This window comes from Sphaerisporangium sp. NPDC088356 (assembly GCF_040685555.1).
Classification (GTDB): domain Bacteria; phylum Actinomycetota; class Actinomycetes; order Streptosporangiales; family Streptosporangiaceae; genus Sphaerisporangium.
In genome coordinates this window covers 1-47,616 of sequence record NZ_JBFBIK010000053.1, presented here as the reverse complement: position 1 = coordinate 47,616, position 47,616 = coordinate 1, and the positions used below count along the sequence as shown (strand labels likewise).

Here is a 47,616-nt window from a genome sequence, read left to right as displayed (position 1 = left end):
AGGGCGTGGGCCGCCGCCAACGACGTTGAGTTGGTGTTCCTGCCGACCTACGGCTCCTGGTTGAACTGGATCGAATCGGAGTTCGCCGCGCTGCGCTACTACGCCCTCAACGGAACCGACCACCGCACCCACGACGAGCAAAACGCGGCAATCGGCGCCTACGTACGCTGGCGCAACGCCCGAGCTCAGCCCAAGACCAACTTCGCCGCCAGCTCACCCATTCGAAGCTGGACCAGTTACCCGACCAAGGTTGCGTGACGGGCCACTAGCGGGTCGGTCGTCCGGCGACGGGCGTGGCCTGCTCGGCTGGGCGGGCGTCGGGGATGTGCGGCGCGGGCGAGATCGACGGGCCGTTGTCCGTGGCAGGCGCCGTGTCGGGCGGTACGATCGCGGCATCATCCGACCGGCCGTCCTTCTCAACGGGTGTCGCTCTTTCCAGGAACCTGAGCAGCTCCACGGGGAAGGGCAGCACGAGCGTCGAGTTCTTCTCGGCGGCGACTTCGACCACGGTCTGGAGCAGGCGCAATTGCAGCGCGGCCGGGTGCCGTGCCATCGTTTCGGCGGCCTGGCTCAGCTTGGCCGAGGCCTGCAGTTCGCCGTCGGCGGTGATGACGCGGGCCCGCCGCTCGCGCTCGGCTTCGGCCTGGCGGGCGATCGACCGTTTCATCGACTCGGGCAGCGCCACATCCTTGATCTCCACGCGGTCGATGTGCACGCCCCAGCCCAGCGCCGGACTGTCGATCATCAGTTCCAGGCCCTGGTTGAGTTGCTCCCGGTTGGACAGCAGATCGTCCAGCTCGCTCTTGCCGATGATCGACCGCAGCGAGGTCTGCGCGACCTGGCCGATGGCGGACACGTAGTCCTGCACGTCAACGGCCACCCGCATCGGGTCGACGACATTGAAATAGACGACGGCGTCCACGCGGACGGTCACGTTGTCGCGGGTGATGCCGTCCTGGCCGGGTACCGGCATCGTGATGATCTGCAGGTTGACCTTCTGCAGACGGTCGGCGATCGGCATGAGCAGCGCGAGCCCGGGTCCGCGGATCATGGACTGCACACGCCCGAACCGGAAGACGATGCCCCGTTCGAACTGCCGGACGATGCGCACGCTCGTCGCCAGCCACGCCGTGCCAAGGATCAAGGCCACGAAGATCGCATTAAAGATGGTCATCTTGCACCCCCTGGGTGCCCGTCGGCGCAGGTGAAGCATGAGGCCGACTCCTCATAAGTATCCTAATCCGTCACGGCCCCACCCACGGCCGATTGTCACCACCGTGCGGTACGCCACCTGGAAGGCTTCGGGAGTCGGTCCATCCGGTCTGCCAGGCGGTGCGGTGGGGGTCGCACGCGTGGAAGATCCGATGACCTGAAGCGCCGGACGCGGTCTTGCAACGTCTCTCGATATGTTGGGTGCAGTCGGAGGGATCGGGAGGACGTAGTGGATCTGATGGAGCTGGCCGGCGATCTCAAAGGCGAGCCGGTGGAGTTCGCGATGTCGCCACGGTTCGCCCAGGCCCTCGAAAAGGCGATCTCGGCGGCTTTTCCCAGCGGAGTGGTCGACGACGAGGGGCTGCTGTCTGCCACGATCGAAGCGTTCATCTACAACGAACGTCTGGAGTTCGGGCAAACCGTGCTGGAGATCTTCGCCGAGCGGTTCACCGGCGAGGCCCAGGCACTACTGCTGTCCTGGTCGGACTACGTGCAGGGAGTCTTCGAGAGCAAGGAGCCCTACGGAGACGACGGCGTCATCGCCGTCAACCACATCGACGAGCTGACCTACCGGATCCGCTCCAACATGGGCGCCGAAGGGATCAAGCACCTCGTCCCGGGCGCGGTGATGATTGGAAATGTCGTCCCGGTCGGCGATGACTGGATGATCAGCGGTGCCTCGATGGGCTTCCCTCCGGAAGACGCCAAGGACGCGTTGGCGGGCGTGCGGCAACTTCAGATGAGCCATCCCAAGATGGTCTTTCGGAACCCGGCGAAGCTCGCCCGGGCCCGCGAAATCCAGGCGCAGCAGCGTGAGTCGTTCATCGACCTCTATGGAAGCGATCTGATCGTCCTGCCGGGAAGCGAGGTGGACGAGAAGATGATCGCGTTCTACCGGCACGACTACGAGCGCGCGGGCAGCAAGGCCGGACCATGGACCGAGCCCGACCTGCCGCCTCTCGGCTTCGACTCGCACGAGATGGTGGGGATCATCTTCGACGCGGAGGACGGCCTGGGTTTCTACCGAGGGCTCGACGTGGCGCAGGAGGTCTTCGCCAACCCGGAGCTGATCATCCGCCAGCGGTACCGGGACGTGGTGACCGGCTACCTGCGAGGCGACGACGTCACGCCTGTGCCGCTGAGACGACTCGCCGCCCAAGACCTCGACAAGACCGACCGGCTCTTCCGCAAGCTGCTCAAGAAGCCGAGTTTCTCCTGGGAGCGAGACGGCGAGGCCCTGCTGCGCAAACACAAGCCCGGCTGGTTCGCATCTCCGCCACTGCCCAGGGTCATACCGGTCTAAGTGATGCTCGCGCTCCGGCAACTCCAGGAGCGCTACATCCTTCTCGCGCTGCGCATGGCGGGCTCCTGAGGAGTCCGCCGGCCTACGAGCTACGAGCGGGGGCGCGGAAGACCTGGCGGCTGTGCCAGTCGATGTTGGCGGCGTCGACGGGTTCGAGGCCGGGTTGCGGGTGGCGTACGGGGCGCTCGGCCAGGGTGAGGACCATTTCCTTGGCCGCCGCCGATCGGCTGACGAACTTCGCGGAGACGGCGATCGTACGGTCGGGGGTCATGCCCAGGACGCCCTTGTCGAACAGCTTGTGGTGGATCGCGCACAGGCACAGTCCGTTGGTGACATCGTCCGGTCCTTCGAAGGCCCACCAGCGGACATGGGCGGCGTCGAGGCCTACCGAGGTCCCGTCCAGCCAGCCGTCGTACGCGCAGAAAGCACAGCAGTACTCATAGGCCATGAGGACGTTCTGCCGGAATGCGGTATCTCTCCGGACCATCGCACGTGCCGGGACCCTCATCGGATCGGCTGCCCCGTGGGTCTCCAGGTCGAGGCCGGTGAGCTGGCAGATGTCGGCATGCAAGGAAGGTTCGAAGTTCGCCTCGAGCAGGTACCGCGCGAGCCGGACCACCAGGTGGGAGTCGTCGCACAGAGCTCGAAGGAGGTCGGGGTGGAGCCGGCCGGATGCCCGGGCGGCACGCAGGCGGCCGAGCTCTGAGCCTGGGCTGCCCGGCCCGTTCACGGTGTCGACGAGCCAGATGCCGTCGCTGGTCAGATGGTGGAACGGGTAGCCGGGGCTGGTGTCCCGTGGCGGTCCGAACTCCTTGAGCAGGCGCTTGAGCTCGGCTTCCGCGGAGCTGAACGGGATAGGGCCGCCGCCGTCGCGCTGGAACCGGCCGAGGGCATAGAGCAGCAGGAGCGGCTTGTGCGGCGCCCGTTCCCCATTGCGCGTCCAGCGCCGGATGTCGGCGACCCGCTCGACCCAGTCCATGGCCCGTCAGCTTACGGTGACCTTCACAGGTCCGGGATCGAAGCATACGAATCCGTGCCGCGCCGGCGTATCCGGCGCGCCGTGTCCGTGGCCATGTAAAAGTGGGCCAGACCCACACCCACTTGGCCGTTGACACGCCGTCAGCCCTTCGCGCCCGGCGACCACGCACCGGAAGTGACACCGACCCGCACGAAGCTAGCAATCGGAGGAGTCTTGGACACGTTCCACCACCTTCGGAGGGCCGAGGGAGAGGTTCTGCCCGTTGCCGAATACCAGGAGGAGTTCGACAAGGTCTACGCCGCCTCCCGCGACACCGTCTGGAAGCTCGAACGAGCGCAGGAGTTCTACGAACCGGACCTCGAGAGCTGGCAAGCCATGATGGCCGACGACTGGGAGCGCTCCATGGCCTTGCTGGAAGAGTGGCGCGCGCCGCTGGAGGATCAGTACGCCACCCATGCCGAGTTCCGCCGGCTGCGTATCGTCGAGACCCCGATCACGCCCTACCTGCAGTGGGAGATCAACGCACTGGCGATACGGGTGACGACGGGAGAGCGGGTCAGAGTCCTTCCCTCGGACGCGGTACGCCACTTGGAGCGGCTCAGCCCGTTGCCGGAGCTTGTGATCTTCTCTCGCACGCTCTGCTATGAGGTGCTCTACGACACGGTCGGCGCGCATACCGGAGCGCGCAGGGTGAGCGATCCCCAGGCGATCGGCCCGTGCCTGGACATGCTCATCCACCTCTACGACCAGGCTGAGAACCTTACCGACTACCACCAACGGGAGATCGCACCGCTGCCGCCGCCGAAGATCAGCCCGGAGGCGCGGGCCGCGATGCCCGACCACTCGGCCTTCACCGAGTCGTCCTGAGTTGATCGAGCAGCCGCTTGACCATCTCAATTCTCGGAGCGACCGCGCCGGGGCGGTTGCGTCCACGGAGATGGCGTATGAGTTTCCGCTGGTAGTCAGCGTGGCGTCGTGAAATGTCGTGAAATGACGACGGCCATCGCATGAGGCTTCAATGTTTTCAAGCGGCTCCAGCGGTAGTGGTGGGTCGTTTCGTTCTGCAAGCGCTCCAGGCCTGATCGGCTCGCGTCGGCCGCCTGGCGGAAGACCTGCGCCCTCTCGCGCAGGCGGCTTGCGACCGTACCGGTGGCCTGGGTCATCGTGCCCAACTCGGCGCGTGCGCGGTCGTGATGCGGGCCGTTCCATGGCGCCCTTCCTGCGACTCATACGGCCTGCCTGACTTGTGCACTCGATTCACATGTGTTCTACTGGTTGGCGTTGGCAGACCTACGCGTCACCTACTCGATGGGGTGGATCTCTCGATTTCGCCGCTCAAGTCACCTGACCGGTGAACCGCAGCACCGAACTACTGATCGACATCACGCGGATGGCGTCCGTCACATCGTCCTTGAGCGTCTCGCGCGGACGGATCCCGTCCCCCATCCCTCCAACTATCGCTCTCCCTTTGCCAGGAGCTTCGTCATGCGTGGAAACCAGCCCCAGTACGGCTACGCGCAGCCGTACCCGCAGACCGTGATCGTGCAGAAGAAGGGCGGTGGCTGCCTGCGCGCCTTTCTCATCGGCGCCGCGGTGATGGCCGGCCTCATCCTCCTCGGCTCGCTCCTCAGCGGAGGCGGAAGTGGCGGCGGTTCGTCCGAGGACACGGATGGCGGCACCACTGCCGCCGCCGCGCCCACGAAAAGGCATGCCAAGCCCAAGCAGGCCGGGGTCGGTGACGTCGTGAAGGACGGGAAGTTCGCCTTCAAGGTCACCAAGGTGGAGAAGGGGCTCGCGCAGATCGGCGAGGGATTCACGGTGTCCAGGGCACAGGGCCAGTACGTCCTGATCCACCTCACCGTGAAGAACATCGGCGACGAGGCTCAGCTCTTCAGCGACTCGTCACAGAAGCTCATCGACTCCAAGGGCCGTCAGTACGACGCCGACTCCGGAGCCGCCGCCCTCGGGCTGAAGGATTCCAACGCCTTCCTCAACAACATCAACCCCGGCAACTCGGTGCGAGGCATCCTGCTCTTCGACGTGCCGAAGGGCTTCACGCTCAAGGCCGTCGAGCTGCACGACTCCATGTTCTCCGGCGGCGTCACCGTCGCCCTGTCCTGAGTTCCACCCGGCCGTCATGCCGCCGTACGCCGTAGCCCGGTCACGGCATGGCCATAGCCCCGCCGTAGCCGTGCACGGCCATCGCGCCGCCGATCCCCCACCCGCGGCCATGGCCCAGCCGTTCCCCGCTCACGGAGTCGCCGCCACAGGACACCTTCCCGAGCGCCCCGCGACCCCATGACCTACTCGTCGAAAAGGACGTACGACATGCACGTCACCGCACACCTGGACCTAGACGTGGTCCCGCTCGACCAGGAGGACGAGGTCACCGTCCTCGTCCAGGTCACCGCCCCGAAGCCGAAGCCTTCCGCGATCCGGCAGCCCGCCACCCTTCAGATCGTCCTCGACCGCAGCGGATCCATGGCCGAAGGCCGCCTCGAAGGTGCTCAACGAGCACTGCTCGCCCTGGTGGACCGGCTTGACGCGGCCGACAACTTCGGCCTGGTCAGCTTCGACGACACCGCCCAGGTGAACGTGCCCGCCGGGCCGCTGACCGACAAGCACGCCGCCAAGCACGCGATCGCCGCACTCCGCCCCGGTAACTCCACCGACCTGTCCAGCGGACTGCTGCGGGGCATCCACGAGGCGCATCGGGCGGCGAGCGACCGCGGCGCGACCCTCCTGCTGATCTCGGACGGGCACGCCAACGTGGGTGTCACCGACCCGGCGAGGCTGGGCCGGATAGCCATGGCGGCCCATCGCCAGGGCGTCTCGACCACCACTCTCGGATACGGCCTCGACTACGACGAGGAGCTCATGGCGGCCATCGCCGACGGTGGGACCGGCAGTGCCCTGCACGCCAAGGACCCCGACACCGCGGGGCAGCTCATCGCCGGCGAGGTCGACGGCCTGCTCGCCAAGGTCACCCAGGCCGCCTCGCTGACGATCACCCCTCGTCCCCCCGTCACCTCCGTCCTGCTGTACGGCGGACTGCCGTCGGCCCGGCTGCCCAGTGGCGCGGTCATGGGCGAGCTGGGCGACCTCTACGCGGGCGAGACCCGCAAGACCCTCCTGCGGCTGCTCGTGCCCGGCATCTCACAGCTCGGCATGCGCACCATCGCGGAACTCGTCTTCACCTACGTGGAGGCGGAAACGCTGACCACCTACACCGTCACCGTCCCGGTCACGGTCAACGTCGTCCCGGGCGACGAGGCGGCCGGCCGTGTTCCCGACCTGACCGTACGGGCGGAGCGCCTGTTCCAGGAGGCGCAGGACGCCAAACGCCAGGCCTCCGAGGCCTTGCTGAAGGGCGACGTCGCCGGCGCCGAAGAAGTACTCAAGGCCGCCGGCGACGAGTTGGAGAAGGGCCTCACCTGGGCCCCCAACGGCGAGGAACTGGCCGCCGAGGTGCGGGAACTGCGCGAGTACGCCCGCGACTCGTACCTGGATCGCAAGCGCGTCTCCAAGGAAGCCCTCGCGAGTTGGCACCGCGGAACCCGAAAGCGCGGCCGCCCCTCCCCCGAGCCCGGAAGTTTCCCCGACGCCCCCTCCAGCGATCCGTCCGACCAGGGCTGAGTTCGCAAACCGCTACACCTCGTTCAAGGAGAAACCGACATGTTCCGCCGTTCACTCGCCATGCTGACCCTTGCCGCCGTCGCGTTCACCACCGGCGGTGTCAGCGCGACCTCCGCGTACGCCGACACGAAGTACAGGGGTGAGGGCGACCAGGTGCTGCGCATCCGCGCCACCAAGAAGCCCGGCATCATCCGCTTCACCCACGACGGCGAGTCCAACTTCATCGTGTACACGGTCAACCCGCGCGGGAAGAAGGACGACCTGCTGGTCAACGAGATCGGACCCTACGACGGCGCGGTTCTCTACAACGCCTACTCCAGCAAGGGGACCATAGGCCTTGCGATCAAGGCGGACGGTGCCTGGACCGCCACCTTCAAGCCCGTCTCCGGCGCCCGCTGCTGGTGTTCGGCGACGCTGCGGGGCACCGGTGACCAGGTCCTCAAGCTCACCCCCACCAGGGGACTCCGCACCATGCGCGCGACCCACGACGGCGACTCCAACTTCATCGTGTACGGCTACCCGCGCATCGGCTTCTACCCCGATCTGCTCATCAACGAGATCGGTTCCTACAAGGGCAAAGTGCTGCTGCCCACCGGAACCCGCCTGGTCACGGTGAAGGCCGACGGCTCCTGGACCCTGGTCCGACGCTGATCCCTGTGGAACGAACTCGACCGTAGGGGCATCTCGCCTGGCGAGGTGCAGGATGGCGAGGAGAGCACAGCGCGTCCAGCCTCTAAGTTGAACGGAGTCAAGCCCTATGCGAATCGTCGGAGCTGAGGCGAACCGCATCTACAACGAGTTGTACCGCGAGTGGGCGCTCACCTATCAGGTCGATCCTGCCGAGGATCCGGAGTTCCTGCGCCTATATCGCGAACGGATCGGTCAGGACCCCGAAACGGGACGCTACCTTGACTCGGACTACGACCTAGGCAAGCGGTTGATCTCGTCTTCTGGCGATTTCCCCGTTTCACCGCCCGGGACACCGCGCCCGACGCGCAGGGAGCTTCCCGACATCTCAGAAGAACCCGACGCCTGACCCACTGCGTCGGACCAGACGGCAGCGGAGCGCATTGGCTGGGTTGATGACGAGGACGGAGGGCGATGGCACCCGGCACACGCTTCTTCGGGTCTTCCGGCAACGCACCCAGATCGATCGCGGCTCACGGTCGCCTAGTAGGGCGTGAATCTGATACACGTGTTCTGGGCGGGTAATCGACTCTCGTAACTCTCCTCGTATAAGTTGGCATCCGCCTGACATGGCAAGACGTTGACACGAGAAGAGACAAGGGGTGTGCGATGGCCGGAGACGAGGCGACCGTCACGTCGGCCGATATCGCGCGGATGGCGGGCGTCGGGCGCGCGGCTGTGAGCAACTGGCGGCGCCGGCACGAGGATTTTCCCGAGCCGGTCGGCGGCACGGCGACCAGCCCCACCTTCTCCCTCAAGGATGTCGAGGCGTGGCTGCTCGGCCAGGGCAAGGTCGAGGAGCTGCCCTTGCAGGAGCGGGTCTGGCAGCAGATCAGGGCCGCCGCCGACGAGATCCGGCTCGGCGAGGTGGTGGCCGAGGCCACCGAGCTGCTGCGCGGTCAGGGGAAGCCCCGGCTGGTCCCTCGGCCCGGGTGGAAGCTCATCAAGGAGTACGCCGAGGAGCGGGGCACCGCCGAGGCGGCCCGATTCCTGCTGGACCGCTACGCCGAGGTCCACTCCCGCCGCCTGGTCGAGACGCCCGTCGAAGTGGCGGATTTCATGGTGAAGCTCGCCGGCCCCGGCATCCAGACCGTCATGGACCCCGCCTGTGGGCTGGGCGTCCTGCTGACCGCGATGAGCGGCGTGGATCGCGCGTACGGGCAGGAGTACGAGGACTCTCTCGCCCGGCTGTCGCAGACGCGTCTTTCGCTGGACGGAGTTCAGGGCGACGTGCGGACCGGCGATTCCCTCCGCCAGGACGCCTGGCCGGGCGTGACCGTGGACGCCGTGCTATGCCATCCCCCCTTCAACGAGCGCAACTGGGGATACGACGAGCTGACGAGCGACCCGCGCTGGGAGTACGGCCTGCCGCCCAAGTCGGAGTCGGAGCTCGCCTGGGTGCAGCACGCGCTCGCCCACCTGAACCCGGGCGGTGTCGCGGTCCTGCTGATGCCGGCCATCGCCGCCAACCGCCGATCCGGGCGGCGGATCCGCAGCAACCTGCTGCGCCGGGGCATCATCCAGGCCGTGATCGGCCTCCCGCCGAAGATGGCGTCCGGCACCGGGCTTCCCGTGCACGTCTGGGTGCTGCGCAAGCCCACGGGCGACAGCCGTACACCGTCGCGGGTGCTGATGGCCGAGGCCGAACCCGCCGGCTTCGACGCGATCGCCGAGCGGTGGCGCGCCTTCCAGGAGGACCCCGGCCGCGAGGTGGACCTACCAGGCGAGACCCGCACGGTCCCGATCATCGACCTGATCGACGAGGACATCGACGTGACCCCGGCACGGCACGTGGGCGTGGCGGACGAGGCGGGAGGCGACTATCCCTCCCTCCGCGAACAGTTCGTCCGCCGCCTCGAACGTCTCGCGACGCTGGTGCCCGACGCGCTGCCCGGCAAGACCAGGGAGATGCCGATGGTCCCCCTCTCTGAGCTGGAACGGACCGGGGCGCTCACCATCCACCAGTCCGGCAGGTACGACGTCGAGGGCTCGGGTGAGCTCGTACTCGACGCCGGCCACCTGTTCAGGGGAGGGCCTGTCGAGATGCGCGCGCGGCCCGAGAACAGGATCGCGATCCAGCCGGGTGACGTGGTCGTCGCGACGCGCGATCGGGAGATCGCGGCCGAGGTCGTGGAGGACACCGGCCTCCTGCTCGGCCCCCGTCTCACCCTGCTCAGGCCCGATGCCGAGCGCCTCGATCCCTACTTCCTCGCGGGGTTCGTCCGGACCTTGTCGCTGTCGATGGGCGGCACCCAGTCGGGCCTGACCCGCTTCGATCCACGCCGCGCCCAGGTGCCCCGCCTTCCCTTGGACGGGCAGCGCCGGTACGGCGAGGCGTTCAGGAACCTCTTCGCCTTCGAGGCAGAGCTACGCGAGGTGCATGGTTCCGGCCTGACGGTGGCGGCGTCCGTCGCCATGGGTCTCGCCGGCGGCGCGCTGAACCCCCTGCCACCGGCATGATCCCAGCCTTGGTCGTCCAGGGGGCACGTACGAGCTGACGCGTCGGCCGGTGCCCGGCGAGCAAGGTCGGGCACCGGCGAGCGAACCTCGTCAGGCGGCGTCGAGGCGGCTCAGTTCTTCGGGGGAGAGCTTCAGGTCCACCGCGCCGACAGAGTCGCGGATCGTCTCGGGGCGTGAGGAGCCCGGGATGGGGATCAGCACCGGGGACTTGGCGAGCATCCACGCCAGGCACACCTGGTGCGCGCTGACTCCATGTGACTTGGCGACGTCCGCGAAGGCGTCGAAGCGCGAGCCCAGCTCGCCCGAGCGGACGATGCCGCCGAACGGGCTCCAGGGCAGGAACGTGATGCCCAGCTCAGTGCAGAGCTCCAGCTCGGGCTCGCTGGAGCGGAAAGCCGGCGAGAACTCGTTCTGCACGCTCACCAGCCGCCCGCCGAGGATCTCGTTCGCCTGACGGATCTGGCCGGGGTCGGCGTTCGAGATGCCCGCGAAGCGGATCTTGCCGGCGTCCAGCAGGTCGCGGATCGCCCCGACCGACTCCGCGTACGGCACCTTCGGGTCCGGACGGTGGAACTGGTAGAGCCCGATGACGTCGACGCCGAGCCGCTTGAGCGAGGCGTCGCACGCCTTCTTGAGGTAGTCGGGCGAGCCGTTCAGCGTCCACGAGCCGTCGCCGGGGCGCAGGTGGCCGCCCTTCGTCGCGATGAGCACGTCGGAGGTGTCGCCACCGTAACCGGCCACGGCGCGCGCGATCAGGGTCTCGTTGTGGCCGACCTCGTCCGCGTGCAGGTGGTAGGCGTCCGCGGTGTCGAACAGCGTCACGCCCGCGTCGAGCGCGGCGTGGATCGTCGCAACCGAACGCTGCTCGTCGGGGCGCCCCTCGATCGACATCGGCATCCCGCCGAGACCGATCGCACTGACCTGGACATCGCCGATGCGGCGAGTCTGCATGGGAGTTCCTCCTCGGAGATGAGTTCGTACCTGTCCAGTCTTCCCTGCCCGCCATTAAGCTGTCCAACAGCAGATAGTGATTTTATTCAGCAGCCCTGGTGATGAATCATGGAACTCCGGCAACTCGAATACTTCATCGCCGTCGCGGAGGAGTGCCACTTCACGAGGGCGGCCAAGCGTTTACGCGTCGCCCAGTCGGGGCTGTCGGCCTCGATCCGGTCCCTTGAGCGTGAGCTGGGCGCCCCGCTGTTCCTGCGCAGCACCCGGCAGGTCGAGCTGACCCCCGCCGGACGGGCGCTCCTGGGCGAGGCCCGGCGCGCGCTGTCGGCCACCGACGCCGCCAAGGACGCCGTCGCTGCCGTACAGGGTCTGCTGCGCGGCAGCCTGGCGATCGGATCGCTGCAGTGCCTTCACGTGGTGCACCTGCCGGCCGTGCTCGCCCGCTTCGTAGCCGCGCATCCAGGTCTGGAGATCAGCCTGCGCCAGGGCGGATCCGGCGAGCTCATCGAGCAGGTACGCACGGGGCGGCTGGACCTGGCGTTCGTCTCCCGTCCGCCCCGGTGTCCAGACGATGTGCTGGTCGAGCCGCTTGCCGGCGAGCCCCTCGTGCTGGCCTGCGCGCCCGAGCACCCGTTCGCCGGCCGGGAACAGGTCGAGCCCGCGGAGTTGCGGGCGGAGCGGTTCGTGGACTTCCCTCCCGATTGGGGCACCCGAGATCTGGTCGACAACGTGCTCACCGCCGCGGGTGTGGAACGCCGCGTCTCCCTGGAGGTGACCGACGTGCACTCTCTGCTCGACATGGTGACCTTCGGGCTCGGCGTGGCACTGGTGCCGCAGTCCTTCTCGGTGAAGACCGATCGGGTGCGCTTCGTCGGGCTCGCCGGGGTCGTACCGGCCTGGGAGACCGTCACCGTGACGGGCGACCCGATGAGCGCGGCCGCCGCGGCGCTGCTGGATGGCGTCAGAGGAGCAGGCGTACCGCCGCGACGAAGGTGAGGATCAGCGTCACCCGTTCGAACCACGTCCTGTTGATGCGGTCGATGACCGCGCGCCCGGCCGCGGCGCCGACGAGGACGGCCGGGGCGGTCACGGCGGCGAAGGCGAGCGTGGCCGGGGTGATGAGGCCTAGCCCGACGCTGAACGGCACCTTGAAGGCGTTGATCGTCAGGAAGAACCACGCGCTGGTTCCGAGGAATCCCAGCATGGGCATGCCCGCCGCCAGCAGGTACAGGGCCATGATGGGCCCCGCGGCGTTGGCCGTCATGGTGGCGAAGCCCGAGAAGATCCCCGCGAAGGCGGCCACCGCCCGGTGGTGGGCGAGGGACGCCTCGGCCCCTCTGCGCCGGTTCCAGAAGTGCACGGCGATGATGGCCAGCAGGATCACCCCGATGAGCCGTCTCATCTGCGCGTCGTCGACCCACCGGACGACGACGGCACCGGCCACCACTCCGGCGGCCACCCAGGGGAAGAGCCTGAGCAGCCTCGGCCAGTCCGCGTGGCGCCGGTAGGAGGCCACGGCGACCACGTCACCGACGAGCAGCAGCGGAAGCAGCATGCCGGTGGAACTCTTGGTGGGGAGCACGAGCGCGAACAGGGCGACCGCCACCGTCCCGGTGCCGGAGACGCCGGTCTTGGAGAACCCGACGAGGACCAGCGAAAGCAGCAGCACCGCCCACTGCGCGAGATCGAGGGACGGCATCAGCCCCGCCCGGAGGCGCACCTCTCGACCGGAGGCGACCCGCCCGCCTGAGACTGGACCGTCCATGCCAGGACCGCCGAGGGTCTTGTCGCCCGGGCTCGGATCCGGCGGCTCGCGGGCGGCCTGCCCGGAGCCGGTCCGATCGCGGAGCGGGCGTCGGGGGGCGTGTCTTCGGTCGGCATGATGCCCAGCATTGCGGGACATAACGGCGGCCCGCAAATCTCCCCGGCCGGCATGAGACTCTCCGGCGATCTGGGCGAGCCCCTCCCGCCGAGGACGGCCCCCTGCGCGGGGCCGCTTTCACTTGATGGCGACCTCGGCTTCTATCTCGACGGGGATCATGTAGGGAAGCTCGGCCAGGCCCACGGCGGAGCGGGCGTGCCTTCCCTGGTCCGGACCCCACAGCTGGAGGATCAGGTCGGAGAATCCGTTGATCACCGCTGGCGTGTGGGTGAACAGGGGTGCGGTGTTGACCATGCCGTACACCCTGAGCCAGCCGTCGATCCGGTCGAGGTCACCCAGTTCCCGCTTCAGGCTCGCGAGGATCGCCAGGCCCGTGAGCCGCGCCGCCTGGTAGCCCTGCTCCTGGGTGAGCTGGGCCCCCACCTTGCCCAGCGGCTCGGCGAGCGAGCCGTCCGCCGCCAGCGGCCCGTGCCCCGACACGTACGCCCGGTCGCCGTGGACCCTGACCCAGGGAAACGGCAACTCGGCCCCGGGCGGCAGCCGCATCGGCTCGGGGAGCACGAGCCCCAGCTCTTCCAGTCTCTTCTCGATGTTCATGAAGGCCATCGGTAATGGCACAGCGGCCGCTGGGTCAAGTAGGCGAAGTACCGCCGCCCATCTGACGCCGCGCGGCGGGCGTACGCGTGATCAACGAGCGGGACCGGCACGAACGTCCAGGTGGTAGGTAACGTATATCGGGGTCCCCGCGGGAGGAGTCGGTCGTGGAGATGGCGTATGGAGTCCCCGCTGCCGGGCTGCGTCCACTGGTCGCCCGCTACCACGGGTACCGCGAGCACGATGGGGCTCCCGGCCGCCATCGCGGGCTCCCTTCGCCGTACCTGACCGTCATCATCACCCTCGACGACCCGATCACCGTCGCCACGCACCCTGACCTGCGGCAGACGCCGGGGCAGTACGACACGCTGGTGGGCGGCCTGCACACCTCGCCCGCGCTGATCACCCACGAGGGCCGCCAGGCCGGTGTGCAGCTCGCGCTGAGCCCGCTCGGCACCCGGCGGCTGCTCGGCCTGCCCGCCGGCGAGCTGCGGAATGTCGACCTGGACGCGGCCGATGTCCTCGGGCGTACCGCCCATGAGCTGCATGAACGCCTGAACACCGCGTCGGGCTGGCCCGAGCGGTTCACGATCCTGGACGAGCTGCTGCTGCGCCATGCGGATCTCGAACGCGCCGTGCCGGCCGAGATAACGCGGGCCTGGGGCTTGCTGCTGGCCAGCGGCGGCAGGGTGCCGATCGCCGGCCTTGCCCGTGAGGTCGGCTGGAGCAGCCGCCACCTCTACGCGCGGTTCACCGCCGAGATCGGGCTCACCCCCAAGGCCGCCGCCCGGGTCATCAGGTTCGACCGGACCCGCCACGAACTGCGACGGCGGGCGGTTCCCGGGCTCGCCGATCTGGCGGCCGAGTCGGGTTACTACGACCAGGCACACCTCGCCCGCGAGTTCCGCGGCCTGGCGGGGTGCTCGCCCACCCAGTGGCTGGCCGAGGAGTTCCGATATGTCCAAGCCCCCGTGCCGGTCGTGGCGGCAGACTCGACGGCATGACACAGACACCACAACCCCAGGTCTGGCCGACGCTTCGCGCCCGCGACGCCCGCGGGCTCATCGCCTTCCTCGGTAAGGCGTTCGGCTTCGAGGAGACCGTCGTTTACGGCGAGGGCGACCGCGTGGACCATGCCCAACTCAACTGGCCGCTCGGCGGGGGAATCATGCTCGGCTCCGTGCGTGAGGCCGGTGAGGACAACCCCTGGTCCCTGCCCCCTGGCACCTTCGGCGCGTACGTCGTCACCGACGATCCCGACGCGCTGTTCGCCAGGGCCACGGGAGCCGGCGCGGAGGTGGTCTACGGGCTGCGCGAGACCGACTACGGATCCCGCGACTTCGCGGTCCGCGACCCGGAGGGAAACCTGTGGTCCTTCGGCACCTACCGCGGCGAGCCCCGCAAGGGGTGACTCAAAACGGCTGTGAGCCGTCCTCCACCAGGGGACGCGTGGCGAAACTGTCGGTGAGCTTTGATAGATGTGGGTCATGGGTGTGACTGTCGATGAGTTCCTGGGAATGCTCCATCAGCTGCCCGAGGTGAGGCAGAGCGATGGCGGCGACTGGGTCTCGCTGAAAGTGCGCGGCAAGGGCTTCGGCTACCTGTGGGAGAAGACCGAGACCGTTGGGCTCAAGGCGACGATCGAGGAGCAGATCGCACTGGTGGCCGAGCGCCCGGAGGTCTTCGAGGCCCAGTTCACCGCGGGCCGGTTCGGCTGGGTCGTGGTCCATCTCGCGAAGATCGACCCCGACGAGCTGCTGGAGCTGGTCACCGAGGCCTGGTGCCTCACCGCTCCCAGACAACTGGTCGATGCCCACGAGGCCGGGCCGATGGGACGAGCCACACCCCCGGCCCGCTAACGCGCCACCGTCCCGCCGACGAAGTGGACGCCGACCGGCTACGACGCGGTCGCCCAGGATGGAGAAAGTCGACGCCTGCGACCCGGCTCTCGGCCGAGCCCGCACTGGATCTTCGCGAGCTGCGCTCGCGGTAGCGCGGGACACCGCGGTGCGTGAGTGAGACAGACGTGTCGTCGGTCACCGCGCCGTGCCATCTGGCCGGGGGCGGGGGCATCGCTGCGCCCCGCCCCGTCGGATCGAGTGTGACCGGCTTACTGGGATGACGGTCTTACTGGTTGATGATCGGGGCGGGTGTGCCCTCGGGCTTGGGGACACGGATGGTGCTGGTCGGCTTGCCGCCGGCCTTGCGTGCGTCCGCGGTGATGTAGCAGTCGTAGTAGCAGTAGTAGGCGTCGCAGTAACGCAGGAAGCAGATCACGCCTCTCGCGTTGTCGGCCGATTGCGTGCACGTGGCCGCGGGCGACACCTTCGGCGATGCGGCCTGAGCTGTGGTCGCGGGGAACACAACGAACAGACCGGCTCCGGCGAGCACCACACTGGCCAGGGTTGTGCCGACATTACGCATGATTCCTCCTCGTTCCCGCCACTGCCTGGACACCCGCCAGGAGCAGTCGGCGAAGATCTTTGATCACTCCAACTTTGGCCACTTTAGGGCACCGATTCGTCACCTACGGTTATCGACCGAGGTCGGCGCGTCCCCCTGGCGAGGGTGAAGTGCGTGCTCGGCCGCCGCGATCGTGAGCCGGGGCGGCGAAGCCCGATGCGTGGCACGCGTCGTGGGGTCGTCCGCGCGGGGGGGCTGGCAGGGGGTCGAGGAGTGATCGTAATAGGCTTCGCTGTCGATGTCCCGCAACGTAACGCCCCAGATTCACGGCCCGAAAAGGCCCACCACGCTTCTGCTCGCATGTGCCGCCGGAGTGGCGGTCATGATCGGTGGCAGCGCCCTCGTCCTTGACAGTGCGACGGGGTCTTCCGCCCAAAGCACCCCGTACGGTTCGTCTGCTCCCAGCGGCCACCTGGAGGGGACGTCCTCGGCTCTCGCGGCACCCCGGCCGTCACCCGAACCGGGGCCCGAGACGAAATCACGCACGGAACCCGAAGACGATTCCGGAACTTCGAAGAAGCACCTCCCGGGCAAGCGGCGCCAGCCACCACTGGTACAGGTGCCGCAGGCCGCGAAGAGCCGTTACTCCGTGGTCCCGGGGGTCGCCCGGCCACCGAAGAGCCACGGGAAAGTGATCCGGTACATGGTGGAGGTCGAGAAGGGCCTTCCCTTCAAGGCGAGTGAGTTCGCGGCCGCGGTGCACCGGACCCTCAATGACCCGCGTAGCTGGGGATCCGGCGGCAGGATGCGTTTCAAGCGCGTCGATCACGGGCCCGTGCGGTTCCGCGTGGCGCTGTCCAGTCCCGCGATGACGAACGCGCGCTGCCTGCCGATGCGCACGTACGGCGAGCTTTCCTGCTGGAACGGCCGGCAGGCGGTCATCAACGCGAAGCGGTGGGGCCAGGGTGTCCCGGGGTACCGCGGCGACCTGGCCTCCTACCGGGAGTACGTGATCAACCACGAGGTGGGGCACGCGCTCGGGCACGGCCATGAGTTCTGCCACGGTGCCGGCAGGCGGGCTCCGGTGATGGCGCAGCAGACGATATCCCTCCAACGCTGCCGTCCCAACGCATGGCCCTTCAGAAACGCCGAAACCCCTGCGGACAACTCAGCCGATCGCTGAGCCGACCGGCTCGGGCAGGTGCGCCGACACACCGCTGACTGGGCGATCATCCGCATACCGCCAGGCCGGCTTGGTTCGTGGTCAGGCCTCGGTGGGTGTTCGGAGGTGGTCGCGGAGTTTGTTCTTCATGACTTTGCCCAGAGGGTTGCGCGGTAGGGCGTTGACGCAGGTGAGGTGGGTGGGGAGGTACCACTCGGTCATACCGCGCTGGAGGAGGTGGGCTCGCAGGCCGTCCAGAGTGGGCGGGGTGCCTTCGGGGACGACGACGGCGCACACCATCTCCACACCGTCGGCGTTCTGCCATCCGACGATGGCGACGTCGGCGACGGCCGGGTGTCCAAGCAGTTCGTCCTCGACCTCCAGGACCGGGATCGGGTGCGGGCTGCCGATGCGGTCGGCGACCCTGGACAGGTAGCGCAGGCCGCCACGCCCGTCCTCCCCGACGAGGTCGCCGGTGTCGTACCAACCACCGGTGGTGTCCGGGGCCCACGTCAGCCGGCCGCTGCTGAGCTCGAAGGTCCCCACGCACACCGATGGACCCCGTACCTGCAACCGGAACACCGTGCCGCCCGCCTCGTGGTCGCCGGAATCCGGGGTGTCGGGGAGGAGGCGGGCTTCGCGCCCTTGGGTGGGGCGGCCGATGCTCTGGCCGGGCCAGTCCGGCGGGTCGTCGACGGCCGTCAAGGTGAGCCCGCCGGTCTCCGTCATGCCGAAGCCGTTGACCAGGCGCGGGCAGAGCAGTTCCCTGAGCGGAGCGACGAGCGAGGCGGGCAGTGGAGCGCCGGTGCTGGTCACCACGCAAAGGTCGGGCAGTGGACGGCGTCGCCGCCGCTGCGCTCGGACCAGGTTGCCCAGCATCTGCGGCGCCCCGAGGAAATGGGTGACGTGGTGCCGTGCCAGAAGGTCCAGCCAGATCTCCGGGTCGCGCGTGTCGGCGAACACGGAAGTGCATCGCGCCACCAAGGGCGTGAGCACGTTGGTCCGCATCCCCACCGAATGCGTCAGATCGGCCGGTGTGGCCACCCTCGGATCGCGCACATCGCGTAGAGCTCCCTGCCTCGCCCGGGTGGACGCGTACTGCGTGTTGGGGGTGTGCAGCACGCCCTTGGCCTCCCCCGTCGTCCCGGAGGTGAACAGCACCAGGGACACCTCGTCGCTTCCTCCGTCCCCGGCTCGCGAGAGGGGTGTACGCGGAGCGCGGGAGCCCGCGAGGAGGTCGGTGAAGGGGATCGCCCTGGTCGTGCGGGAGTCGCCGAGGGCCAGATGCACGGCGAGTCGGTCGTCCCGGTGGTCGACGGTGACGCGGACGGTCGCTCGCGTGCCGGCGAGTACGCGTTCCACCTCGCGCGTCCCCAGCGTCATCATCATCGGCACGGCGACCGCACCGGCGTCCAGGCAGGCGAGGGTCAGCGCCGCGGTCTCCCACCAGTTGGGAAGCTGGAAGGCGACCGCGTCACCGGGGCGCACCCCGAGCTCGCGCAGCCCCGACGACAGGCGGCCGACGTACTCGGCCAGCTCGCCGAAGGTCACGGTGACCTCGCGTCCCTCGTCACGGCGCCAGTTGACGAACGCCGTGCGGCCGGGGACCGCGGACGCCGCGTCGCGGAGGTCGTCGACGAACGACTCCCGGCGCCACCACCCCTGCGCGTAGTACGTCTCCGCCATCGCCGCCGGCACCCGCCGCGCGCCGGCCAGGGAACGCATCCCCCCGTTCACCGGACCGCCGTGTGGCCGCCGGCCTCGGGTGAGCGCAGGGTCAGTACCCGTCTGCGACGCCGGGCCGCCATGTGCTGGAACGCGGCCGTGTCGTTCAGGTGGGGGAACGGCTCGTCCGGTACGGGGACCTGGAGGAAGTCGCACAGCGGCTCCCAGCCCTGGCCCACCTCGTACACCAGCAGCCGGTCGGCGGGCACCTCGGCCAGCACGTGGGCGGTATGCCACTCGAAGACGCCCATCGCGTAGTCGGGGTCGCCGAACCGGGCCCCGAAGGTGCCCTCCCAGATCACCCTCTCGCACATGCGGCGGCGGCAACGAAGCCCCCGGCAGACCCCGTCCTCCAGCCGCATCAGCATCCCGGGCCATCCCGGCTGCCGGTGGCTGGACCGGTAGATCGTGTCGCGCACGCTCGCGTACCACCTGCCGGTGTCTCGCACGGTGAGGATCACCCGTGCTTCCTGGTACACGTCCAGCAGTTCCCGCCAGAAGTAGCACGACGGCCAGTCGACGGTCGCGTGGTATCCGCCCAGCAGCTCTTCCCATGCCACCTGTTCGCCTAGTGCCGCCGCCTCCCAGGCCCTGATCCGGTCGACGTCCCCGTCGAGAGAGGACATGTGGTGACATGGCCCATGGCCGAGGAGTTCCAGGGCCGCCTTGAGCGAGTACGTGCCGGTCCGGCCCATGCCGGCCCCGATGACTTCCAGCATGCGTTCCCCCTGTGTGGAACGGCGTTTCCGCGCGCCTGGCGGGGACTCAGTGATCGCGCACCTGATCGTTGGCGATGCGAGGGGCGACTTCCGCACCCCCACTCATCCTTACACGGCGGGAAGCGGCTCCCCGAGGCCGGGGATCGACCCCCAAGGCTCGGCAATACTGCTTGACACGCCGTATTACAAGAATGGGATCGCACCGCAAGATCCCGTATGGTGACCGTCGTGATCCCGGGCTTCATCTTCCGCGCGGACCCGCTGAAGTCGCGACGTGTAGACGGGCACTTCGAGCGGCAGGCGGCGACCGTACGGGAGGAGCTCGCGCTCTGAGTGAGAAAGGGTCCCAGATGCGCAGAACGCTCGCGGTCACCGCTTCTCTGGCGGCGACCTTGCTTGTCACCCTTCCCCCTGCCCACGCCGATCCGGCCGGCGCCCAGCCCTCTCGCCAGGAGGCCTACCGGTCGGCCGCCGTCAAGTACGGCGTGCCCGAGAACGTCCTGCTCGGCGTGTCCTACCTGGAGTCCAGGTGGGACACCAACCAGGGCCTTCCCAGCGTCACGGCCGGGTACGGGCCGATGCACCTGACCGACGCGCGTACGGCCCTCGCGGGGAGCCTCCCCCATCACAGCGAGGGCGCGGAGGACCCGCGCGGCGACGACGCGAGGCCGCCGAAGCCCCCCACGACCTCCGCTCCCGCGCAACCGGCCGAGGCGGGGTCGCAGACGATCGACGAGGCCGCCCGGCTCACGGGGCTCCCCTCGGAACAACTGGTCAGGGACCCGAGCACCAACCTGCTCGGCGGAGCGGCCCTGCTCGCCGAGTACCAGAAGGAGCTGAAGATCCCGGCGAGCTCCGATCCGGCCGACTGGTACGGCGCGGTGGCGCGCTACTCGGGGGCGCCGGACGCCGACACCGCCCGGCAGTTCGCCGACGAGGTGTTCTCCATCCTCGAAGAGGGCGTGAGCAGGGTCACCGACGACGGCCAGCAGGTTTCGCTGCCCGCCTCACCGGAGATCGCTCCGCGAATGGAGCAAGTGGACCGCCTGGGACTGCGCGAGGCCGGGAGCAAGAGCGCCGAGTGCCCGAAGAAGCTCGCGTGCGAATGGTTCCCCGCGCCCTACCAGAAGCTGGGGGACGCGCCCGGCGACTACGGCAACCACGACCTGTCCAACCGGCCGCGCAACCAGCGGATCGACTACATCGTCATCCACGACACCGAGGAGACCTACGACAGGACCCTCAAGCTCGTGGCCGATCCGACGTACGTGAGCTGGCACTACACGATCCGCTCGGCCGACGGCCACATCGCCCAGCACGTGCGGACCAAGGACGTCGCCTGGCACGCCGGCAACTGGTACGTCAACGCCAAGTCGATCGGCATCGAACACGAGGGCCTCCTGGCGAAGGGCGGATCCTGGTACACCGAGGCGATGTACCGCAGCTCGGCCCGGCTGGTGCGCTACCTCGCCAAGCGGTACGACATCCCGCTGGACCGCGCGCACATCCTCGGCCACGACAACGTTCCGGGCACCATTCCGGGGAACGTGGCCACCATGCACGTCGACCCGGGGCCGTACTGGGACTGGGGGCACTACTTCGAGCTGATGCGCCACCCGTTCACCTCCACGGGCGGCGCGCACGGCGGCCTGGTGACGATCAGGACGAACTACGCCCGCTACCAGCCGCGCTACACCGGCTGCGACAAGGTCGGCGCGGACTGCCCGCCGCACGGTTCCGCGTCGGTCTGGTTGCACACCGAGCCGAGCGAGGACGCGCCGCTGGTGAAGGACATCGGGCGCAGGCCCGGCGGGGAGTCGACGTACGACGTCTCCGACCACGGCGCCAGGGCGACCACGGGCCAGCAGTACGCGCTCGCGGGCAGGCAGGGCGACTGGACGGCCATCTGGTACCTCGGCCAGCTCGCGTGGTTCCGCAACCCGCACGACCACCCCACTGCCGTCAACGCCACGGGGCTGGTCGTCACGCCCAAGCCCGGGACGGGGGACGTACCGGTGTACGGCAGGGCCTATCCGGAGCCCGAGGCGTACCCGAAGGGCGTGCCCGTCCAGGCGATCGTCCCCCTGCAGTACTCGATCCCGCAGGGCCAGCGGTACTCCGTGGGCCTGGCGACGCGCGGCGAGTACTACTACGCGGTGACCTTCGACCGGGCCACCCACACGGTGGTCAGGGGCCGCACGCTGTACTACCAGATCCAGCTCGGCCACCGGGTCGCGTTCGTCAAGGCCGACGACGTCAACATCGCCCCGTCGTCGCTCGGCGCACCCCGCTGAGGCCCGCTCAGTGGCCGGGGAGGATGCCCCCGATTCCCGTGCCGGTGTGCGGGCCGCCGGTGGTGGCCCGCAGACCGGTGAGGCTTTCCGCGAGGACGAGCGCGAGACGGGACGAGACGCCGACGGCGCCCGGCCCCATCACAGGGGCGGGCGCCGCCGGAAGAACGGCTCAGTCGTTGAGGTGCTGGCGGAGGTAGGCGTCGACCTGGTCGAGGGCGATGCGCTTCTGGGCCATGGAGTCGCGCTCGCGGATCGTCACGGCCTGGTCGTCGAGGGTGTCGAAGTCGACCGTGATGCAGAACGGCGTGCCGATCTCGTCCTGGCGGCGGTAGCGGCGGCCGATCGCCCCGGCGTCGTCGAACTCGACGTTCCAGCGGCGGCGGAGCTGGGCGGCGAGGTCGCGAGCCTTGGGCGAGAGGTCGGAGTTGCGCGACAGGGGCAGCACGGCGGCCTTGACCGGCGCGAGCCTGTGGTCGAGCCGCATGACCGTGCGCTGCTCCATGACGCCCTTGGCGTTGGGCGCCTCATCGACGGTGTAGGCGTCCATCATGAAGGTGAGCGTGCAGCGGTCGACGCCGGCGGCCGGCTCGATGACGTACGGCACGTAGCGCTCGCCGGAGTCCTGCTCGAAGAACGACAGGTCGGTGCCGGAGGCCGCCGCGTGCGTGGTGAGGTCGAAGTCGGTGCGGTTGGCCACGCCCTCCAGCTCACCCCACTCGGAGCCGGTGAAGTTGAAGCGGTACTCGACGTCGACGGTGCGCTTGGAGTAGTGCGACAGCTTGTCCTTCGGGTGCTCGTACAGCCGGAGGTTGTCGCGGTTGATGCCGAGGTCGACATACCACTGGAAACGCTCGTCGATCCAGTACTGGTGCCACTCCTCGTCGCTGCCCGGCTTGACGAAGAACTCCATCTCCATCTGCTCGAACTCGCGGGTGCGGAAGATGAAGTTGCCCGGGGTGATCTCGTTGCGGAACGACTTGCCGATCTGGCCGATGCCGAACGGGATCTTCTTGCGGGACGACTGCTGCACGTTGAGGTAGTTGATGAAGATGCCCTGCGCGGTCTCGGGCCGGAGATAGGCCAGGCCTGACTCGTCCTCGACGGCGCCGAGGTAGGTCTTGAGCAGGCCGTTGAACATGCGGGGGGCGGTGAAGGCGCCCTTGGTGCCGCAGCTCGGGCAGGTCAGGTCGGCCAGGCCGTTCTCGGGGGCCTTGCCGCCGTGCTTCTCGGCGTAGGCCTCTTCGAGGTGGTCGGCGCGGTAGCGCTTGTGGCAGGACTGGCACTCGGTCAGCGGGTCGACGAACTCCCTGACGTGGCCGCTGGCCTCCCACACCTCGCGGGCGAGGATCACCGAGGAGTCGAGGCCGACGACGTCGTCGCGGCCCTGGACCATGGACTTCCACCACTCGCGCTTGACGTTGTTCTTGAGCTCGACGCCGAGCGGACCGTAGTCCCAGGACGCGCGCAGACCTCCGTAGATCTCGCTCGACGGGTAAACGAGCCCGCGGCGTTTGGCGAGGCTGACGATCGTGTCCATGATGTCGGTACGGCGGGCCATCAAGAATCTCCATCCGGCTGGCGGTCGGGGTTGGGTTTATCGATCAGAGGGCGCGTCACCTGCCCGATCACCCCCAGCTTAGGGGAACCGGTGACGCGACCCGCCCACAAACGGCTCTGAGCGCCCTGCCGCTTCGGGCATCGGGCGCGCGGTTCAAGGTTTGCTGACCAGAACCTCGAACGCGCTTGGCTCATTGATCATCAGTGTCATCAGCGGATACATCTCCATACGCGCGGCCGACAGAGCGCGGCGGTAGAACCCGGCGCCCTCCCACTCGCTCACGACCGCCCACAGATCGGGCTCGTCGACGGATCTTCCGACGTGCCCGCCGAGGTACCCGGTCTGGGCGGCCAGCGTGTCGAGGATCGACGTGGCCTTCTCGACGAACTCGTCGGCCCGCGCGCCGGGCACGGAGTACCTGATGAGGGCAAGCATGCCGTTCAGCATGCCAGTACACATAGGGTGCCGTGACGAAGCCCTCCGACGTTAGGCTCGAAGCGTGGCCGAAAAGCACGATCCCAGCGACTCCTCGCCGTCCTCGCCCTCCTCGCCGAAGCGCGGCGTGCCCGACCATCCGCTGGCGCAGCGCGGGAGGCCCACCGGCCGTACGGGCGCCGGTCGCACGGCGGCGCGGCCCCTCCCCCGTGGCGAGCACTTCCTCACGCCGGGCGCGACGGGGTTTCGCCGCACGGTGGAGCAGAAGAGCGCGGCCCCGCTGGTCTTCCTGTACGGGCTGCCGCGCTGGCTGATCCCGGTCGTCCTGGTGATCCTGCTGCTGGTGGGGTTCGCCGTGCCCGACTGGCGTGGCGGCATCGCGGTTCTGCCGGTGCTGGGCTTCGTGGGCTGGCTGGCGTACATGTCGTGGCCGTCGCTGGGCACGGGGGCCAGGATCCTGCGCGTCGCGCTCGCCACGTTCCTGATCGTCGTCGCGGCCGACCGTTTCGGGCTGTTCTGAGGGGCGCAATCCTCCCCGATTTTGACAACGGTTTTCATTCTGGAGCATACTCGGGCGTGTGATGCCCTTTTCGTCCGGATACAACCGGCGCAAGCCGTCCAGATACCGGCGCCCGCGCGCCGTCGCCGTCCTCCTCGGCGCGGGGGCGCTGCTCACCGCGACCGCGTGCTCGGCGGGCACCGAAGCCTCGGCGGACGAGCGGGGCACGGGCAAGCCGAGGGTTCTGGCCGCCTTCTATCCCCTTGAGTGGATCTCCACCCGCGTGGGCGGACCGGACATCACGGTGACCGGCCTGACCCAGCCGGGCGTCGAGCCGCACGATCTGGAGCTGACCCCGCGCCAGATCGCCGAGATCGAGCGGGCCGACCTGGTCGTGTACATCAAGGGGGTCCAGCCGGCCGTCGACGAAGCCGTCCAGGAGCACGCCAAGGACAGGGCCTTCGACGCGGCCTCCACGATCACCACGCTGCCGGCCGGCGCCGTTCAGCGGTTCCAGGAGGGCGCGGACGCCCACGAGCGGCTCAACTACGACCCGCACGTGTGGCTCGACCCGAGCAGGCTCGCCACCACGGTCACCGAGCTGGGCAAGCGGCTGGGCCGGGACGACGCCGCGCACGCCGCCGCGTACACCGGCCGGGCCGCGTCGGCGGCCGGGGACCTCGGCACCCTGGACAAGGACTTCCAGCAGGGGCTGACCACGTGCTCCAGCCGCACGATCGTGACCGGCCACGCCGCCTTCGGCTACCTGGCCGACCGCTACAAGCTCAAGCAGGTGGGCATCAGCGGCCTCGACCCGGACGCGGAACCCTCCCCCGCGCGCCTGGCCGAGGTGGCCGGGGTCGCCCGGCAGGAGCGAGTGACTACCATTTTCACCGAGGAACTCGTCAGCCCCAAGGTCGCCGAAGTCCTCGCCAAGGAGGTCGGCGCCAAGACGGCGGTTCTCAACCCGATCGAGAGCCGTCCCCCGGCGGGGGACTACCTGTCCGCCGCGCGCACGAACCTCTCCGCTCTCCGCACCGCACTTGGATGCTCATGACGCGATCAGCACAGGCGACCGGCGTGGCCCCGCAGCAGTCACCGGGAGCCGCGCCCGTCGCGTTCGCAATGGCGGCCGGCCATGTCAGCCTCGACGGGCGGCCCGTGCTGCGCGGCATCGACCTGCGGATCGAGGCGGGCGAGGTGGTCGCCGTCCTCGGCGCCAACGGCTCGGGCAAGTCCACGCTCATCCGGGCCCTTCTCGGCCTGACGCCGCTGTCGTCCGGTTCCGCCGAGCTGTACGGCGTGCCGCCCGGCCGGTTCCGCGACTGGTGGCGCATCGGTTACGTGCCGCAGCGCCTCTCGGTCGGCGGAGGGGTGCCGGCCACCGTCCGCGAGGTGGTGGGTTCCGGCCGCGTGGCCCGGCAGCGGCGCCTGCGCCGTACGAGCGCCGCCGACGTGGCGGCGGTCGCCAGGGCGCTCGACGCCGTGGGCCTCACCGGACGGGCCGGCGACCCCGTGGGGTGGCTCTCCGGAGGCCAGCAGCAGCGGGTGCTCATCGCCCGCGCGCTGGCGGGCGAGCCCGACACGTTCGTCATGGACGAGCCGACCGCCGGCGTGGACGCCGAGAGCCAGCGGCACCTGGCCGCCACGCTCGCGACGCTGGTCGAGCAGGGCAAGACCGTGCTGCTGGTGGCCCACGAGCTGGGGCCGATGGCGCCGCTGATCACGCGGTCGGTCGTCCTGCGCGACGGCCGCGTCCTGCACGACGGCGCGCCCCCCGGCGGGCCCGGCCATCATCCTGACGGCGCCGTCCACGACGGCGTGCCGGACGCGGCCGGCTGCCACCCGCATCCGGGCCACGAGCAGGCCCGTCCCCACGCCTACGACGTCGCCGGCGGACCGATGAGCCCGGGGGCCACGCAGTGATCGAGATGTTCGAGTACGACTTCATGTGGCGTGCGCTGATCGCCGCGCTGCTCGTGGGCCTGGCCGCTCCCGCCGTGGGCACCTTCATCGTCCAGCGGCGGCTCGCCCTGCTCGGCGACGGCATCGGCCACGTGGCGCTGACCGGCGTGGCGCTCGGCTTCCTCACCGGCACCGCGCCCGTGCTCACCGCCGTCCTGGTCGCGGTGCTCGGGGCGGTCGCCATCGAGCTGGTCCGCGCGCGCGGCCGTACGACCGGGGACGTCGCGCTCGCGCTGCTGTTCTACGGAGGCATCGCGGGCGGCGTGCTGCTCATCGGGCTCGCCCCCGGCGGCAGCAACTCCACGCTCACGTCCTACCTGTTCGGCTCGATCAGCAGCGTCACCTCCCAGGACGTGTGGGTCATCGCGGTGCTGGCGGCCTTCGTGCTGGGCGTGGTGGTGATCTTCGGGCGCGAGCTGTTCGTGCTCTGCCAGGACGAGGAGGTCGCCAAGGTCAACGGGCTCCCGGTGCGCTTCCTGAGCCTGCTCATCGCGGTGACGGCCGCGCTCACCGTCGTGATCGCGATGCGCGTGGTCGGGTTGCTGCTGGTCAGCGCCTTGATGGTGGTGCCGGTGGCCACCAGCCAGCAGGTGACGCGTGGCTTCGTCACGACCATGCTGCTCGCCATGGTGCTCGGTGTGGTGGCGACGGTCGGGGGGCTCACGTCCGCGTTCTACGCGAGCGTCGCGCCGGGGGCGGCGATCGTTCTCCTCGCGCTTTTGGGCTTCGTCCTGGCCTTGGGTGTGGGTAAATTCGTACGGCGAGGTCGTACACAGGAGTGCAGTCGATGACGAACCGCCGAGACGCCGTGCGGGACATCCTCGTCCACAGTGAGGGTTTCCGGAGCGCGCAGGACATCTACGCCCAGATGCGTTCCGATGGCGCCAAGATCGGGCTCACCACCGTGTACCGCGCCCTGCAGGCGCTGGCCGACGCCGGCCAGATCGACGTGCTGCGCACCGACGACGGCGAGTCGGTCTACCGTGCCTGCGCCACCGGCACCCACCACCATCACCTGGTCTGCCGCCGCTGCGGCCGCACGGTCGAGGTGGCCGGGCCCGCCGTGGAGCGCTGGGCGGAGGCCGTGGGCGCCGAGCACGGCTTCACGGCGATCACGCACACCGTGGAGGTCTTCGGCACCTGCCCGTCCTGCTCGGCCATCGCCTCGGCGGGCTGATCGCCGCTCCCCCCGCGTCCGCCGTCTCGCACGTCTCTCCTTGGAGCAATCTTGTACGGGCGCGCGAACCGGATACGCTTCCGGGACGGAAGGCCGGAACGCGAGCGGCACCCGTGCCACGCCGGCGACCATGCCACTGCCCGCACCTCGTCCAACGGGAGAGACCATGCCATTCAGCCATGACATGGTGTGCTCGCTCGCCGCCGTGGCCGACCTGATCAACACCGCGCCCGAGACGGGCGGCCCGGACGGCCTGACCGGCACCGAAGATCTCGACGCGTTCGTCAAGCGCCACGAGATGAGCGGCATCGAGGTGGTCGGCGCGGCCGACCTGGAGCAGGTGCGCGCCCTGCGCACGACGTTCCACGAGGTCTTCACCGCTCCGGACTCGGCCACAGCGGTCACCCGGCTGAACGTCCTGCTCGACCGCACCCAGATCACCGCCCGGCTGACCGAGCACGACGGTTTCCCGCTGCACGTCCACTACTTCGCCCCGGGGGCGTCGGTGGCCGAGCACCTGGCCGCCGACTGCGGCGTGGCGCTGGCCCACCTGCTGGTCGAGGGCGAGTGGGAACGGCTGCGCACCTGCTCCGCGCCCGACTGCGACAGGGTCTTCGTGGACGAGTCCCGCAACCGCTCGCGGGTCTACTGCGACAGCCGCACCTGCGGCAACCGCATGCACGTCGCCGCCTACCGCGCCCGCCGCAAGGCCTGAGTCGCGAGGACTGCCTCACCCTCCGCGCCGGCCCGGACGCCAGGACCCTGCCGCACCAGGGCTCAGCCGGGCCGTCCGAGGGGTCAGAGCTGGTTGGGGAGGGCTCCGCCGTATCTGCGGTCGCGCTTGGCGAAGACCTCGCAGGCCTGCCAGAGGTCGCGGCGGTCGAAGTCGGGCCAGAGCTGGTTGAGGAAGACCATCTCGGCGTACGCCGACTGCCAGAGCAGGAAGTTGGAGGTGCGCTGCTCGCCGGAGGACCGTACGAACAGGTCGACGTCGGGGATGTCGGGCTCGTCGAGGTAGCGGGCGAAGGTGCGCTCGGAGACCTTGTCGGCCCTGACCCGGCCGGCGGCGATGTCCTGCGCCAGCTTCACGGCGGCGTCGACGATCTCGGCCCGGCCTCCGTAGTTCACGCAGAACTGCAGGGTCAGCGTGCGGTTGTCCCGGGTCATCTCCTCGGCGTCCTGGAGCTCCTTGATGACGCTCTTCCACAGCCGGCCCGGACGCCCGGCCCAGCGCACCCGGACGCCCATGGCGTGCAGCTCGTCGCGGCGGCGGCGGATCACGTCGCGGTTGAAGCCCATCAGGAACCGCACCTCGTCGGGGGACCGGCGCCAGTTCTCGGTGGAGAAGGCGTAGGCCGACAGGTTGGGGATGCCGAGCTCGATGGCCCCCTCGATCACGTCGAACAGCGAGGCCTCGCCCGCCTTGTGGCCCTCGGTCCTCGCGAGCCCGCGCGCTTTCGCCCAGCGCCCGTTGCCGTCCATGACGATCGCCACGTGCCGGGGGACCAGCTCGCGCGGGATCGGGGGCGGGACTGCCCCGGAGGGATGTGGGGTGGGCGGGCGGACGTTCACGGTGTGCTTCTCCTGTGCGTGTCTGTCGGGAGGAGGCGCGCTCAGACGCGCTCGACATGTCGTAGCGAGCGTATTCCGTGCTCGAGGTGCCATTGCAGGTAAGCCGCGACCAGGCCGCTGCACTCGGTGCGGTGCCGCTGCTCGGAGGCGTCGGCCGAGTCCCAGTCGCCGCGGATGAGCGCGATCATGAGGCCGATCGTCTCGGCGGCGGGCACGGTGGCTCCCGGCGGGCGGCACCCGCCGCACACCACACCGCCCGCGGCGATGGCGAAGGCCCTGATCGCGGGGGTCGAGCAGCGGGCGCAGGAGTCGAGCGCGGGGGCGTACCCCGCGACCGCGAGGGAGCGCAGGAAGTAGGCGTCGAGGACGAGCCTGGCCTCGTGGCCTCCCTCGACGAGCGTGCGAAGCCCGCCGAGCAGCAGCAGGAACTGCCGGAGCGCGGGCTCCTTCTCCCCCACCGTGAGCCGGTCGGCGGTCTCCAGCATGGCGGTGCCCGCGGTGTAGCGGGGGTAGTCGGAGACCAGCGGCTCCCCGTACGGCCGGAGCGTCTCGACCTGCGTGATCACGTCGAGCGAGCGCCCGGTGTGGAGCTGCAGGTCGACGTGGCTGAAAGGCTCAAGGCGCGCACCGAACCTGGAGGTGGTGCGCCGGACGCCCTTGGCGACCCCCCGCACCTTGCCGGTGCGCTTGGTCAGGATCGTGACGATGCGGTCGGCCTCGCCCAGCTTCTGGGTGCGCAGGACGACGCCCTCGTCACGGTAGAGGTTCACCCTCCCAGTCTAGGGACGTGCCGCCGCCCGGGGACGAATCGGATGGAAACCCGGTGCCGCCGACCGGGCGCAGGGCACCGGCATCCGTCCAGGTAAAGCCGCGAATCGGAAGGGAGCCCCGGGACACACGAAACAGGATGTGACTCCCGGAAGCGACGAATCGATCTCGGGTGAACCACGGATGGCATCCTTTGGAAGAACAGTCACTAAACTTTGACCCCTGGCGACACCCCCCTGTTAATCGCCTCCGCCCCCCCCGCACGCTGCCTGAAAGGGTGACATGACCCGCGTGGTCCTGCTGGGCACATCGCCCGGCCCGATCGGTTCCCCCGAACAGCACGTCCCGCCCGGTCGCCTGGCGCTGACGTCGCTCCCCGGCTCGCCCACCGTCCTATCCCGGCTGCACGGTCAAGTGGCCTCGATGGACCCCGAGCCGGTCGCCCTCGTCCGTCGGGGCGACGCCGACGACTACCGGGCGTTCCCCGGCAGCGTCGTCGAGTCCGGCGACCTCGCCGGTGATCTGCGCGCGCTGGCCGACGCCGTCGAGCACACGACGGAGAACCTCTTCCTCATCCCCGCCGGCGTCGTGATCCACGACGAGCTGATCTACCAGATCACCAAGTCCAAGCGGGGCGCGCTGACGCTGATCGCCAAGGAGCCGCGCCAGGAGGACGAGAACGGCGAGCCGATCCTGCCGGACATCCCGATCGAGCAGGCCGAGCCCGAGATCGGCGACCACGTCCTGGAAGGCCTGCCCGTAAGGCTGCGCGCCGGACGTTCCCGCGTCATCTCCGCCGGCTCGGCCTACCACCAGGTCACCCGGCCGAACGCGGTGGCGCTCGGCCCGCTCCACCTGCACCAGCGCCACGCGGCCACCCTCGCGGAGACCGCTCGCGAGCTCGCCGACATGGCCCACCTTTTCGGCCCCGAGGACGACCTGGTCCAGCTGATCGTGCTCGGCCTCGTCCGCAGGGGCGTCTCCGTCGGCACGCGCGGCCGCAGAGACCTGTTCTTCACCCGGGTCGGCTCCCAGCCCGAGGCCGACGCGGCCGTGGCCGCGATGTCCGAGTACGACGAGGACCGCGCCCGCCTGAACAACGCGGTCAAGGGCGCCGACGGCTTCTTCACCACGTACTTCGTCAGCACCTACTCCCGCTTCATCGCCCGGTGGGCGGCGCGGCGGGGCCTCACCCCGAACCAGGTCACGCTGATCTCGATCGCGCTCGGCGTGCTGTCGGCGCTGGCCTTCGCCACGGGCACCCGCCCGGGCTGGGTGGCGGGCGGCCTGCTGATCTACTTCGCCTTCGTGTTCGACTGCGTCGACGGCCAGGTGGCCAGGTACGCCCGCAAGTTCGGCGTGCTCGGCGCGTGGCTGGACGCCACGTTCGACCGCGCCAAGGAGTACATCGTGTTCGCCGGCCTCGCCGTCGGCTCCATCGTCGCCGGGCAGGGCGACGTGTGGACGCTGGCGCTGGTCGCGCTGTCGGTGCAGTCGGTGCGCCACCTGCTCGACTTCTCCTTCGGCGCCGCCAACCGGCGCAAGCCGCCCGTGCCGCTGCCGACGCTGGCGCTGACCGCCACCGACGACCGGTCGCTGCGCGACGCGCTGGAGAACCGCCGCGCCTCGCGCAGCACCGGCGTGCGCCGACTGCTCAAGCTGTGGACCCAGGCCGGACGGTTCCGGGCCATGCACTGGGCCCGCAAGATGATCGTCTTCCCCATCGGCGAGCGCTTCGCCGCCATCGCGCTCACCGCGGCCATCTTCGAGCCCCGGGTCACGTTCCTCACGCTCGTGATCTGGGGCGGCGTCGCGGCCGCCTACACCCTCACCGGACGTCTCATGAGGTCGCTCGCATGATCACCCACCCCCAGGCCGCAGCCGCCCCCGTTCCCGATCCCGACGAGGAGCGCCGCCGGATCCAGACGGCCCGCCTGCTCGCCTACCGCGACGACGGGCCCCTGGTGGCGCTGCTACGCGACAAGATGGGCCCGGGGCTGCCTCCGGTGCCCGCCGGGCTGGCCTCGCTGCTCGCCGTGATCGCCATCGGCGTGACCGGCGTGCTCGGCGACGGCAAAGGGCCGATCATGCTGCTCCCCGTGCTGGTGATGGTGGCGCTCATGGTGCCGACCGCGCCGCGCGACCACCTCGGCCGGTTCGACTGGCTGGTGCCGCCGCTGATCAGGGGCACCGAGTTCCTGACGATCATCGTCCTCGGCCTGGCCGCCGGCACGCCCAAGTGGCTGCTGTTCGTGCTCATCTACGTCGTCGGCTACCACACCTACGACACGGTGTACCGCACGCGGCAGAGCATCTGGCCGGCTCCGTGGGTGTTCCAGGCCGGGCTCGGCTGGGAGCTCCGGCTGCTGCTGCTGGGCGCCGGCGCGGCACTCGGCCTGCTCACCTGGGTCGTCGCCGTGATGTCGGTGTACCTCGGCGTGCTGTTCGCCGTCGAGAGCATCAAGAGCTGGGTCGGCCTCGACAAGCAGACCGCCCTCGCCCAGGCCTCCGACGACCTGGAGGCCTCTCCCGAGGACGCGTTGGAGCAGGCGACAGGCGAGGCCGACAAGGCGTAAGCCCCCGCACGGGTCGCACACGAAGGCCGGGGTGGAGAAGGATTCCCTTCTCCACCCCGGCCTTTCGGCCGAGGAACCCGACGATCTCGCCTGGGAAGACGTCGAGATCCACTCCTCGAACGGCGTCGACCGTGGCGGTCCTGGAGGTGGAGGTCCGGGTGAGACCTCTGGCGTGAACCATGTCCAGAACCGTAACACCAAAATTGGGGTCACTTAAATTTTAGAGTGACCCCGAACTGTGTACCTGGAGTGAAGCGGCTGTATACAGTCACCGTGGAGTTGGATGCACTTGATCGTGCGATTGTCGGAGCCTTGGTCGAGGACGCTCGCTCGACATACGCCGAAATTGGGCATCAAATCGGGCTTTCGGCCCCAGCGGTCAAGCGGCGGGTTGACCGCCTGCTGAGCACCGGAGCGATCACCGGCTTCACCGCGCGCGTGGAGCCCTCGGCGCTCGGCTGGACCACCGAGGCGTACGTGGAGCTGTTCTGCCGGGGCAAGACCTCCCCGGCCGAGATCGGCATGGCCGTCGCGCGCCATCCCGAGGTGATCTCCGCCTGCACGATCACCGGCGAGGCCGACGCCCTGCTGCACATCCGCGCCAAGGACGTCCGGCACGTCGAGCAGGTGATCGAGCGCGTGGCGTCGGAACCGTTCGTCGTGCGCACCAAGAGCGCGATCGTGCTCTCCCGCCTCATCGACGACCCCCCTCACATGCGTAACGCGACGCCCCACCAGGTCTGAGGCCGATGAGGCGGCACGACACTGGCCGTCACATGGATGAAACATCGTGTAACCCGCCCGACCTCCTAGTTGTTGCCCCTTAAACGACATTTCGTTCATACGCAACAAATCGCCGCACATGTGGCGAAGAACGCAATCGATCCACGGGAGCGCGCAAGGTCCGTGCCTGGCCCGAACCTGCCGCCGTTCCTAGGCTGAAGCCATTCCTGACCAGCCGTTATCCGACGGAGTGATAGATGGCGCACAGCCGGCATTACCTCATGTGTCGTCCCGACTACTTTGCGGTCGAGTACGCGATCAACCCCTGGATGGACCCGATCGCGGGAGCGGACGCCGCCACCGCCGTCCGGCAGTGGGAGCGTCTCAAGGACGTCTACGAGGAACTGGGCCACACGGTCAGCCTGATCGACCCGATCGACGGCCTGCCGGACATGGTCTTCGCCGCCAACGGCGCCCTGGTGGTCGGCGGCCGGGTCTACGGCGCGAGGTTCGCCACCGCCGAGCGCGCCGCCGAGGGCCCCGCCTACCTCAGCTGGTTCACCGCCAACGGGTACGGCCCGGCCATGGAGCCGTCGCAGACCAACGAGGGCGAGGGCGACTTCCTGACCCTGGACGACGTCATCCTGGCCGGCACCGGCTTCCGTACGGCCATCAGCGCCCACAAGGAGGCCCAGGAGTTCCTCGGCCGCCCCGTGGTGACGCTCCAGCTGGTCGACCCGCGCTTCTACCACCTCGACACCGCGCTGTTCCCGATCGACGGGCGCAACGTGGCGTACTACCCGGGCGCGTTCTCGCCGGGCAGCCAGGAGGTGCTGCGGCGGATGTTCCCCGACGCCGTCCTCGCCTCCGCCGACGACGCCGCGGTGCTCGGTCTCAACGCCGTCAGCGACGGCCACAACGTGGTCGTCAACGTCGAGGCGGGCGAGCTTTCCCTGGAACTGAAGCGCCGGGGTCTCAACGTCATCCCCGTCGACCTGAGCGAGCTCCGCAAGGCCGGCGGCGGTCCGAAGTGCTGCACATTGGAGATCCGCGCATGAGCAGGACACAGGAGTTCATCGAGCTCAGCGAGCGACGCAGCGCTCACAACTACCACCCCCTGCCGGTCGTCGTGCGGGAGGCGCGTGGCGCGTGGGTCACCGACGTCGAGGGAACACGCTACCTCGACTGCCTGGCCGGGTACTCCTCGCTGAACTTCGGCCACGGCAACCCCAAGATCCTCCAGGCGGCGCAGGAGCAGCTCCAGCGGGTCACGCTGACCAGCCGGGCGTTCTTCCACGACCAGTTCGCGGACTTCTGCCAGGGGCTGGCCGACCTGTGCGGCAAGGACATGGTCCTGCCGATGAACACCGGCGCCGAGGCCGTCGAGACCGCCATCAAGGTGGCCCGCAAGTGGGGCTACGAGGTCAAGGGCGTCGCCCCGGACCAGGCGAACATCGTGGTCATGGAGGACAACTTCCACGGCCGTACCACCACGATCGTGAGCTTCTCCACCGACCCGGACGCCCGTGACGGCTTCGGCCCCGCGACGCCCGGCTTCACGATCGTGAAGTACGGCTCCGCAGAGGCGATCCGCGACGCGATCGACGCGAACACGGTCGCGGTGCTGATCGAGCCCATCCAGGGCGAGGCGGGCGTGCTGGTGCCGCCGGCCGGCTACCTGGGCCAGGTCAGGGAGATCTGCACCGAGAACAACGTGCTGCTCATCGCGGACGAGATCCAGTCGGGCCTCGGCCGCACCGGTGACACCTTCGCGTGCGACCACGAGGGCGTGGTCCCGGACATGTACGTGCTGGGCAAGGCGCTCGGCGGGGGCGTGGTCCCGGTGTCCGCCGTCGTCGCGAACGCCGACGTCCTCGGGGTCATCAAGCCCGGCCAGCACGGCTCGACGTTCGGCGGCAACCCGCTGGCCTGCGCCGTCGGCAGCGCCGTCATCGAGCTGCTGAAGACCGGCGAGTACCAGGCCAGGGCGAAGGAGCTCGGCGCGCTCCTGCACGAGCGGCTGCGCGGGCTCGTCGGGCAGGCCGGCCAGGGCGGCCACGGCGTCGTCGCGGTGCGCGGCCGAGGCCTGTGGGCGGGCATCGACATCGATCCCTCCCTCGGCACCGGGCGGCAGGTCTGCGAGGCGCTGATGCGGCGCGGGGTCCTCGCCAAGGACACCCACGGTTCCACGATCCGCCTCGCGCCACCGCTGGTGGTGTCGGAGGAGGACCTCAACTGGGCCGTCGACCAGCTCGCCGCCGTCCTGTCCGAGCTGGCCGCCGAGTAGGCACGCCGAGTTCCGGTGAAGGTGAACATCCAGTCGATCGCCAGCGGCGCGCCCCGGTGATCGGGAACGGGTTCACCCGGCTCGCGGTCACCGGCGACGACGCGCTCTGACGCACCCGTACGGCTCGCGCCTCAGGGCGTGAGCCGTACCTCGGCCAGTTCCTCGAAGGTGGGGCGGGCGGTGTGCCAGCGCAGCACCGCGGAGCGGCCGTCCAGGTCGAGGGACGCGAGCGCGTTGGGGAACCACGGGCCGTTGGTGATCTTCCACCGCAGCGCGCGGCGGGGCAGCCGGACCGTACGGGTGAGGATGCCGCCGACGACGGCGGCCACGCCGAAGGACCCGATCACGTTGGCGAGGCGCAGCGTGCGGCTGAGCGGGTTGCGGATCGGCGAGCAGACCGCCTGGTAGATGCGGGCGGAGTCCAGGTCGGCCGACGCCGGGCCCGCCGCCGCCAGGTACGAGTAGTGCACGTCCCCCGAGAGCAGCACGATCGTGGCGGGGGCCCTGCCCTTGCGCCCGGCGGCCACGTCGACGAGCACGCCGCCCAGCTCCTCGAACGACTGGCGGAACGCGCCCCAGTGTTCGAGGTCGAGCGCCTGGCGGATCTTCTCGCCCCAGGCGATCGCCCTGCGGCCCCACGCCCCGCCCGCGACGGCCTCGTTCCAGCTCTCGACGTCGAAGATGCCGCTCGGCAGGAAGACCGGGACCGAGGATCCGATGAGCAGGTGGTCGAGGTCGCCGGTGGCGTTCTCGGTGAACCAGGCCCACTCCTCGTCGTCGAGCATGCGCCGGTGGCCGGGGTCGAGCTTCCTGGCGCACCGGGTGTCGAGCATGATCAGGCGTGTTCTGCCGACATCGCGCGTGTAGCTCCACCGCGTCGAGGAGGGATCCTCGTCGGCCTTCTTCGCGAACGCGTCGAGGGCCGCGCCCCCGTCGCCCTCGCTCCCGTGCATCTCGGCGTACATGGGGTCGGCCTTGCGCTCGGACGGCGAGAGGTTGCCCAGGTGCTGGTAGACCCAGTAAGCGCCGAGCGCGGAGGTGATCCGGGAGGACCACCACGGCACCTCGGCCATCTTCTCCCGCCAGGCCACGGAGGTGTTCCAGTCGTCGCGCACGTCGTGGTCATCGAAGATCATCGCCGACGGCACGGTGGACAGCACCCAGCGGACCACCGGATCGGTCCAGGCCTGCCGGTACAGCTCGGCGTACTCCTCGAAGTCGACGATCTCGTCAGGACCGTCCTGCCTGCGGGCGTGGATGAAGTCGAGCATCTCCTGCGACGGCTCGTCGGCGTACACCTGGTCGCCGAGGAAGACCACCAGGCTCGGGATGTCGTCCCCCTGCAGCAGGCGCTGGCCGTACTCGCGGAGCACGTCCACGCCGTGGGTGGCCACGTGGGCGTCGTCGTGGGGGACGGTGGTCCGGCAGGAGCCGAAGACCACGCGGTCGAGCTGCTCAAGCGGGCAGATCTGGCTGTCAGGGAAGCCCTCGACCGGCCACACGCGCTCTCCGTCGAGCTCGACGGTGTACGCCCCTGTCGCCTCGATGTCGACGATCGCGTAGTGGTGACCGTGGACGGTGAAGGTGCGGTCGGCGGCGTGCGTGCCGTCCACCGCCACCGTGACCTCACACGGCTCGCTCGTCTCGACCCATATGGACGCGCTCGTCTCGTCGACATAACGCAGCATCGGCCCTACCAGCAAGTCGGGCACTTGACCTCCCCTTTTGAGCAGCGTTATGTACCATATGCGCAAACTCGTACTGGTGGAGGTCAGCCTTCGAGGGACCGGACCAGCAGTTCGAGCTCGTGCATGAGCCGCTCGGTGCGCTCGGCGCCGTACGTCGCGAGGATGGCCCGGTGGTGCTCGGCGATGCCCGCCTCCAGGCGGCCCAGGAGCTCACTGCCCCGATTTGCGAGGAAAACAGCCACTCTGCGGCGATCTGCCGGGTCATGGCCTCGGTAGACCACCGCCCGCTCGACGAGCCGGTCGACCGCCTTGGTCAGCGTGGGGTGGGGCATGAGCGCCGCCTCGGCGAGGTCGCCCATGGTGTGGCCGCGGCCGTCGGCGAGCGCCTGGAGGATGCGCCACTGGTCGACGGACACCTCCTCGGCCGCCAGCACCGTGGCGAGATCGCGGTTGACGCTCCGCTCGGCGCGGCTCAGAAGGTACGCCAGGGAGGATCCGAGCCCCGTCGTCACCGAGCGCACGGTCGAGTCCACCGCACCGTCCTCATCGGACTCCGCCGTCACCATCGAGGGCTCCCTTCGTCCGTGAGTGCGCAAGGAGGATACTCTTGCACGTGGCCGATCCTGTCACGGTGGTCATCGACCCCCTTGAAGCTCATCTGCTCAGGTCCGAAACGCTCCGCGTCGGCCTGGTGGTGCCCGTCTCCGGCGTGCTGGGCCTGCTCGGGCCGTGCGCGATCAACTGCGCAATGCTGGCGGCCTCCGAGGTCAACGCCATGGGCGGGGTGCTCGGCAGGCCGGTCGAGCTGGTCCTGATCGACGCCGGCAGGAGCCCGGCGCAGGTCGCCCGCGAGGTCCACGGGCTGGTGCGCGCGGGAGCCGTGCAGGCGCTCGTCGGCACCCACGCCAGCGACGTGCGCGTCGCGATCGAGCGCTCGCCGGTCGGCGCGGTGCCCTTCGTCTACACGCCGCCCTACGAGGGCCGCGCCCGCAACCCCGGGGTCTACTTCCTCGGCGAGCCGGCGTCCCGGCAGGTCGGCCCGGGTCTCGACTGGCTGATCGACCACCGTAAGGCGAAGCGCTGGTTCCTGCTCGGCAACGACTACGTCTGGCCGCGGCTGGTCCACGCCTCGGCGCGCAGGCACATCCGGGCGCGGTCCGCGACCGTCGTCGGCGAGCGGTTCGTCCGGTCCGGCACCACCGCGATGGCCCCGCTGATCGAGGAGCTGGCCGCCGTACGGCCCGACGCGGTGCTGCTCAACCTCATCGGCAGCGACCTGGTCGCGTTCAACCGGGCCTTCACGGCGAGCGGGCTCGCATGCGCGCGGCTGTGCGGGGCGCTGGAGGAGCACGGCCTGCTGGCCATCGGCGGCGACTCCACCGGCGAGCTGTACGCCGCCATGGGCTACTTCGGCAGCATCGCCACCGACGCCAACCTCAGCCTGGCCCAGCGCTACACCCAGCGGTTCGGCCCGGAGGCGCCGCTGCTGAACGGGCACGGCCACGGCTGCTATGAGGGCGTGCTCATGCTCGCGGCCCTGGCAGGTCGCGCGGGGAGCCTCGCCGTCCCCGCGATCGAGGCGGTCGCCGACGGCACGACGATCACCAGCGGTCGTGGCCTTCTCACCCTCACCGACCGCCACGTGCGGCAGCGGGTCTACGTGGGGCGGGCCGACGGGCTCGACTTCGACATGGTGACCTCCGCCTAGGTGTGGTCCCGCGGTGTGACCGGCGTGTAAAAGTTTCAATTGAAACCTTTTCGTTTTCAAGGAATACCCCTATCGTACGGCTCTGCCCCCGCGTTTTGAAGGAGCCGTCCATGTCCTCTCCCTCCGACATCTCACCCTCGTCCGCATCCCCGCCGGGGACCGGTCCCGGCGTGGAGCGCTTCGGCTACAAGCAGGAGCTGCAGCGATCGTTGAGCTTCACCGACCTGCTGATCTACGGCCTGATCTTCATGGTGCCGATCGCGCCGTTCGGCATCTTCGGCGGCGTCTTCCAGGCCTCGGGCGGGATGGTGGCGCTCGCCTACGTCATCGGCATGGTCGCGATGGCGTTCACGGCGCTGTCGTACTCGCAGATGGCGCGGGCCTTCCCGATGGCAGGCTCGGTCTACACCTACGCGGGACGCGGGATCGCCGCCCCCGTGGGCTTCCTCGCGGGCTGGGTCATCCTGCTGGACTACGTCCTCGTGCCGGCCCTGTTGTACCTCGTGGCGAGCGCGGCCATGGCGTCGTTCATCCCGGCCGTGCCGATCTGGGCCTGGCTGATCGGCTTCATCGTGCTCAACACCGTGGTCAACTACCTCGGCATCGAGATGACCGCGCGCATGAACAAGATCATGCTGGTGGCCGAGCTGATCGTACTGGCCATCTTCCTGGTCATCGGGCTCGTCGCCCTGGCGCAGGGCAAGGGGCACGGCAACGCGTTCAGCCCGCTGTTCGACTCCTCGACGTTCTCCTGGCCACTGGTGTTCGGGGCCGTGTCGGTGGCGGTGCTGTCCTTCCTCGGGTTCGACGGCATCTCGATGCTGGCCGAGGAGAGCCGCGAGGACACCCGCAAGCTCGGCCGTTCCATGGTCTACGCGCTCGCGCTGGCCGGCGTGCTGTTCGTCGTGCAGACCTGGGTCGCCGCCCTGCTCGCGCCCAACCGCGAGGAGCTGCTCACCAAGGGCGACCCGGCGGGCACGGCCTTCTACGACACCGCCGCGTACGCGGGCGGCCACTGGCTCAGCGTGCTCACCGCCGTCGCCACCGCCGTGGCCTGGGGCTTCGCCAACTCCCTGGTCGCCCAGGCGGCCACCTCGCGCCTGCTGTTCGCCATGGCCCGCGACCGCCAGCTCCCGAGCTTCCTCGGCAAGATCCACCCGAAGCACAAGGTGCCGGTCAACGCCACCTTCCTGGTCGCCGCGGTGTCGCTGGTCCTCGGCCTGTACATGAGCTCGCGCGACGACGGGATCACGCTGCTCGGCACGCTGGTGAACTTCGGCGCCATGACGGCCTTCCTGGCCCTGCACGTGTCCGTCGTCGTCCACTACGTGGTGCGCAAGGGCAGCCGCGACTGGTGGAGGCACCTCATCGCCCCGGCCATCGGCTTCCTGATCCTGCTCTACGTCGTCATCAACGCCAAGGTCGCCGCCCAGGTGCTCGGCTTCGTCTGGCTGGCGATCGGCATCCTCATCCTCGCCGGCAGCTACATGATGGGCCGGCGTCCGACCCTGTCCGCGATCAACACGGAGGTCTCCGAGTGAACGTCGTCTCCTACCAGCCCGCCGCCGAGGAACTGTCCTACACGTTCGGCGGACGACCCGCCGTGGGCAGGATCAAGCCGGGCACGGTCGTGGAGCTCTTCACCGAGGACTGCTTCGGCGGACGGGTACGCGGCTTCGAAGACCTCCCCTCGAAGGTATGCGAGTTCCCGTACCTGAACCCGGTCACCGGCCCCTTCCACGTCGAGGGGGCCGAGCCGGGCGACACGCTCGCGCTGCACTTCGTCTCCATCGAGCCGGCCCGCGACTGGGCGGTCTCCACGACGTTCCCCCACTTCGGGGCGCTGACCGCCACCCACACCACCGCGATGCTGCACCAGCCGCTCGAAGAGGTCGTGTGGTTGTACGAGGTCGACGTGGAGAGGCGGATCGTGCGCTACCAGGCCCGGCGCGGCGACTTCGGCGTCGAGATGCCGCTGGACCCCATGCACGGCACCGTGGGAGTCGCCCCGGCCGCCTCCGAGGCGCGGATGACCATCACACCGGACGCGCACGGGGGCAACATGGACACCCCGGAGCTGCGGGCCGGAGTCACGGTCTACCTGGGGGTCAACGTCGAGGGGGGGCTGTTCTCCATCGGTGACGGGCACTGCCGCCAGGGGCACGGCGAGGTCTGCGGCACCGCGGTGGAGGCGGCGATGAACACCGTCGTCGCCGTGGAGCTGATCAAGGGCGTCGCCACGCCGTGGCCGCGGCTGGAGGACGACAAGCACCTCATGTCCACGGGGTCGGCGCGCCCGCTGGAGGACGCCTACCGGATCAGCCAGCACGACCTCATCACCTGGGCGGCGTCGCTGACCGGGCTCGACGAGCTGGACGCCTACCAGCTGATCAGCCAGGGCGCCGAGGCTCCGGTGGGCAACGTGTGCGACACCAACTACACGATGGTCGCCAAGCTCCCGAAGGCGTACCTCGGCGGGCCGGAGATCTACGAGTCCGCCCACACCCGCCTGCGCGCCCTCGGCGACCAGTACCTCTCCTCCCGCTGACTCCTCCCGCTGGGACGAACAGTCCTCTCGCCGACCCCGACCGGCCCACCCGCCGACCTCTCCCCCACCGGAGCCCTCCCGCCGGATCTGGGCGGGGACGTCTTACCAGGAGGTGTCCATCTTCCCGCTGAGGGCCTGGGCGACTATGTCCTCGCAGATGGCGTGAGTGGCGAGGGCGTCCTCGGCCCCGATGACCCGCCCCTCCCGCACCGACGCGAGGAACTCCTGGCAGAGCTGCTCGATGCCGCGCTGCCGGGGGACGGGCGTCCAGTCGCCGCGCCGGGTCACCGTCTCCCCGCCTGAGTGGTCGACCACGTCGGCGAGGTTGACGACCCGGCGCTTGCCGCCGCCGCCGATCACCTCGCAGGTCTCCTCACTAGACCCGCTGACCCTGCTCATCACCCCGATCGCCGTGAACGTGGAACCGCCTGGCGGCGTCGTTTTCTCCCTCGACGACGCCGCTGAGCCCTCTCCCCTGCGAGACGTCCGCCCGGGGGCCGAGATGCCTTCTTCTCCGCCGGAGTCCGCGCGTCCGGAGAGATGCAGGACCACGTGCTCCAGGAGCCCGTCGCGGAGCCGCAGGTCTACCGACATTTCCGAAATATCGCCCGGCGCGAGAAATCGCAGCGTATCGACCACGTGGATGAAGTCGTCGAAGATCACCCGGCGCGGGTCGTCCGGCTGGCCTGCGCGGTTCTTCTGCATGATGACCAGATCGCGCGGAAGCTCCCGCAGCCCGGCGTACCCCGGGGCGTACCTCCTGTTGAAGCCGACCATGAGCGACCGCCGGCGCTCGCTCGCCAGCCGTACGAGCTTCTCGGCGCCGGCCAGGTCGTAGGCGATCGGCTTGTCGACGTACACGTGCACGCCGGCCAGCAGCAGCGACTCCACGATCTCCACATGCGCCCGGGTCGCGGCGTGCACGAACGCCGCCTCGATCCCGGCGTCGATCACCTGCTCGACCGACGTGTACCTGGCCGGTACGCGATAGGCCTCCCCCAGGCGGTCGAGCGTCGCCCGGTCGCGCGTACACAGCAGCAGATCGATCCCCGGAGTCGCCCCCAGAACCGGCAGATAGGCCTTCTCCGCGATGTCCCCGAGCCCGATCATCGCCACCCGCATGGTCTCCATGCCGAGAGACTACGGCCGCCGCCCTGTCACGCCGGACCGCGCTTGCCCAGAGGGAAGGATACCGGCGCCGGTTAGCCGACTACTTGCAGGAGGCCCTGCTTCCTCGCCCCCGCGGGCTCGGCGAGGCGCTGCGACTCCTCGCCGTTCTTGTCGAGCACCACCAGTGTGTTGCGAGTGGTGCCCGCGACCCGGACCACCAGGCGCCCGTCGGGCAGATAGAACGCGCCCAGGAGACGGCCCTTGACGGAGATCGCCACCTTCTCGCCGGACACCGTGTCCACGATGGTCGGCCTGAAAGCGGTGGGCCAGCCGCCGTCGCCCGTCGGCTGGCCCACGGGCACGACGTTCACGATCACGCGGCGCCCGTCGGGAGACAGGCTCTGCACGTGGGTGACGGCCCTGGTGCCCTTGACCTTCGCCGGCTTCCCGGTCTTCAGGTCGAGCTTGTAGACGGCGTCGGCGGTACCGGTGTAGCCGGCCAGGTAGCGTCCGCCGCCGGACCAGGTGAGATGGCAGACGCCGGGGGTCTTGCCGGCCTTGTGCCCGCCGGTGCCGTCGGCGTTCACCACCGTGACGGCGTCCGCCTTCGCCGTCGCGACGAACGCCACCTGCTTGGAGTCCGGTGACCAGGCCGGCGTCAGGCAGGGGATGCCTGTCGGCACGTTCCTGGCGACGGTCGTCACCCTGGTGCCGGCCTTCACCTTCACCTCCCCGCGTTGCGTGACCCAGGCGACCTTCCTGCCGTCGGGCGAGGCGGCGAACTGGGAGTTGTCCGAGGGCGCGCCGATCCTCACGAAGCCCTTCCTGGGTACGTAGCGGTCGACGCTGAACCCATGGTTGTAGGCGAAGTAGACCGCCTCTCCGGTGAGCGGCCGCGGCACGGCTTCCGTCTCGACGGAGGCGGCGGGCGTGAACGCGAACGCGGAGGTGAACATGGTGGCGAGCGCGGCACCGGCCAGTGCACGATTCTTCACAGTGACTCCCTATCTGTCGGTCGGATCACTGTAAGACGCCGCCACCGCCCCCAATGTTCACAGAAAACACCGCTCATCCCAGACGAGGCTATGTCCGACGCGATCACTACCCAGCCGCGCTGCCCGACCATCGGGAGCCATTGATCATCAGGCGCACCGAGTGCCTTGTCTCGGGATCCGAACAACTCGGCCGGCGTATGGACCTGATAACCCAGGCCTGACAGCAGTTTGCGCACGCTGCGGCTGACACTGTTCTCGTCGAGATAGAACTCAGGCGGCGTGGCCCAGGAGGATGCGGGTGGCGGTTCTGACGTCGTCGAGCGTGACTCCGAGCTCATCGACGATCACCTCGGGCGCCTCGCCTGCCTTCATCATGGCGGCGACCTCGGCTACCCGCGTCCGTGTACCGGCGAAGATAGGTTGCCCGAACGCCCGAAGCGGGTCGACCACCACATTCGAGGGAAGGCAGCTTCGCAGGCGCAGACTCCCGGGAAAGCCGTCCTCGGCACGCATGACGTAGTCGAGGTAGTCGGTCACTATCTCGCGGATCACATGCTGACCGGTTCTGGCCTCGATGAGCCCCGCACCGGCTTTGGTGCGTGAGAAGTCCCAGAGAACGTCGATGCCGTCCGTCGCCAGCTCGGGAGCCAGGAGGGCATACTCGTGCCCGAACTCCTTCTGCAGCCGTTGAAGCGCCGGCCGGATCTTGTGGGGCTTCACTCCCGCCCGCTTCAATGCGTCCAGGACGTACGCCTCGGCCATGGCCACGAACGGCACGGTCGCCGCCCGTGACCCGGCAAAGGGAAGGACATGCAGAAGCGGAGCTCCCCGTTCGTAACCCCGCGCCCAGCGGTTGAAGGTCTGCTGCCGGATATCGAGGAAGCGTGCGGCATCGCTCTGATTCAGCAGACCAGCCTGGGTCCTGATGTCGTCCATGTCGCGTTCCTCCTCCCCTTGCCGTGTCCGTCATCATCATCGCCGATCGACCATTCACCGGATAGGGCGCCCCGCCGCAGATGCACCCGGGGTGCGCCCTTTCATCGATCACGTTCCGAGTCTCCGTGCGCGACGCCTCTGATGTCACCGCAGAGGACCCGATCCCACTTCACTTACACAGCGTAGGAGTCTGGCTACGAGGTCGTACGGTGAACGAGGTCATCGTTCGGTCGGCTTGGTGAGCGGTGAGACGGCGCCGGCGGTGGCGAAAGCGCGGGTGGAGTGGGACGTACTCCGGTTGGGAGGCGTGGTGATCATTTGGTGGGGGTGGCTGGGCGCAGCCAGGTGATGGTTTGCTTGAGGGCTTCGTCCAGGGGGGTGGGGGCGATGCCGAAGGTCGTCTCGAAGGCCGAGGAGTCGACGATGAAGGGCCTTACGAACTGGTAACGCGTCTCCTCCAGCTCGCGCAGCAGGGGTGAGAGTACCCCGGCCGCACGCATCACCCAGTGGGGAAGGGGCCTGACACGGGGCGCGGGGGCGCCGGCGATCGCGGCCGTGCGCTCGGCCACCTGGCGGATCGTCAGCGCTGGGCTGGTGGGGACGTGCCAGGCGCGCCCCCACGCCCGCTCGTCGGTGGCGACCGCCGCCAGGGCACGGGCCACGTCCGGAAGGTACGTCAGGCTGTGCGGCTGGTCGAGGTCCGCGGGAATCCATGCCGTCTTCCCTGCCAGAATGGGCGCGGTGAAGCGGTCGCCGAACACCGACTGGGCGGACATCCCCGGTCCGAAGTAGTCGGATCCCCGCACCTCGGTCATCCGCACCCGCCCCGCCTGGTGGGCGGCGAGCGCGTCGGCCCACATCTTCGCCCGCACCTTCCCCTTGGTCCCAGGCGCGGCCATGGGCAGATCTTCGGTCATCGGGCGGTCGACCGGCCCGTACCCGTAGAGGTTGCTGAGGGTGACGAGCACGGCCCCGGTCCGCTCCGCCGCCGTGAGCAGCGCATTCGCCATCGGAGGCCAGTCCGTGGCCCAGCGGTGGTACTGCGGGTTCGCGCAGTTGTAGAGGGCGTCGGCGCCCTTCGCGATGTCGGTGAGCCGGCCCGCGTCCCCGGCGTCGGCCGCCACCCGCGTGACTCCCGCTACGGCCGGGCCGGATCCGGACCTGCTGACGACGACGACCCCGTGACCCTCCGCCGCGAGCGACTCGGCGAGCTGCGAGCCGACCTGTCCGGCACCGACGATGACGTGCTTGCCCATGATTCGATCTTCCTATCCTCGGGGGGTTCAGACCTGGTTCCAGACGATCCGCAGGATCGCGTTGACGACGAAGAGGGCGGCGAACACCACCGAGGTGGTGACGAGGCCGGCGGCGGCAGCGGCGATGATGCCACCGCCGAACCAGACGATCTCCAGGGCGGCGCGCCCGAGACCGTGCAGCGGGATGCTCGCCTTCGGCGACCCGAGAAGGCCCCACACGACGGCGAACAGCACCGGGCCGCCGACGCCCAAGAGGATCTTGAGCCACCAGTTGGAGCTGAACGTGAACCCCCAGTAGCCGATGGCCCCGTAGACGCCCAGCTCAAGCAAGAACATCAGGGCGGCGCTGGCGCCTTTGAACACGGCCTGCATCGTGCGCTCCAGTCCGTTATGGTTACATCGCTCCGCTTCGAGAGCAATGCTCTCTCAAGAGAGCACCTGTCGTCAAGAGCGGTGCTCTCGAATCCGTCAGGCACTTCAGGAAGTGCCGCAAAACCGGCTGGTCATCATCAGGTCGGCTCCCTCGGCCGCATCCCGCAGCCGATGACGCCGAATCGAGAGCCAGGCGTCATTCCCGGTACGGCAGATCTGCAGGTGGACGGACGGATCCAGCTACGAACTCGTGCCCTTCTGGGTCAACCCGATGATCGTCCTGTTCGTGGTGGCGTTCTGCGTCGGCGTGCTGGCCTGCCTCGCCGGGGTCGTCGTACGCCGCCGGAATCGCCCCGCGCCCGACAGTGCGGCGAAGACCGCCGGCAGAGCGTGAAAGCCACCGCCCGCCCGGAACGGTGATCAACCTCATGAGCTTGGAGGTGCGGCTACACCGACGTGAGCGTCGCCTTGGTGATGGCACCGACCTCGGGGCCCGCCTGGGTGATCACGTCCCCATCGGCCGACCAGATGCCCGAACGGCCGGCGGCCTCGGCGTAGCCGCCGCCGGTCGAGCCGGCGAAGCTGGCCACCGCCACCCAGACCTGGTGGTCGGTGGCGACGCGGCGCGCGCGCTCGTCTTGGAGTGCCGACTCTTCCACGGACTTCAGCGTGCCGGCGACGTAGACGTCGATCCCCAAGGTGGCGGTGTCGGACGCGTGCTGCGGAACACCCGTGTCCTTGCAGACGGCAAGACCGAGCCGCCAGCCGTCAACGTCGAGCACCGCCGGCTTGCTTCCGGGGGTGAACCGCTCGGCCTCGGCCGTGCCCAGCCACATCTTGCGGTAGGCCACGGTGGCCCCGGTGCCATCGACGGCCAGCATCGCGATGTGCGACCTGCCCTGCTCGCCCTGCAACGGCGCGCCGACCAGCGCCACCGAGCCCGTCTCCGCGCAGGCCTCGACGATGGGCGCCAGCCGGGGATCGTCAGCCGTGATGGCCGGGGCGTCCAGCTCGTACCCCGTCACGGACAGCTCGGGAAAGACCACCACCCGGGCACCCGCGGCCCGTACCGCCGCCGCGTGCGTCAACACGTTCGCCGCCACGTCGTAGGGCGCGCACAGCGGCTGGACGACGGCGATGGTAAGCGGCTCACGCATGCGACTCCCCACGCTTATAACAGGTCAAGCCGGCAATCTACGACCGATCATAGCTCTGCCCCTCCGGTCGTGGATTGTCCGCACGAGAGCCCCGGAGAGCGGTGCTCTCGATTCACGGCAGCGCTCTGGTAGGGTGACGTGGTTGACATCCTCCCCCTCGTAAACGAGGGGGATTCCCCACGGTCACCCATGGGGGTTCCTGCTTCGTCGCCAGTCGCCCGCCGGGAGGACTCCCCTTGAGGTCTTACACCGGCTCCACAGGCGTTTCATCTCTCCGCA

At 69.3% G+C, this 47,616-nt stretch carries 51 protein-coding genes and 1 pseudogene; 29 read left to right on the top strand and 23 right to left on the bottom strand.

From position 1 onward, the window contains the following. Positions 1–258: pseudogene (locus tag AB0O34_RS20660) on the top strand (hypothetical protein); the annotation flags it as partial. A gap of 7 nt (positions 259–265) precedes the next feature. Here AB0O34_RS20660 and AB0O34_RS20655 read toward each other — a convergent pair. Then, entirely contained in the window at positions 266–1,213 is a 948-nt protein-coding gene (locus AB0O34_RS20655) for a slipin family protein (protein ID WP_363917531.1), read from the bottom strand. Positions 1,214–1,441: 228 nt separating this feature from the next. Here AB0O34_RS20655 and AB0O34_RS20650 point away from each other — a divergent pair, with 228 nt between their 5' ends. Then, a complete protein-coding gene (locus tag AB0O34_RS20650) occupies positions 1,442–2,515 on the top strand; it encodes a hypothetical protein (protein ID WP_363917529.1) in 1,074 nt (357 codons plus the stop codon). An 82-nt stretch (positions 2,516–2,597) separates the two neighbouring features. Here AB0O34_RS20650 and AB0O34_RS20645 read toward each other — a convergent pair whose 3' ends face one another. Next, positions 2,598–3,494: a phosphorothioated DNA-binding restriction endonuclease gene (locus AB0O34_RS20645; RefSeq protein ID WP_363917527.1), complete on the bottom strand. Its 897-nt coding sequence runs from the start codon at positions 3,492–3,494 to the stop codon at positions 2,598–2,600. Between the two features lie 213 nt (positions 3,495–3,707). Between AB0O34_RS20645 and AB0O34_RS20640 the strand changes: the two genes are divergently transcribed. Next, positions 3,708–4,361, top strand: coding sequence for a DUF6879 family protein (locus AB0O34_RS20640; RefSeq protein ID WP_363917525.1), 654 nt, complete (start codon positions 3,708–3,710; stop codon positions 4,359–4,361). 95 nt (positions 4,362–4,456) lie between these two features. Here the strand turns inward: AB0O34_RS20640 and AB0O34_RS20635 are convergent, their stop codons facing one another. Further along, positions 4,457–4,657, bottom strand: coding sequence for a hypothetical protein (locus AB0O34_RS20635; protein ID WP_363917521.1), 201 nt, complete (start codon positions 4,655–4,657; stop codon positions 4,457–4,459). 322 nt (positions 4,658–4,979) lie between these two features. Here AB0O34_RS20635 and AB0O34_RS20630 point away from each other — a divergent pair, with 322 nt between their 5' ends. From AB0O34_RS20630 to AB0O34_RS20610, 5 genes are all read left to right on the top strand, one after another. Continuing rightward, positions 4,980–5,615, top strand: coding sequence for a DUF4352 domain-containing protein (locus tag AB0O34_RS20630; protein WP_363917519.1), 636 nt, complete (start codon positions 4,980–4,982; stop codon positions 5,613–5,615). Between the two features lie 207 nt (positions 5,616–5,822). Next, on the top strand, positions 5,823–7,130 hold the full coding sequence (locus tag AB0O34_RS20625) for a VWA domain-containing protein (protein ID WP_363917518.1): 1,308 nt from the start codon (positions 5,823–5,825) through the stop codon (positions 7,128–7,130). 39 nt (positions 7,131–7,169) lie between these two features. Next, positions 7,170–7,781: a hypothetical protein gene (locus AB0O34_RS20620; protein ID WP_363917516.1), complete on the top strand. Its 612-nt coding sequence runs from the start codon at positions 7,170–7,172 to the stop codon at positions 7,779–7,781. 106 nt (positions 7,782–7,887) lie between these two features. Then, on the top strand, positions 7,888–8,166 hold the full coding sequence (locus tag AB0O34_RS20615; RefSeq protein ID WP_363917514.1) for a hypothetical protein: 279 nt from the start codon (positions 7,888–7,890) through the stop codon (positions 8,164–8,166). A 260-nt stretch (positions 8,167–8,426) separates the two neighbouring features. Continuing rightward, positions 8,427–10,277 carry an N-6 DNA methylase gene (locus AB0O34_RS20610; RefSeq protein ID WP_363917512.1) on the top strand — a complete coding sequence of 617 codons (1,851 nt, stop codon included), beginning with the start codon at positions 8,427–8,429 and terminating at the stop codon, positions 10,275–10,277. Between the two features lie 90 nt (positions 10,278–10,367). Here the strand turns inward: AB0O34_RS20610 and AB0O34_RS20605 are convergent, their stop codons facing one another. Next, positions 10,368–11,228, bottom strand: a complete 861-nt coding sequence (locus tag AB0O34_RS20605; RefSeq protein WP_363917510.1) for an aldo/keto reductase — start codon at positions 11,226–11,228, stop codon at positions 10,368–10,370. Between the two features lie 108 nt (positions 11,229–11,336). Between AB0O34_RS20605 and AB0O34_RS20600 the strand changes: the two genes are divergently transcribed. After that, positions 11,337–12,224: a LysR family transcriptional regulator gene (locus AB0O34_RS20600; protein WP_363917508.1), complete on the top strand. Its 888-nt coding sequence runs from the start codon at positions 11,337–11,339 to the stop codon at positions 12,222–12,224. On the opposite strand, the gene AB0O34_RS20595 is transcribed toward AB0O34_RS20600, so the two are convergent. Next, positions 12,190–12,993, bottom strand: coding sequence for a sulfite exporter TauE/SafE family protein (locus tag AB0O34_RS20595; protein WP_363917506.1), 804 nt, complete (start codon positions 12,991–12,993; stop codon positions 12,190–12,192). The two genes, AB0O34_RS20600 and AB0O34_RS20595, sit on opposite strands and share 35 nt — an antisense overlap. Before the next feature lie 234 nt (positions 12,994–13,227). After that, complete coding sequence (locus AB0O34_RS20590) at positions 13,228–13,707, bottom strand: RidA family protein (RefSeq protein ID WP_363917504.1); 480 nt, start codon at positions 13,705–13,707, stop codon at positions 13,228–13,230. 170 nt (positions 13,708–13,877) lie between these two features. Between AB0O34_RS20590 and AB0O34_RS20585 the strand changes: the two genes are divergently transcribed. From AB0O34_RS20585 to AB0O34_RS20575, 3 genes are all read left to right on the top strand, one after another. Beyond that, complete coding sequence (locus AB0O34_RS20585; protein ID WP_363917537.1) at positions 13,878–14,708, top strand: helix-turn-helix domain-containing protein; 831 nt, start codon at positions 13,878–13,880, stop codon at positions 14,706–14,708. Further along, entirely contained in the window at positions 14,705–15,115 is a 411-nt protein-coding gene (locus AB0O34_RS20580) for a VOC family protein (RefSeq protein WP_363917502.1), read from the top strand. Before AB0O34_RS20585 ends, AB0O34_RS20580 begins: the two co-directional genes overlap by 4 nt. Positions 15,116–15,191: 76 nt before the next feature. Next, on the top strand, positions 15,192–15,563 hold the full coding sequence (locus AB0O34_RS20575; protein WP_363917500.1) for an MmcQ/YjbR family DNA-binding protein: 372 nt from the start codon (positions 15,192–15,194) through the stop codon (positions 15,561–15,563). A 268-nt stretch (positions 15,564–15,831) separates the two neighbouring features. Here AB0O34_RS20575 and AB0O34_RS20570 read toward each other — a convergent pair whose 3' ends face one another. Then, positions 15,832–16,128: a hypothetical protein gene (locus AB0O34_RS20570; RefSeq protein ID WP_363917498.1), complete on the bottom strand. Its 297-nt coding sequence runs from the start codon at positions 16,126–16,128 to the stop codon at positions 15,832–15,834. A gap of 598 nt (positions 16,129–16,726) precedes the next feature. Between AB0O34_RS20570 and AB0O34_RS20565 the strand changes: the two genes are divergently transcribed. Further along, complete coding sequence (locus AB0O34_RS20565; RefSeq protein WP_363917535.1) at positions 16,727–17,290, top strand: DUF3152 domain-containing protein; 564 nt, start codon at positions 16,727–16,729, stop codon at positions 17,288–17,290. 81 nt (positions 17,291–17,371) lie between these two features. Here the strand turns inward: AB0O34_RS20565 and AB0O34_RS20560 are convergent, their stop codons facing one another. Both AB0O34_RS20560 and AB0O34_RS20555 read right to left on the bottom strand, forming a co-directional pair. Beyond that, on the bottom strand, positions 17,372–18,994 hold the full coding sequence (locus AB0O34_RS20560; RefSeq protein ID WP_363917496.1) for an AMP-binding protein: 1,623 nt from the start codon (positions 18,992–18,994) through the stop codon (positions 17,372–17,374). Positions 18,995–19,002: 8 nt separating this feature from the next. After that, positions 19,003–19,713, bottom strand: a complete 711-nt coding sequence (locus AB0O34_RS20555) for a sulfotransferase family protein (protein ID WP_363917494.1) — start codon at positions 19,711–19,713, stop codon at positions 19,003–19,005. Positions 19,714–20,063: 350 nt separating this feature from the next. Between AB0O34_RS20555 and AB0O34_RS20550 the strand changes: the two genes are divergently transcribed. Continuing rightward, the gene (locus tag AB0O34_RS20550; RefSeq protein WP_363917492.1) at positions 20,064–22,007 is read left to right on the top strand and encodes a peptidoglycan recognition family protein; all 1,944 of its coding nucleotides are present in this window, start codon (positions 20,064–20,066) and stop codon (positions 22,005–22,007) included. 7 nt (positions 22,008–22,014) lie between these two features. Here AB0O34_RS20550 and AB0O34_RS20545 read toward each other — a convergent pair whose 3' ends face one another. From AB0O34_RS20545 to AB0O34_RS20535, 3 genes are all read right to left on the bottom strand, one after another. Then, on the bottom strand, positions 22,015–22,149 hold the full coding sequence (locus AB0O34_RS20545; RefSeq protein WP_363917490.1) for a hypothetical protein: 135 nt from the start codon (positions 22,147–22,149) through the stop codon (positions 22,015–22,017). A gap of 27 nt (positions 22,150–22,176) precedes the next feature. Continuing rightward, positions 22,177–23,565, bottom strand: coding sequence for a glycine--tRNA ligase (locus AB0O34_RS20540; protein WP_363917488.1), 1,389 nt, complete (start codon positions 23,563–23,565; stop codon positions 22,177–22,179). Between the two features lie 153 nt (positions 23,566–23,718). After that, positions 23,719–24,012 carry an antibiotic biosynthesis monooxygenase family protein gene (locus AB0O34_RS20535; RefSeq protein ID WP_363917486.1) on the bottom strand — a complete coding sequence of 98 codons (294 nt, stop codon included), beginning with the start codon at positions 24,010–24,012 and terminating at the stop codon, positions 23,719–23,721. 52 nt (positions 24,013–24,064) lie between these two features. Between AB0O34_RS20535 and AB0O34_RS20530 the strand changes: the two genes are divergently transcribed. The 6 genes from AB0O34_RS20530 to AB0O34_RS20505 all read left to right on the top strand — a co-directional run bounded on the left by AB0O34_RS20530 (position 24,065) and on the right by AB0O34_RS20505 (position 28,356). Further along, on the top strand, positions 24,065–24,520 hold the full coding sequence (locus AB0O34_RS20530; protein WP_363917484.1) for a DUF6703 family protein: 456 nt from the start codon (positions 24,065–24,067) through the stop codon (positions 24,518–24,520). A 61-nt stretch (positions 24,521–24,581) separates the two neighbouring features. Further along, the gene (locus AB0O34_RS20525; RefSeq protein ID WP_363917482.1) at positions 24,582–25,556 is read left to right on the top strand and encodes a metal ABC transporter substrate-binding protein; all 975 of its coding nucleotides are present in this window, start codon (positions 24,582–24,584) and stop codon (positions 25,554–25,556) included. Positions 25,557–25,624: 68 nt separating this feature from the next. Beyond that, positions 25,625–26,425, top strand: a complete 801-nt coding sequence (locus AB0O34_RS20520) for a metal ABC transporter ATP-binding protein (RefSeq protein ID WP_363917533.1) — start codon at positions 25,625–25,627, stop codon at positions 26,423–26,425. Next, positions 26,422–27,255, top strand: coding sequence for a metal ABC transporter permease (locus tag AB0O34_RS20515; RefSeq protein WP_363917480.1), 834 nt, complete (start codon positions 26,422–26,424; stop codon positions 27,253–27,255). Before AB0O34_RS20520 ends, AB0O34_RS20515 begins: the two co-directional genes overlap by 4 nt. Next, entirely contained in the window at positions 27,252–27,641 is a 390-nt protein-coding gene (locus AB0O34_RS20510; protein ID WP_363917478.1) for a Fur family transcriptional regulator, read from the top strand. The genes AB0O34_RS20515 and AB0O34_RS20510 overlap by 4 nt, the downstream gene beginning before the upstream one ends. Before the next feature lie 166 nt (positions 27,642–27,807). After that, entirely contained in the window at positions 27,808–28,356 is a 549-nt protein-coding gene (locus AB0O34_RS20505; protein ID WP_363917476.1) for a CGNR zinc finger domain-containing protein, read from the top strand. Between the two features lie 83 nt (positions 28,357–28,439). Here the strand turns inward: AB0O34_RS20505 and AB0O34_RS20500 are convergent, their stop codons facing one another. Further along, positions 28,440–29,213 carry an isoprenyl transferase gene (locus AB0O34_RS20500; RefSeq protein ID WP_363917474.1) on the bottom strand — a complete coding sequence of 258 codons (774 nt, stop codon included), beginning with the start codon at positions 29,211–29,213 and terminating at the stop codon, positions 28,440–28,442. A gap of 41 nt (positions 29,214–29,254) precedes the next feature. Next, a complete protein-coding gene (recO, locus tag AB0O34_RS20495) occupies positions 29,255–29,983 on the bottom strand; it encodes a DNA repair protein RecO (protein WP_363917472.1) in 729 nt (242 codons plus the stop codon). 280 nt (positions 29,984–30,263) lie between these two features. On the opposite strand from recO, the gene AB0O34_RS20490 reads away from it, so the two are divergent. The 5 genes from AB0O34_RS20490 (at position 30,264) to rocD (ending at position 35,567) form a co-directional block, all read left to right on the top strand. Further along, on the top strand, positions 30,264–31,841 hold the full coding sequence (locus AB0O34_RS20490; protein WP_363917470.1) for a CDP-alcohol phosphatidyltransferase family protein: 1,578 nt from the start codon (positions 30,264–30,266) through the stop codon (positions 31,839–31,841). Continuing rightward, the gene (locus AB0O34_RS20485; protein WP_363917468.1) at positions 31,838–32,557 is read left to right on the top strand and encodes a DUF5941 domain-containing protein; all 720 of its coding nucleotides are present in this window, start codon (positions 31,838–31,840) and stop codon (positions 32,555–32,557) included. Before AB0O34_RS20490 ends, AB0O34_RS20485 begins: the two co-directional genes overlap by 4 nt. Before the next feature lie 273 nt (positions 32,558–32,830). Further along, positions 32,831–33,301, top strand: a complete 471-nt coding sequence (locus AB0O34_RS20480; protein ID WP_363917466.1) for an Lrp/AsnC family transcriptional regulator — start codon at positions 32,831–32,833, stop codon at positions 33,299–33,301. A gap of 236 nt (positions 33,302–33,537) precedes the next feature. Continuing rightward, on the top strand, positions 33,538–34,338 hold the full coding sequence (ddaH, locus tag AB0O34_RS20475; RefSeq protein WP_363917464.1) for a dimethylargininase: 801 nt from the start codon (positions 33,538–33,540) through the stop codon (positions 34,336–34,338). Further along, positions 34,335–35,567, top strand: coding sequence for an ornithine--oxo-acid transaminase (rocD, locus tag AB0O34_RS20470; protein WP_363917462.1), 1,233 nt, complete (start codon positions 34,335–34,337; stop codon positions 35,565–35,567). The genes ddaH and rocD overlap by 4 nt, the downstream gene beginning before the upstream one ends. 131 nt (positions 35,568–35,698) lie before the next feature. On the opposite strand, the gene AB0O34_RS20465 is transcribed toward rocD, so the two are convergent. Beyond that, complete coding sequence (locus tag AB0O34_RS20465; protein ID WP_363917460.1) at positions 35,699–37,279, bottom strand: alkaline phosphatase D family protein; 1,581 nt, start codon at positions 37,277–37,279, stop codon at positions 35,699–35,701. Positions 37,280–37,338: 59 nt separating this feature from the next. Then, positions 37,339–37,821 carry a MarR family transcriptional regulator gene (locus tag AB0O34_RS20460; protein ID WP_363917458.1) on the bottom strand — a complete coding sequence of 161 codons (483 nt, stop codon included), beginning with the start codon at positions 37,819–37,821 and terminating at the stop codon, positions 37,339–37,341. A 47-nt stretch (positions 37,822–37,868) separates the two neighbouring features. On the opposite strand from AB0O34_RS20460, the gene AB0O34_RS20455 reads away from it, so the two are divergent. The 3 genes from AB0O34_RS20455 to AB0O34_RS20445 all read left to right on the top strand — a co-directional run bounded on the left by AB0O34_RS20455 (position 37,869) and on the right by AB0O34_RS20445 (position 41,511). Further along, positions 37,869–38,963 carry a substrate-binding domain-containing protein gene (locus tag AB0O34_RS20455; protein WP_363917456.1) on the top strand — a complete coding sequence of 365 codons (1,095 nt, stop codon included), beginning with the start codon at positions 37,869–37,871 and terminating at the stop codon, positions 38,961–38,963. 110 nt (positions 38,964–39,073) lie between these two features. Further along, a complete protein-coding gene (locus AB0O34_RS20450; protein ID WP_363917454.1) occupies positions 39,074–40,504 on the top strand; it encodes an APC family permease in 1,431 nt (476 codons plus the stop codon). Then, positions 40,501–41,511, top strand: coding sequence for an acetamidase/formamidase family protein (locus AB0O34_RS20445; protein ID WP_363917452.1), 1,011 nt, complete (start codon positions 40,501–40,503; stop codon positions 41,509–41,511). The genes AB0O34_RS20450 and AB0O34_RS20445 overlap by 4 nt, the downstream gene beginning before the upstream one ends. A gap of 102 nt (positions 41,512–41,613) precedes the next feature. Here AB0O34_RS20445 and AB0O34_RS20440 read toward each other — a convergent pair whose 3' ends face one another. The 6 genes from AB0O34_RS20440 to AB0O34_RS20415 all read right to left on the bottom strand — a co-directional run bounded on the left by AB0O34_RS20440 (position 41,614) and on the right by AB0O34_RS20415 (position 46,180). Continuing rightward, entirely contained in the window at positions 41,614–42,633 is a 1,020-nt protein-coding gene (locus AB0O34_RS20440; protein WP_363917450.1) for a Gfo/Idh/MocA family oxidoreductase, read from the bottom strand. 80 nt (positions 42,634–42,713) lie between these two features. Further along, complete coding sequence (locus tag AB0O34_RS20435) at positions 42,714–43,616, bottom strand: LpqB family beta-propeller domain-containing protein (protein ID WP_363917448.1); 903 nt, start codon at positions 43,614–43,616, stop codon at positions 42,714–42,716. After that, complete coding sequence (locus AB0O34_RS20430) at positions 43,613–43,954, bottom strand: hypothetical protein (protein ID WP_363917446.1); 342 nt, start codon at positions 43,952–43,954, stop codon at positions 43,613–43,615. Before AB0O34_RS20430 ends, AB0O34_RS20435 begins: the two co-directional genes overlap by 4 nt. Continuing rightward, positions 43,887–44,552: a DUF433 domain-containing protein gene (locus AB0O34_RS20425; protein ID WP_363917444.1), complete on the bottom strand. Its 666-nt coding sequence runs from the start codon at positions 44,550–44,552 to the stop codon at positions 43,887–43,889. Before AB0O34_RS20425 ends, AB0O34_RS20430 begins: the two co-directional genes overlap by 68 nt. 314 nt (positions 44,553–44,866) lie before the next feature. Beyond that, positions 44,867–45,808 (bottom strand): NAD-dependent epimerase/dehydratase family protein, encoded by a 942-nt coding sequence (locus tag AB0O34_RS20420; RefSeq protein WP_363917442.1) that lies wholly within the window; start codon positions 45,806–45,808, stop codon positions 44,867–44,869. A gap of 27 nt (positions 45,809–45,835) precedes the next feature. Continuing rightward, positions 45,836–46,180, bottom strand: a complete 345-nt coding sequence (locus AB0O34_RS20415) for a YrdB family protein (protein WP_363917440.1) — start codon at positions 46,178–46,180, stop codon at positions 45,836–45,838. 250 nt (positions 46,181–46,430) lie between these two features. Here AB0O34_RS20415 and AB0O34_RS20410 point away from each other — a divergent pair, with 250 nt between their 5' ends. After that, complete coding sequence (locus AB0O34_RS20410; RefSeq protein ID WP_363917438.1) at positions 46,431–46,574, top strand: hypothetical protein; 144 nt, start codon at positions 46,431–46,433, stop codon at positions 46,572–46,574. A gap of 52 nt (positions 46,575–46,626) precedes the next feature. Here the strand turns inward: AB0O34_RS20410 and AB0O34_RS20405 are convergent, their stop codons facing one another. Continuing rightward, positions 46,627–47,337: a carbon-nitrogen hydrolase family protein gene (locus tag AB0O34_RS20405; RefSeq protein WP_363917436.1), complete on the bottom strand. Its 711-nt coding sequence runs from the start codon at positions 47,335–47,337 to the stop codon at positions 46,627–46,629. Positions 47,338–47,616 lie beyond the last annotated feature (279 nt).

Coding starts and splice junctions, on each gene's coding strand:
- AB0O34_RS20655 (WP_363917531.1), bottom strand. CDS start 1,213: ATGCTTCACCTGCGCCGACGGGCACCCAGGGGGTGCAAGATGACCATC.
- AB0O34_RS20645 (WP_363917527.1), bottom strand. CDS start 3,494: ATGGACTGGGTCGAGCGGGTCGCCGACATCCGGCGCTGGACGCGCAAT.
- AB0O34_RS20635 (WP_363917521.1), bottom strand. CDS start 4,657: ATGACCCAGGCCACCGGTACGGTCGCAAGCCGCCTGCGCGAGAGGGCG.
- AB0O34_RS20630 (WP_363917519.1), top strand. CDS start 4,980: ATGCGTGGAAACCAGCCCCAGTACGGCTACGCGCAGCCGTACCCGCAG.
- AB0O34_RS20625 (WP_363917518.1), top strand. CDS start 5,823: ATGCACGTCACCGCACACCTGGACCTAGACGTGGTCCCGCTCGACCAG.
- AB0O34_RS20620 (WP_363917516.1), top strand. CDS start 7,170: ATGTTCCGCCGTTCACTCGCCATGCTGACCCTTGCCGCCGTCGCGTTC.
- AB0O34_RS20615 (WP_363917514.1), top strand. CDS start 7,888: ATGCGAATCGTCGGAGCTGAGGCGAACCGCATCTACAACGAGTTGTAC.
- AB0O34_RS20610 (WP_363917512.1), top strand. CDS start 8,427: ATGGCCGGAGACGAGGCGACCGTCACGTCGGCCGATATCGCGCGGATG.
- AB0O34_RS20605 (WP_363917510.1), bottom strand. CDS start 11,228: ATGCAGACTCGCCGCATCGGCGATGTCCAGGTCAGTGCGATCGGTCTC.
- AB0O34_RS20600 (WP_363917508.1), top strand. CDS start 11,337: ATGGAACTCCGGCAACTCGAATACTTCATCGCCGTCGCGGAGGAGTGC.
- AB0O34_RS20595 (WP_363917506.1), bottom strand. CDS start 12,993: ATGGACGGTCCAGTCTCAGGCGGGCGGGTCGCCTCCGGTCGAGAGGTG.
- AB0O34_RS20590 (WP_363917504.1), bottom strand. CDS start 13,707: ATGAACATCGAGAAGAGACTGGAAGAGCTGGGGCTCGTGCTCCCCGAG.
- AB0O34_RS20585 (WP_363917537.1), top strand. CDS start 13,878: ATGGCGTATGGAGTCCCCGCTGCCGGGCTGCGTCCACTGGTCGCCCGC.
- AB0O34_RS20580 (WP_363917502.1), top strand. CDS start 14,705: ATGACACAGACACCACAACCCCAGGTCTGGCCGACGCTTCGCGCCCGC.
- AB0O34_RS20575 (WP_363917500.1), top strand. CDS start 15,192: ATGGGTGTGACTGTCGATGAGTTCCTGGGAATGCTCCATCAGCTGCCC.
- AB0O34_RS20570 (WP_363917498.1), bottom strand. CDS start 16,128: ATGCGTAATGTCGGCACAACCCTGGCCAGTGTGGTGCTCGCCGGAGCC.
- AB0O34_RS20560 (WP_363917496.1), bottom strand. CDS start 18,994: ATGCGTTCCCTGGCCGGCGCGCGGCGGGTGCCGGCGGCGATGGCGGAG.
- AB0O34_RS20555 (WP_363917494.1), bottom strand. CDS start 19,713: ATGCTGGAAGTCATCGGGGCCGGCATGGGCCGGACCGGCACGTACTCG.
- AB0O34_RS20550 (WP_363917492.1), top strand. CDS start 20,064: ATGCGCAGAACGCTCGCGGTCACCGCTTCTCTGGCGGCGACCTTGCTT.
- AB0O34_RS20540 (WP_363917488.1), bottom strand. CDS start 23,565: ATGGCCCGCCGTACCGACATCATGGACACGATCGTCAGCCTCGCCAAA.
- AB0O34_RS20535 (WP_363917486.1), bottom strand. CDS start 24,012: ATGCTGAACGGCATGCTTGCCCTCATCAGGTACTCCGTGCCCGGCGCG.
- AB0O34_RS20525 (WP_363917482.1), top strand. CDS start 24,582: ATGCCCTTTTCGTCCGGATACAACCGGCGCAAGCCGTCCAGATACCGG.
- AB0O34_RS20520 (WP_363917533.1), top strand. CDS start 25,625: ATGGCGGCCGGCCATGTCAGCCTCGACGGGCGGCCCGTGCTGCGCGGC.
- AB0O34_RS20510 (WP_363917478.1), top strand. CDS start 27,252: ATGACGAACCGCCGAGACGCCGTGCGGGACATCCTCGTCCACAGTGAG.
- AB0O34_RS20505 (WP_363917476.1), top strand. CDS start 27,808: ATGCCATTCAGCCATGACATGGTGTGCTCGCTCGCCGCCGTGGCCGAC.
- AB0O34_RS20490 (WP_363917470.1), top strand. CDS start 30,264: ATGACCCGCGTGGTCCTGCTGGGCACATCGCCCGGCCCGATCGGTTCC.
- AB0O34_RS20485 (WP_363917468.1), top strand. CDS start 31,838: ATGATCACCCACCCCCAGGCCGCAGCCGCCCCCGTTCCCGATCCCGAC.
- ddaH (WP_363917464.1), top strand. CDS start 33,538: ATGGCGCACAGCCGGCATTACCTCATGTGTCGTCCCGACTACTTTGCG.
- rocD (WP_363917462.1), top strand. CDS start 34,335: ATGAGCAGGACACAGGAGTTCATCGAGCTCAGCGAGCGACGCAGCGCT.
- AB0O34_RS20460 (WP_363917458.1), bottom strand. CDS start 37,821: ATGGTGACGGCGGAGTCCGATGAGGACGGTGCGGTGGACTCGACCGTG.
- AB0O34_RS20450 (WP_363917454.1), top strand. CDS start 39,074: ATGTCCTCTCCCTCCGACATCTCACCCTCGTCCGCATCCCCGCCGGGG.
- AB0O34_RS20440 (WP_363917450.1), bottom strand. CDS start 42,633: ATGCGGGTGGCGATGATCGGGCTCGGGGACATCGCGGAGAAGGCCTAT.
- AB0O34_RS20430 (WP_363917446.1), bottom strand. CDS start 43,954: ATGAGCTCGGAGTCACGCTCGACGACGTCAGAACCGCCACCCGCATCC.
- AB0O34_RS20425 (WP_363917444.1), bottom strand. CDS start 44,552: ATGGACGACATCAGGACCCAGGCTGGTCTGCTGAATCAGAGCGATGCC.
- AB0O34_RS20420 (WP_363917442.1), bottom strand. CDS start 45,808: ATGGGCAAGCACGTCATCGTCGGTGCCGGACAGGTCGGCTCGCAGCTC.
- AB0O34_RS20415 (WP_363917440.1), bottom strand. CDS start 46,180: ATGCAGGCCGTGTTCAAAGGCGCCAGCGCCGCCCTGATGTTCTTGCTT.
- AB0O34_RS20405 (WP_363917436.1), bottom strand. CDS start 47,337: ATGCGTGAGCCGCTTACCATCGCCGTCGTCCAGCCGCTGTGCGCGCCC.